Origin of the sequence: Parabacteroides timonensis, from assembly GCF_900128505.1 — a bacterium.
GTDB classification, from domain to species: Bacteria; Bacteroidota; Bacteroidia; order Bacteroidales; family Tannerellaceae; genus Parabacteroides; species Parabacteroides timonensis.
Window position 1 is genome coordinate 1671508 of sequence record NZ_LT669940.1, and the last position, 57671, is coordinate 1729178.

Below are 57671 nucleotides of genomic sequence, written 5' to 3' on the forward strand. Positions count from 1 at the left end.
AGAAACTGATTACCGCACCGCAGAAAACAATCGTGGTACTGGTTAGCGACCTGTACGACGGAGCGAATTACAGCTATATGTTCCGTTCCTGCCACGACATTATCGAAGCCGGAAGCAAGTTGTTTGTATTGCCTGCACTCGACTATTCCGGTACCCCTTGTTACGATGCCCGAGCCGCCCGTACCATTGCGGGTATGGGTGCCGATGTAGCTGCAATAACCCCTGAAGAGTTAGCCGAATGGATAGGAAAGATTATATCATAAAAGGAGACGGATGCCATTCATCCGCCGGACAGTTCGTCCCCTACGCCAACGAAGCCTTCCTGGTTACGCTGGCAAACAAAGGTTTGTATAAACGTGCTCTGAAAGACCTGGAAACAACAGGACAGGTCGAACTGGCCGTAGCAGGCGACCACCTGCAAGTTCAGCTAGACGAGATAACAGTCTCCCTGAATCCCAATATATCCCAAAGTTCCTGTAGCTGTCCCTCTAAAACAGTCTGCAAGCATATCCTGATGGGAATACTTGTTGCGGCTGATTATGCCGCGAAGGAAGTAGAAGAACAAACAGAAGAAGCCGCCACCGAAGAGAACAGGCAGGAAGCCGTTTCGGAAACTGTATCCCGACAGTCTTCTGCCAACGATTGGGAAGAATTGAAGAAGGTAGACCTGGCACAGCTCCGCAAGCAGGCAGGTAAAAAGCTATTTGAAGATACGCTCCGCCTTATCCAGGATGGTTGGACGGCAGACTTCATCGAAAGCGATATGCTCGAAGCGACCATCAACACAGAAAATATAACGGTCTATTTCCCCAAAGATGACAGCCTTAACCGTTCTGTATGCAAATGCGGAGAAAGCGGATTATGCAAACACAAACTGATTGCTATCCTGTCATACCTAAGTAGCCAGGGAATATTATCTTCCGAATCCGACGGCAACCAACCCGAACTGTCCCTACTCACGGAAGAGACAATAGACGTCTTACGGGGAGCTTCCCGCTTCATTACCGGCATATTCGAAAAAGGGTTGATCGGTTGCGGGGAAAATGAGGCGGAGACAGCCATACAATATTCCATCCGCCTGGAGACATGCGGGATAGGCAATCTGGCACGTTTGTTCCGTTCACTCTCTTCCGACATCGAAAATATGCTCGCCAAGCATGTCGGCTTCCAGCCTTTGACTACCTTTGCCACATTGTCGCGGTTGCATAACACACTTCGGCTGATCTTACGGAACACACAGAACAACGAAACGCTCAGTAAACTGATCGAAGGGACACGGTCGGATTATTATACAACCCCCATCGGACATTTTACAGGTCTGGGAGCTTATCCGTGGCAGACCCGCTCAGGATATTTCGGTATTACGGCCTATTTCTTCTACCATGAGAAACAGAGTATCTGCACCCTGACTTCGAGCATGGCTGATTATTATGAGCATACCCAAACACTTGTCACGCCGGAGAATATGCAACGCCAACTGGAGACCCAAAGTTTCTGGGGCAGCAACACCTCATTAGCCCGACTATCGACATCTACGCTGACTTTGCGCAATTTCAAAATGAACAGGCAAAACCGTCTCTCGTCCTCCTCGCAGACGCAATGTGAAATAGACGACAAGGTTACGATCAGCACTCTGGATACCTTACTTGCCATCCCTGAGTTATCCGACCTGACAATACGCCCCGAACAACGGTACGATTATTTCCGCAAGAAGCAGCCGGAGCAACTAGCCTTGGTCCCGTTCACACATCTTTCAGAAGTGAACTTCAATACTGCCGAGCAGAAACTGTACTTCACGATGGCAGATGAACAACACGAAACAGAAGGTTCATTGGCATACAGCGAGCTGAACCGGAATGCCATCCGCCGATTGGAACAGATGGGACAGCGGTACGCAGAAGCGAAGCAGCGGTATATGGTTTGCCTGAAACGTCCGGATACATTGATCCCGGTCAGTATCGTCACAGCTTCAGAGACCGACAATTTCTATTTCTAACTCTTAAACTCAAATGGAATGATACTTAAAAACCTCCTTGCCGAATTGGAACTCCTGCTTTCCGACATCGCCTTCTCCGGCTTACGCAACATACAGCCTGTCACCCTCCAAAAACTGGAGGATCTCAAACACTGGATGAATGAACTGAACATGACGGAAGCTATCCGTCTGACGGATAGCTTCATCGATTCTGTTTATGCCTGGCAAGGCGGACAGGTGGCAATAGAGGTCGTAGCGGATAATTTATGTGCATTGGAGTTTTATGAAAAGAATGTAATCAACAATTATACGGTTATCCCCTAAAAAAACAGTTCAGCGGGACAGTATCATTTGATAGAGTCCCGCTGATCTTTCCAATCAATATATCAAAGTTATATTGACTTATTTACCGATAATAAAGTTATTTGCTGACAGGTTTCTGATAGAGCATTGTTTTGCCGGGTAAGGACAAAGAAGCCGGACAGGCATCGGCTGAGACAGCACGTTTGTAATTCGGCTTGTCGCTCATGACGAAATGCAGGGTTATACCGGATTGCACATCGTCGTATGTCAGATACGATTTGTTGTATTTCTTTCCGTTCACATACAATTCCTTGACGTACACGTTGTCTTTCGACCAGTTTTCGGTCGTCATGCGGATCTCTTTACCGTTGCTCATGGCAATGGTCAGTGCCTCGACGCAAGGTGAACCTACATTATATATATTACTGGACGGGGCAACCGGGTAAAAGCCTGCACAGTTGAACATATACCAAGCCGACATCTGGCCACAGTCGTCATTACCGCTCAGAGAACCGGGTTCGTTGCCATAGAAACGGTCGACTATTTCGCGTACCCACTTCTGGCATTTCCACGGCTTACCCAGGTAATTATACAGATAAGCGACATGATGGCAAGGCTCGTTGCCGTGCCAGTAACCGCCGATGCGTCCCTGAATGTCGTGGGCTCCTGGGATATCGTCCGGCAGCTCGACAGTAAAGAGTTCATCCAGCCGTTTCTCGAACAGCTTCTTTCCCGCCAGGTTGATATATCCCTGTACGTCATGCGGAACGGTCCAGGTGTACTGCATCGTAAAGCCTTCGGTGATATCACCCCAGCCATTAACCGATCCCGGCCCCTGATAAGCAATCGGGGCAAACGGAGTACGCCAGTTTCCCTGACTGTCGCGGCCACGCATGTATTTGGTTTCCGGATCTATCAAGGTCTGATAAGAGAGGGAACGGTTCAGGAAATAGGTATAATCGTCCGTCTTTCCCAAAACCTGGGCAGCGCGGGCAATACAATAATCATCGTAGGCATACTCCAATGTTTTGGAAACCGACTCGGCTTCTTTATCGAAGGGGACATAACCGTTACGGTCGTAATCGGGCAGGCAATCGTAATGCTTATTCATTGCGGTTGTCTTCATAGCTTCGTATGCCCGTTCGTAATCAAATCCTTTGACACCTTTCACGATCATATCGGCCAGGACGGAAACAGCATGGTAACCGATCATACACCAGGTTTCATTGCCGTAGAAAGACCAGATCGGAAGCATGCGCTCCGTACTTTTATCGTAATGGGCGAGCATGGAGTTGGCTATATCGGCGTTCACATCCTGATGAACCAGGTTGAACCAGGGATGCAAGGCGCGATAAGTGTCCCACAAAGAGAAAGTCGTATAATTCGTAAAGCCTTTGGCTTGTTCGATATTCTTATCCAGGCCTCTGAAACTACCGTCGGCATCCTGGAAGATAAAAGGATGCAAAGCGGCATGATAAGCAGAAGTATAGAATGTCTCTTTTGTCTTCCGGTCGGCTGTCACGCGATACTTTTCCAGTTCCTGCTCCCATAAGTCGATACCTTTTTCTTTCAGGCCGTCGAAGGTCATCCCGTTCAGTTCCTGCATATTCAGTTTAGCACCGTCGGTGCTGACTGCGGAGACAGAAGTTTTTACAATGACTTCTTCACCGGCTTCCGTTTCAAAGGAAAGACAAGCCATCAGGTTCTTTCCCCAGGCTTCGTTCGTGCTTCTGAAACGGGAGGTATTGTAAATAACCGGCTTCTTGTCCTGCATGATACAGAAGTCTTTCAGCTTTTTGGAGAAGACGGCGGTGAAATAGACATGGCGCTCCGGTCCCCAACCTTTGACCAGTTTGTAGCCGGTCAGGGTCGAATCGTTCTCAACACGAAGGTTAGACCATTCGCAGGATTGCCACAACGTATGGTTCAGGTCGATCATGATGAAAGACTTGTCCGATTTGGGATAGGTGAAACGGAACATTCCGCTGCGCAGCCCGGCTGTCATTTCGGCTTTCACACCGTAATCCTGTAACAGGACGGCATAGTAATTGGGAGAAGTCCATTCCTGGTCATGGGTATAACGCGAGCGGTAACCTTCATCGGGGTTTTCGCGGGTTCCCGGGTCGAGTTTCATTTCGCCGGTGCCGGGTATAAACAGGAAGTCGCCCAGATCGGGGATACCCGTTCCGCTCAGGTGCGTCAGGCTGAAACCGAGGATGGAAGTATGATTGTATTTATAACCGGCTGCCGCATCGTAATATTTAGAGTCTGTATCCGGACTGATCTGGATACCGCCGAACGGAATCTGTGCACCGGGGTAGACATTCCCGTAACCGTCTGTTCCAACCAGAGGTCTGACGTAATCTGTCAGTTTCTCACTCTGGGCTGTGGCGGTCAGAACAAAACAGGAAATAGCGAGTAAGGTGTATATTCGTTGTTTCATATCTTTGCAGTTTTGAGCCTATTTGTCTCATTGTCTTTTATGGGGCAAAGCCCCATGCCGCAGGCTCTCTTTTGCCGTCTGCTTCAGCTGACGGATATAAAAGACAGGAGGCAAAGCCTCTTCCTTTGTGGGCTTAAGCCCCTTTAAAGCAGGGACTAGCATTATATATCAAAGGGGTTAAAACCCACAGAGGAATCCGGCAAAGCCAGAGCATTTAATCTATCCGTCGGTTAAAAACCGACGGCAAAAGAGAGCCTGCGGCATGAGGCAGAGCCTCATAAAAAAGATTCACCTTTTTCTAAATTGGCACATTGGCATATTGCCACATTAGCTTATCATTTTATATTTATTCCTTGATTTCTTTTGAGAATGAATAAGGTGCATCCTTTTCCTCCGTACCACGTGTTTTGTTCGGAGTACCGGACATGGTGCAATTGATCGTCATGCCACGCAACAGGTCTTCATGGGTCAGGTAATTACGGGTGTAATTCTTGCCGTTTACCTTCATGGAAGAGATGTAGCGGTTGGCTTCATTGTTATTGTTTGCATTGATAACGACCTTCTTACCGTTTTCCAGATTCAATGTTACACTCTTGAATAATGGAGAACCAAGGATATACTGGTCAGTTCCCGGACAAACCGGATAGAAACCGAGGGCAGAGAACACATACCAGGCAGAAGTCTGGCCGTTATCTTCATCACCGCAATAGCCGTCGGGAGTTGCGAAATAAAGTTTATCCATCACTTCACGTACCCAATACTGGGCTTTCCAAGGTTCACCGGAGTAGTTATACATATAGATCATGTGCTGGATCGGCTGGTTTCCATGTGCATAGTTACCCATATTCATGATCTGCATTTCACGGATCTCGTGGATAACACCACCGTAATAGCTATCGTCGAACAATGGCGGCACATTGAATACAGAATCCATCATTGCATTAAAGCCGGACTTTCCTCCCATCAGGTCGATCAATCCCTGAGGATCGTGGAAGACAGACCAGGTATAATGCCAGCTGTTTCCTTCGGTGAAAGCATCTCCCCACTTCAACGGGTTGAACGGAGACTGGAATGTACCATCCTCGTTACGTCCACGCATCAATTTGGTTTCGGGATCAAACAGGTTCTTATAGTTCATTGCATGTTTGGCAAAGATGGCTATTTCAGACTCCGGTTTACCGAGTGCTTTTCCTAATTTATAGATCGTCCAATCGTCGTATGCATATTCCAATGTACGGGCGGCACTTTCGTTGATCTTCACATTGTAAGGTACATAACCCAACTTGTTATAATAGTCGTAACCCAGACGACCGGTAGATGATACTTTCGGATGCACATTGTTCGCACCATGTACAACAGCTTCCCAAAGCGTTTCGATATCGTAACCGCGTAAGCCTTTCAGATAAGCGTCTGCAACAACAGAAGCCGAGTTGTTTCCTACCATACAGCCACGATGACCGGGGCTCGCCCACTCCGGAAGGAAACCACTTTCCTTATACGTATTCACCAACCCTTCCTGCATCTTCACATTCATCGACGGATAGACCAGGTTCAGGAACGGGAACAGACAACGGAAGGTATCCCAGAAACCGGTATCGGTAAACATATAGCCAGACAACACTTCACCGTTATACGGACTATAATGCATTACGTTTCCATTGGCATCCACTTCATAGAAGCTACGGGGGAAAAGAACCGAACGGTACAGGCAAGAGTAGAATGTACGCAGCTTGTCAATATTATCGTCATTCACCTGTATACGTCCTAATGTTTCGTTCCATGTCTTACGACCGGCATCAGCAATCTGATCGAAAGAACGGTCGCCCAACTCTTTCAGGTTTTGTTCAGCCTGTTCAGGACTGATGAAAGAAGATGCGACACGGGCATGAACGAGTTCGCCGCGACGGGTAGAGAAACCGATAATCGCTCCGGTATGATCTTCCTGAGCTTCGGTTTCACCTTTACGGATCTCGTTGTCACCAACCGTAGCCTTATAAGTAAAAGGTTTATCGAAGACAACAACAAAGTAATTCTTGAAATTATCAGGAACACCACCGCTGTTACGGGTCGTATAACCAATGATCTTATTCTCTTCCGGGATGATCTTGATATAAGAGCCGCGGTCGAATGCATCGACGATCACATACGATTTATCAGTTTCAGGGAAAGTGAAACGGAACATGGCGGCACGTTCTGTCGGTGCAATCTCTGTCACCACATCGTGATCTGCCAGATACACACGGTAATAGTTCGGCTTGGCAACTTCTGCCTTGTGGGAAAACCAGCTGGCACGTTTATCCTGGTCGAACACCACTTTGCCGGTTATCGGCATAATGGCAAACTGGCCGTAATCGTTGATCCACGGGCTGGGTTGGTGGGTTTGTTTGAAACCGCGTATCTTATCGGCATCATAGGTATATGCCCAGCCGTCTCCCATCTTTCCGGTTTGCGGCATCCAGAAATTCATACCCCACGGCATAGCAATAGCCGGATAGGTATTTCCTGTCGACAGAGAGTGCTTGGACTGAGAACCAACCAACGGATTTACGTAATCCACGAGGTCTGCCTTTGCAGCAGCTTTCATCGAAAACAAGCTGCCGCAAAGAGCAATAGCTAAAACAAATAGTCTCTTCATGGTCTAATATATATGTTATTTTAATTTGATGATAAAGAATAAGGTTTGTCAGCTTCAGCAAAGACACGCTTCTTGTTTGGAGCAGATGTCATTTCGAAGGTCAGCTCTCCCCCGTTCATTATATCTTGTTGAGTAATATACGCTTTGGTATATGGTTTCCCGTTCAGTTTTACGGATTTGACGTAACGGTTCTTGTCGCTTACCTTGTCGGCCCTGACTTCGAATGTCTTTCCGTTTTCAAGAGATACTTTCATATAAGGCAGATAAGGGGCACCCAATACATATTGGTCGGTTCCCGGGCAAACAGGATAGAAACCCATCGCCGACAGAATATACCAGGCAGACATCTGGCCGCAATCGTCGTTACCACACAGGCCGTCGATATTGTTGCGGTACATCTTGTTCATGATCTCACGTTGCCAGTACTGGGTTTTCCAGGGTTGTGTAGTCCACATATACAGGAATGGGATATGATGGCTCGGTTCGTTACCATGCACATAACCACCCAAAAGACCTTCTTTGGTAACATCTTCCGTTTCGGCGAAAAATTCGTCGGGCAGGTGCATAGTGAAGAGAGAGTCCAATTTAGTGATGAATGACTTGTCTCCACCCATCAATCGGATCATATTGTTTACATCCTGAGGAACATAGAACGAATAGTTCAGGCCATTGCCTTCGATAAAACCTTCGCCGTGTGTGCTCAGGAGGTTGAAGTTCTCTTTCCAGCGTCCGTCGGAATAACGGGGACGGGCATAACCGATACTGGTGTCGAATACATTGGTATAGTTCATAGCCCGCTTCTTATAACGGTCGGCCACTTCACGATTTCCTGCCAAAAGGGCTGTATTGTAAATCGTCCAGTCGTCGTAGGAATATTCCAGTGTCAACGAAGCGGCACTACCACTACGGTCGAGGGAGACATATCCTTTCTCCATCAATTCTTTCGTCCCGTCGTAATAAGGGATGGTAGAGCTGCTGACCATTGCTTTCAACACTTCCTCCTTATCCAGCGGCAAGCCTTTTGCCACGGCATCAGCCAATACGGATACAGAATGATAACCGATCATACACCAGTTCTCGTTTGCCATATGGCTCCATACAGGCAACGCCTTATGTACACTTTGTTCGCAATGTTTCAGCATGGAACGGGCGATATCGGTATTCACCTGGCGATTGATGATATTGAACAGCGGATGCAAAGCCCGGTAGGTATCCCAGACAGAGAAGACCGTGTAATTAGTGAAATCGTCTGCTTTATGAATATTACCATCCAGGCCACGATACTGACCATCTACATCGGTATAGACACAAGGGTTGATCATCGTATGGTACAAAGAGGTATAAAGCATTGCCATCTGATCGTCAGTACCTTTCGCATCGATAACAGAAAGCTCCTTATTCCAGTTATCCGCAGCACGTGAAGCCAGTTGGTCAAAACTATATCCGGTAGCCTCGGCATGCAGGTTTTTCAAAGCGCCATCGGTGCTTACACCGGAAAGGGCTACTTTTACTTCCAGTTCATTCGAAGAAGCAGGATCGAAATCGAAATAAGCAACGATCTTCCGTCCGCCTATATCCGGGAAGTTCTCTTTCATATTGAACTTGCCGTAACCGCCGCGGTAATCGACTTTTGCTTTTTCATCGCAGCCGTAATGGATAACCGGTTTGGAGAAAGACATGGCGAAATAGGTGTAATTGGCTCGTGCCCAGCCGTTGGTTATACGATATCCTGTCACTAACGTATCATTTTCCACACGGATACTTGTCCATAGAACCTTTCCGTCGTAGTTGTAAATACCATGTATCATATCCAGGATAATACGCTGATTCTCCGCTTCTTTCGGGAAAGTATATTTATGTATTCCTGCCCGTTTGGTTGTAGTCAGTTGTGCTTTCACACCGTAATCGGCCAGCATCACTTCATAATAACCGGGACGGGAGATCTCTGTGTCGTGTGAGAATCGGGAACGATAGCCGCCGTCGGGATCGGTTGCTGTTCCGGGATTCAGTTTCAGGCAACCGGTAGTCGGCATAATCAGGATATCACCCAGGTCGGAGTGTCCGGTTCCGCTGAAATGGGTATGGCTGAAACCGACGATGCTGCTGTCTTTATGCTGGTAACCGGCACAATATTCGTAAGCGCGGGGTTGATATTTGCCGTCCACATTATGCGGGATCGTATCGGTATCCGGACTCAACTGTACCAGTCCGAACGGTACGCATGCTCCCGGAAAAGTATGTCCCATCCCGTTCGTTCCGATGATCGGGTTCACAAATGAGACTTTATCCTGCTGAGCAAATAAATTTCCTCCTGCCAGTAAAGCAGACAGAATTAAGGCTAAACATGTTGAAGACTTCATAATATATAATGTATTTGTTATTTCGTCAGGAACGCCTGGTACTCATTCCACATCCCTTCGATGCTGCTATCTTCACCGAAGACACTTTTTATCGCTTTATCGAAACTCCAGACTTCCAGGTCGCGGACAGTCAGATGGAATTTACGTATAGCATCCGGATCTTTGGTTTTCAGCCATTGGATAAAGAAACCCGTTGTGCGGTAACCATCCATCCAGTTACCTCCGGGCTTGCGTGTATTCATATCAAAAAAACCGGCTTCTGCCCGCACAGCATCAGCCATTCCTTCGATACAGGCCCAAAATTCCTTATTGGTAGAATAACTCCCGATACCTCTCGGTTCGAACTGATAGGCATGAACCAACTCATGATATAAGACGCCACGTGTCTCAAAGTCGAGTTTATACAACGACTCGTTGGCTGACTTCTCTATGTGTTGTGTACTGTATTCGATAGAAATAACAGGAGGATTGCCGGATTTGGCAGATACACCGTCGTAGTCTTTCAGTGTATATTGAATGGTCTGCACGTCATTCATCGTATCCTGAGCGGTATAGAAAAGGATTTCCGCTACCTTTTCGGCATGGTATTTTATGTAAGCGTCCGGATCCTGCACCAGGTCGGCATAGATAGACGCCCCCTTTGTCTGAGGATCGAGCACCTCGAAGTCTACTTCGGGATATCTGAAATCTTTCCAGTCTGTCAGGAGGTTCTTTTCTGAGAAAGAGACATCGCCTATTATCAATATATCATTTCCCTCAGTGGATGCTTCCAGCATATACTGTTTATAATTTGAAGGATTAGCTATCGTGCAAAGTATCTCCTGATAGCGGGAGCAGAAACGCTGGTCTTTGCGTTCGTCAATCACCACCCATTTCGTTCCGTCGTACGAACCTTTTAATGTCCAGGTCGCCGGATCGTGTTCCGGCGTTTCTCCAGATGAGTAGAGTTTGTAACTTTGGATAGGAATGCTGCATTGAGTATCAAAAACAATTTTATTTAAGCCCTGCGCTCCCGTATAACAAGTGGTAGGATCTCCGTCCGATAATTCCGGGACATTTACAGAGATATTTTCCCTACATGCAGAGAATAAGAGTAAGCTAACTACTACAATTACATATTTATTCATAACAACACAACTTTACTGTTAACTCAATAATGCATTCACTATCCAAAGAAAACAACTCCCCAAAAATGCCTTTGTCTGAAAATGCCGATCAAACAAGGGCGGTGATAAATCACGAATGCAATATTAGTTAGTTTCCATCTCCCTAGGTTATTCCTCAAATACCAAAAGAGTGTCATAATCTGCCGGATGTAGATTATGACACTCTTTTGGTAATCCGGGACACTGATGGTTTCTTATAGGAAATGCCGATATTCCCGTATCGAAAGCATCGATAAGCACGTATCGAAGGTGCCAATAAGCACGTATCGACGACACCGATAAACACATATCGAAGGCAACGATGGAATAAGGAGTTAATTCTTCCGATATTCACCTGGTGTTTGGTTATACTTGGAGGCGAACTCGCGGTAGAAATAGGATTTATTTGAGATACCTACTTTATAGATGATCTCCTGTACATTCAGATTGGTCGTTACCAGCAATTGGGCAGCATACGTCAGCCGGTAATCCTTAATAAAGTCGGTCGGAGTAAGCGGAGATATTTTCTTGAACCGACGGTAAAGCGAACGGGTATTCATACCCATTTTCTCTGCAATCAGCTCGGGACGCAAAGTTTCCTTATCCAGATTCTCTGTGATGATAGCAATAACTTCATCCATAAATTCCTTATCTTCCTGATGGATCAACTGTCCCCCGGATTGCTCGTAAGCACTTTCCGGTGAATAGTAGTAATCTTTCAGATCCTTCTTACTTGTCATCAGACGATTCACCACCGAACGGAGCACAACCGACGAGAACGGTTTAGTCAGGTAAGCATCAGCCCCCAGGTCCAATCCTTCAGCCTGATCGCTTTCGGAGACACGGGCGGAAACGACGATCAACGGGATATGCCGGGTAAACTTATCCGACTTCACACGACTAATCAGCTCCAGACCGTCTATATCCGGCATCATTATATCTGTAATAATAAGAGCCGGTGTTTGTTTCTCCATCAAAGCGAGTGCCTCTTCCACACTAAACGCTTCTTCTATCGTATAAGCCGGGGATAAAGATTCTTTGATAAGCCAGACAATATCTTTATTGTCGTCTACCACAAGGATACAAGGTTTGTCATCCGCAGATACCGGTACCCCTATCTCACCCTGATCCGGAGAAGTCGCTAAAATACAGGTATCAGGTTCTTCGTTATCTTCCACCATATCGTCTTCATCTACTTCCAGATGTGGTAACCGTACGATAAATTCAGCAAATTTACCTTCTTCACTTTTCACTTCTATCGTACCACGCAAAGACTGCACCATACTATGACAGATAAACAATCCCAAACCGTTTCTGGAAGTCATTTGGGTATAATTGTTTCCATCCAGATCACCCAGTATACGATATCGGTCAAAGATTGTATTCAGGTCTGCTTCCGATATTCCTTTACCAGTATTATATACGCTGATGATTAACGAATCATCCTCTATCGTTGCCGAGATACGGATGTTGCCGGCCTCGTCCGTATATTTGAAAGCGTTGGATATCAGATTAACCAAAATCTTCTTCAGACCGGTAGGATCGGTATTCCAATTAAGAGAGTCCGGCAGAGATATCGTAAAGTTTATTCCATTCTGCTCGGCAATAGGGGTAAAGGAGTCGTATTGCCTGCGAATAATATCGGAAACGGATGTCTTTTTAATACTGAAATAGTTCATTCCCGCTTCCTCTATCTTGCGGAAGTCGAGGATTTCCTGGATCAGTTCGTTGAGGCTTATTACGTTATCCCGCAATATACGGATATATCTTATCAGTTTATTATCCGAAGTATTCTCTGCATAAGTATGGATATAATCCCCCACCCCGTTGATCAAAGTAAGCGGAGTGCAAAGTTCATGTGTGATATTGGCGAAGAAATTCAGCTTTGCCTCATATAGTTTTTCTTTTTGTTCTTCTCTGATCTTCCGTGCAACGAGTTGTTGCTTTTCTGCCATCCTCCGGTTGAAACGGTAGAGTAACCCCGTTAATAAAAGAAGAAATGCAAACACATATAATACGATTGCCCAGGTTGAACGATACCAGGGAGGAAGTACCTTCAATGGTAAAAGGTATTCGCGGGCATTCGAGTCATACACATCGTTTTTGTAGCGAACTTTCAACACATAGTTACCGTAAGGAAGTTTGGTGAACGATATTTCATTATTCTTCTGTAATTCCGTCCAGCCGGTATTATAATTCTGCAACAGGTAAGAGTATTCATAGTTTTCTCCATGAATATAATCTGTTGCAACAAACGAGATATTAAACGTCGAGATATCCGGAGGAATCACGAGCTGGGCTGATTCTGCATCCGTATAGTCGTAAAGACTTACCGTCTCCCCTCCCATCTTCAGTTCAAAGAAATGAAGGTCCGGCCGAAAGTTTTCCAACTGGTCATTTTGAGGTTCGATCCAGACGAGACCGTCAATACCACCGAAAAACAACCGTCCGGTATATTCGCATATCCAATAAGCGTCATCCGAAAATTCTGTAACTTTCAACTCCTGATGCCCATAGTTATGGAAGAAACTGTTACGGGGATTATATTTCGTCAATCCTTTATTGGTACTTAACCAGATACATTCATCCCGGTCTTCCAGTATACCGTGGATCATATCGTTGCTGATACCGTCACTCCTATCAAACTGTCTGACATCACAGGTGCCTGATGAATTACATTTCATACGGGTCATTCCGGAACTGGCACCCAGATAAAAAGTCGAGTCGCTACTATAATACAGGCTTAATACGTCACCAATCGCCTGGTTGGATGAATTATTCATCGACATAAAGTCATATTCCCGGGTAAGCAGGTCAAAACGTGCCATCCCGTATCCGCCGCGACTACCCAGATATATAGTCGATTTTCCGTCATAATACATCGAATAGAATTCGTTACAGACTTTTCCATCCTTCTCCAGTTGATAGGAATCAATGTATTTAACGATCAGACCCGATTTACTTTTCTCCAGAATAACCTCGATCAATCCATCCCCTGTCGTGGCTACCCACAAAGTAGAATCGTTTACCTCACAGATGGAATGCACATATCTTAATTTTGTATCGATCTTACTGGGAAGTGTATACACCTTCCCATCTTCATACGAATAATAGGAAAGCCCCGGACCATCCGTTCCGATCCATACCAAAGAATGATACCGGCTCTTATAAAAACAATATACACGGTTATTAGAAAGTCCGTTGGCTGTGGTATAACGGGTTATTTTATCGGAAGGTATCTGTTTTCCCTTATAAGAATCATACTCCTTTATACGAACAAAGCCATCGCCTTTTGTTCCGAACCATAACGTTTTATCTTCGTCGGTATAAACCGAACGTACAGGATTACGCATCACAAAAGGCAAATCTTCCAGCAACAACCCGTCAAAACGCTCAGACTTATCGTAAAACATCCTGACACCTTGTCCGTCCGTTCCGATCCAAAGAATATTCTGCTTATTGTCTTTAATCATACTAAAAATACCGATATTCAGATCGAAAGCTCCTTCCGGATCATCCAAATCCATCAATAAACCATCCCTGAACGCCAGGTATTGTTTCGACTGAAAAGAAACAATACGGGATATATCCCCATATTTCTTCATCCATACGGAAAGATCAGACAAATATTTTTCCTTTTTATCCTTCATTCCATATTGATACAATTTGTTCTCAGTATCCACATAATAGAGAACACCTTCTTCATAAAAAGCCTGTCTTATCTCTTTATCATGTATTTTGCTTTCTTTTATCTGTAATTTAAGAGGTAAAGTAGAATAATCCGGAATGATCTTTTTCAGAAAGCCGTCAGACGAAAGGATATAAAAATCCCCTTGCTCATCGGTAAACAAGGCTTTTACTGCATCCGGTGTTATCCCTTCTGTATAAATATCCTGAAAAGAACCAGCCCGGGCGGTATAACAAGAAATAAAATTCTTCCGGCTTACCAATAGCGTATTTTCCAGAGAGTCTGCAACAATCAGGCGGCATTCGGGATATTCCATATACGACTCCGTCACTTTGCGTTCTCTCAATGAAAACCGGTTCAGCCCCATCGAGGTCGAGATCCATAGATATTCTCCGCCACCTCCCGAAATCTTATGAATAATATTGCTGCAAAGTGTATTTTTATTATCAGGTTCAAAACGGTAAACATAGGTATTCTTCCCATTATACAAGTTCAATCCGTCATACGTTCCAAGCCATATATAACCATGGGCATCCTGATAAATATCTATTATCGCATTATTCGACAAATCAATATTATTCGCTTTATGGAACGCCATCGATGCCGCTCCTTTAAAAAAAGGACACAGCAGGAATAAGCCCAATAATAGAAATCGTATTGATAGGAATCGAGTCATTATTATGTTTATTATTGATCAGACGACAAATATAATCCATCTTTTCCGTAATATTAAAACTTTTTAAGCTTAAAGGAATAAAGGATTATTAATAAAGCGATAACTTCGCATATTCGAAGGTGATAATATCGTTTTAACACATATAATATATGAAAAAGTATCTACCTCTTGCTGCTTCCGCACTGCTTCTTGCTGCCTGCAGCGAAAAACCGGGTTACGAAATAACCGGTACAGTATCAAACGCCGATCTGAATGGAAAGTATGTATACCTCTATGAGTACGGAAATCCGGATGTCCCACCTCTGGACAGTGCATTAGTGGAAAACAACACTTTCAGATTCCAAGGGACACAAGAGGGTTCGCTGCTTGCTACTCTTCAGTTCTCGACGGATGTTGTTCCCGAAGAACGTGGCAAACCCAATTTGTTTAAAACAACCTTCACCCTTGAAAACGGAAAAATCATCGCCAACCTCGACACATTCTCTGTTGTGACCGGAACACCGGCCAATGATGCAGAAAAGGCATTGAAAGATGAGATCGCTCCGATTTATGATGAAATGGGTAAACTGGGGGATGCCATCCGTTCTGAAGATAAAGATATAGCCAAAGCCGCTGAAAAGAAGTATGACGAATTCAGTGAAAAGATCACACGGGCAATCTGTAACTATATCCTGGCCCACATGGATCAAAAAATGTCTGCTAAATATACGTTTGACAACCGCTACAATCTGAGTGAAGAACAACAGAGTGAAATCATCGCACAGGCTGACTCAACTTTCAAGGCATTCCCGGGTATCGACAAAATGATGAGCCGCCTCGAAATACTGAAAAATGTAGCTGTCGGCAAACAGTTCGTAGATTTCGAAATGGCTGATCCTAAAGGGGAAGTTCACAAACTGTCTGAATTTGTAGGTAATGGCAAAGTTGTCCTGATCGACTTCTGGGCATCCTGGTGTCCTCCTTGTCGTAAAGAAACACCGCATTTAGTCGAGCTATACAAACAATACAAGAATAAAGGTTTTGAAATCGTTGGTATTTCATTGGATAGTAAAGCCGATGCATGGGCAAAAGGTGTAAAAGACCTGAACATTACCTGGATACAACTATCTGACCTGAAAGGCTGGCAAAATGCAGGTGCCGCTCTATACGGAGTAAACAGCATTCCTCATACGGTTCTGGTCGACAAAGACGGTACAATCATCGCCAAGAATATTCATGGTGAAGAGATAGATGCCAAACTACAGGAGACTCTAAATAAATAAGGTATATGTCCGCTCAGATCACATTAAAGTGGAAAAAAGATTCTACTTTTGAAACCGAGTTGAACGGCCACCCGATCATCATCGATACCTCCGTAGAAAACGGGGGTAACGATGAAGGGCCGCGCCCCAAAGCTCTGATGTTGGTTGCCTTGGCCGGATGTACAGGCATGGATGTAGCCCCCCTTTTCCGGAAGATGCGGGTACATTTTGAAAGTCTCTCCATTGACGTCACCGCAGAAACATCCGACGGCATTCCGATGGTCTACACCGGCTTTCATGTGACTTACCATGTCGTTGCCAACCCAGCCGACAGCGCCAAAATAGTGAAAGCAGTCCGCTTATCACAAGAAAAGTATTGCGGAGTAACGCTTATGATGAAAAAGATAGCTCCTGTCACCTGGGATATCATCCTCAACGAAACACCTCTAAATGTTGATTCCACAGAGAAATAACAAACCTGGTCTGTTGCATGGAAAAATTAAAAACTCTATCTTTGTGCGGCTTTAACAAAGGCGATATTACATAGAAATTAGCAAAAAGTTTTATTATCACTTTAATATAATAAATTAGCGATTATGATTTATTCACATGAAGTTCAACACATGTGTGTTGTAAAGAAGGGAGCCAACCATCCTTGTGCTCCGATTCCTGAAGAAGGAAAATGGGTTAGATCTACTCAGATCACTGACATCTCAGGTTTGACTCATGGTGTGGGTTGGTGTGCTCCTCAGCAAGGTGCATGTAAACTGACACTGAACGTAAAGGAAGGAATCATTCAGGAAGCTCTGGTTGAAACAATCGGTTGCTCTGGTATGACTCACTCTGCTGCGATGGCATCAGAAATCCTTCCGGGCAAAACTCTTCTGGAAGCATTGAACACTGACCTTGTTTGCGACGCTATCAACACAGCTATGCGCGAATTATTCCTGCAGATCGTTTACGGACGTACACAGTCTGCTTTCTCTGAAGGTGGTCTGCCTATCGGAGCCGGTCTGGAAGACTTAGGTAAAGGTCTGCGTAGCCAGGTTGGTACCATGTTCGGTACTTTGGCTAAAGGTGTTCGTTACCTGGAAATGGCAGAAGGTTACTGTACTCGTATGGCATTGGATGCTGACGATCAGGTTATCGGATATGAATTCATCCACCTGGGTAAATTCATGGATATGGTAAAGAAAGGTATCGATGCTAACGAAGCACTGGAAAAAGCGAAGAGTTCTTACGGTCGTTTCAAAGAAGCTGTAAAATATATCGATCCTCGTAATGAATAAGAAAACACTGACACGCGTCCTGATCGGGCTAATTATTGTAACTGTTATCGCGACGGTAATCACCTACTTCGTTATGAAGCCGGACCGTCCTTGGATGGCATTTTATATGGCTTGTTGCGGCGGTGTGCTTGTTTTCAACTTTCTAATATCTTTATTCCTGGTAAATAAGAATTTAAAAAAGTAAAAATAATATGGCTTTATTTGAAAGTTACGACCGTCGTATTGAGCATATCAACGCGGTTTTAAAAGAATATGGTATCAACGGTATCGAAGATGCAAAAGCTATCTGCGACGCTAAAGGTATCGATCCTTATACAATGTGTAAGGAAACTCAACCTATCTGTTTCGAAAATGCTTGCTGGGCTTACGTTGTAGGTGCTGCTATCGCTATCAAGAAAGGTTGTACAAGCGCTGCTGACGCTGCTGAAGCTATCGGTATCGGTCTGCAGGCATTCTGTATCGCTGGTTCTGTTGCTGACGACCGTAAGGTAGGTATCGGCCACGGTAACCTGGGTGCACGTCTGCTTCGCGAAGAAACAAAATGTTTCGCATTCCTGGCAGGTCACGAATCTTTCGCTGCTGCTGAAGGTGCTATCAAGATCGCAGAAATGGCAAACAAAGTTCGTAAAGAACCGTTGCGCGTTATCCTGAACGGTCTGGGTAAAGATGCTGCTATGATTATTTCCCGTATCAATGGCTTTACTTATGTTCAAACTCAGTTTGACTATGCAACAGGTGCTTTGAACGTGATCAAAGAAACTCCGTATTCAGAAGGTCTTCGTGCAAAAGTAAAATGCTACGGTTGCGACGACGTTCGCGAAGGTGTTGCTGTAATGCGTGCTGAAGGTGTTGACGTATCTATCACAGGTAACTCAACTAACCCGACTCGTTTCCAGCACCCGGTAGCCGGTACATACAAGAAAGAATGTATGGAAAATGGCCACAACTACTTCTCTGTTGCTTCAGGTGGTGGTACAGGCCGTACTCTGCACCCGGATAACATGGCTGCAGGTCCTGCTTCTTACGGTATGACCGACACAATGGGCCGTATGCACGGTGACGCTCAGTTCGCTGGTTCTTCATCAGTTCCTGCTCACGTAGAAATGATGGGATTCCTGGGTATGGGTAACAACCCGATGGTAGGTGCTACTGTTGCAGTGGCTGTTGCTATCGAGGAAGCTATGAAGAAGTAATTAAAACTTCATATAAAGGAAAACTCCTGCAATCATCGACTGCAGGAGTTTTTTATTTTGTGTAAAGAATGTTTATTTCGACTATCTTCGTCCACCGTTTCTACCGGATGAATTAGAACGACCGTTCTTATTTGTCTGACTGTTTGTCGAATTATTGTAATGTTCCGTACGGTTACTTGTTCCCGAATTTGGACGAGTTACCTCAGGTTTCGTTTCGGGACGGGTAGGACGATTTGTCTCCGGACGGCTCGATTCGGGACGGTTTGTCTCAGGGCGCCCGGGTCTATTCGATTCAGGACGGTTCGATTCAGGACGGCTAGGCCTGTTCGGACGATTCGGATGGTTCGGACGATGGTCCGGGTGGATATAAATCGGACGGCCATAAGGGGGAAACACCATTGGAGGAGCTATCGGTGGCAAATAATTTACATCATCATATAAAAACTCATAGCCTGTCAGGTAATTATCCCAGAATTCCAGGGCATACACTTCATTCTTGCCCGTCCGGTATTCCAACACTTCCTGTACATAGCCATCTTTCTTATTGACAGCCAATACCCGTTCGGGAGGTCCCATTAGGTTCTCCACTTCGGCAATGGTCATCCCGGTCGTCAACATCCCCAAGTCGAGATATTTATAAGCACCACAGGCGACCAACAAGAAAGAGGTCAATATTACCAAACTTAATTTCTTCATGACTATTAAGATATTAAAGACTCCAGATACTCCACAAATTCGGAAGTCATCCAGTTGCCGTCATAGAGCTCTCCATTAACGAAAAATGTAGGTGTACCCTGAACATTATTCTCTATACCGGAGTCGTAATCGTCTTTCACCTTCTGATAGAAACGGTCTTTACCGAAATCCGCTTCAAACTCGGCTGCTTTTATACCCAGCTTTCTGGCATACTCCAATAAATAATAATCATCCAAAGCATTCTGATTCTCAAAAAGAAGATCATGCATTTCCCAGAACTTTCCGTAAGAACCGGCTATCTCCACAGCAATAGCGGCATGCAAAGCATGTGGGTGTAATTCAGTCAGTGGAAAATTCCGGAAAACAAACTTAATCTTGTTTCCGAGTTTCTTCTGTATCTCTTTTACTATATGGTAAGCTCTCCCACAGTAGGGACATTGAAAATCTGCATACTCAATTAATTCTATCGGTGCATTGACCGAACCTTGAACATGATCGTTCTTATTTACTTCCAAATACATATCTGTTACTATTTGATTTCTAAATAATAACACCATAGGTATTTCATTTGTTGTTCATATTAGCACTTCATTAACTGAATTGATTTTGTTTTTTATCTATCTTCGCATATATGAAACGAGGTACAGCTGATTTACCATTACATTACGGAACAGTCCCACCCTGGCTGGCTCAACGTATGAGTTTACTCGGAGGAGCCATTGCCGAAGCAATTATTATCGAATATGGTCGTCCGGCCTTATTACGACGGCTTAGTGATCCTTTCTGGTTTCAGTCGTTAGGATGTGTGTTGGGAATGGACTGGCATTCATCAGGTATTACGACATCTGTTATGAATGCCCTGAGAAAAGCGATCAATTACAGGTCGGAAGAACTGGGCGTTTATATTTGCGGAGGAAGGGGTAAGTTTTCAAGAGAAACACCTAATCAACTCCTGGAAGTAGCCGATAAAACCGGATTGAACGGAAATGAACTGGTAAGATGCAGCAAACTGGCGGCCAAAGTCGATAATACAGCCGTTCAGGATGGTTTTCAACTTTATCTACATACGTTTGTCGTCACCAAAGAGGGCGACTGGTCTGTCATACAACAAGGAATGAACCCGAATGAGCGTATGGCCCGGCGTTATCACTGGCTGTCGTCTTCGCTCCGTTCGTTTATGGAGGAGCCTCATACTTCCGTTTGTGGCAGAAACCAGGGATTGATACTTAACCTGACAGATAAGCTGGCTGCTCCAACCAAAGAGGGAATCGTCGAACTGACAAAAGAGACACCGGATAAGTTGATGCGTGAAGTTTCTATCATTCTTCCCAATCACCATGAAGTAAGGGCTGAAGATGTAAACCTTAAACGGCTGGGAGCAGCCTTACTCCTGGCCCATGAAACCAATATCTCCGATATGGAGTCGCTTCTCCTGTTGGAAGGAGTCGGCCCGAGAACCTTACAATCGCTAACACTGGTCAGCGAAGTGATACACGGCACCCCTTCCCGCTTCTCCGATCCTGCACGTTTCTCTTTTGCCCACGGAGGGAAAGACGGACATCCATTCCCTGTCCCAACAAGCGTCTATGATGAAACGATTGAAGTATTTAATAATGCGATCCATAAAGCGCACCTTGGGGAAAAAGACAAGTCCGACGCATTAAAAAACCTTTCCAAAATTTCGCAAGAGATGGAAAAAGGATATACCCCCAACAATTATTTCGACGACTGGGTACAATATGAGCGGGATACATCTTATAAATACAATGGAAAAACCGTCTTCGGAGATTCAAAAAAACCACAGAAAAAAGAAGATAAAAATACAGGTGGAATACAATTGAGTCTATGGGACTAAAATTCAGATTTTAAATATCTATCGCCTAAAGTACATAGTCTCAGCAGAACTCATGTACTTTTTGAAACAAATATAGTAATATTATTTAAATCAAAACAAAAATATGAGAATTTTATTCAAAAAGTACAGTATCCATTAATCTGTAAAAAACACTACCACTCCAAACAAATACTTAAACACCTGATTTACAACCCACATAGATATTATTAAACAAATCCACATCAAACAAAATATACTATTTCTCTCTTTTACAGACCTCCAGATAAAGAAAAAGTACATGAGTTCTGCTGAGACTGTGGTATTTTTTATGCACCAACAAAATGGGATAATTCATAAGCATTTAAATACAAACATAAGCACTTAGCGGCATAATTTAATTTACAAAGCCGGCAGCACATACGCCTCAACTCTTAACAAAACAAAAACAAACAGATTGTTAAACTTAAATATTATAATATGTTAACAAAATCTAAACTAACTACAGTATGTATTCTCCTGACCGCCTTAGGTATGGGAGAAATAATCAATGCAACTGCTATTCCGAGCTCGACAAGCTTTGAGATCACACAACAAAAAAGCAGAGTCACAGGTCTTGTCGAAGATGAACACGGACCTATAGCCGGAGCTTCTATCTTTGTGAAAGAAACTTCCAATGGAACGATCACCGATACGGATGGTAAGTTCTCGCTGGACGGAATGCAAAAAGGGGCTACACTTGTCATTTCATTCGTAGGACTAAAAACACAGGAAATTGTATGGAATGGACAAAAGGTATTAGAAATCAAGATGGTCGATGAAGCACTGGATTTGGATGAAGTAGTCGTTGTTGCATACGGCACCGCCAAAAAATCTGCTTTTACAGGTTCTGCAGCCGTCGTTAATTCGGAAAAGTTAACCCAACGATCCACAACCAATGTAGTGCAAGCGCTGTCTGGTCAAGTGGCAGGTTTACAAATGACCTCAGGCTCCGGGCAACCCGGGGGAGACGCTCCTACCCTGCTTATCCGTGGTATAGGCTCACTTAATGCCAAAAACGATCCTCTTATCATTGTAGACGGAATGCCTTATGAAGGAGGATGGAACAATATCAACCCGGCAGATGTCGAATCTGTTTCCGTACTTAAAGACGCTGCATCCAATGCACTTTACGGAGCACGCGGAGCCAACGGTGTCATCATCATTACAACAAAACAGGCAAAAGCGGGCGAAGCAAAAGTTACGGCTACCGCTAAATGGGGAGTCAATACCCGGGGTACAATAGATTATGATTATATCAAAGACCCGGGAGAATATTATGAAGCACATTACAAAGCTTTATACAATCAATTGAGATACGTCAAAGGATTGCCTGAAAACGAAGCTTATGTACAAGCTAATACCAACATGGTAGGCAACATCAAAGAAAATGGCGGATTAACCTACAATGTATTTAATTATCCGGAAAATGAATATCTGATCGGTCAAAACGGCAAACTAAACCCGAACGCCACAGTAGGCAGAGTCGTAAACGGACATATGCTTTATCCGGACAATTGGATAGATGAAGCTTACAGTTCGGCATTACGCCAGGAATACAATGTCAACATTGCCGGAGGTAGCAATAAAATGCAAATGTACGGTTCTTTCGGATATCTGAATGACGAAGGTGTTGTTCCGAACGCCGGATATGAACGTTACTCCACCCGCTTCAAAGGTTCTTATCAGGCAAAGAGTTGGCTGAAGTTCGGAGCAAACATAAGCTATACGCACAGCAAAACCTCCACTCTGTCAGAAAGCTATGACACAGACCTGTCCTCTTTTACAGAATCAATGGCTCCTATCTTCCCTGTATATATAAGGGATGAAAAAGGTAATATCATGACAGATGAAAATGGCAAAATGTATGATTACGGAACCAACAACACAGCACTGGGGCTCGCCCGTGCCAATCATCCGAATGCATCCATACAATCGTCCATGCTCAATTTCAGGGAAACAAATGCCAATACGCTGAATGGAAACGGTTTCATCGATATTACATTCCTGAAAGATTTCAAATTCACTTTCAATGCAGGTACTACGATTCGCGAACAAAGATATTTTACAACAGGTAACCCATTCTACGGCTTCGGAGCGGAACAGAACGGAACAATATCCGTTTACCACTACCGTACAACAACGCTCAACCTCCAACAGATATTAAATTACAACCGCAGTTTTGGCAAACACAATTTCTCAGCCATGTTGGGACATGAAAGCTATAAATACAACTATGTACAATTATCCGCAGGTAAAAAAAATATGTTTTCTTATTGGGGCAACCATGAGCTAAACGGCGCTGTAATAGACGGCGCCTCCGCAGAATCGTACGCCAATAATTATAATACCGAAGGCTATTTCCTCCGGGGATTATACGATTACGACAGTAAATACTTCTTTTCCGTATCTTATCGCCGGGACGCTTCGTCCCGTTTCCATCCAGATCACTGGTGGGGGAATTTCTATTCGTTCGGGGGAGCATATCTGATGTCAAAAGAAGATTGGTTCAAGGTTGACTGGCTTGATTTGTTTAAAGTAAAATTCTCTGTCGGACAGCAGGGCAATGACAACTTAGGTTCGGATTTCCGTTATGTCGATACATATACTATTAAAAATAACAATGGTGAACTATCACTTGCATTCAGCCAAAAAGGGAATAAGGATATCACCTGGGAAACTAACACCAATACGAATCTGGGAGTAGAATTTGAAATATTAAACAGAAAATTGACCGGTAGTATAGAATACTTCCATCGTAAAACTACGGATATGCTGAACTGGTTCAATGTTCCGCTGTCATTGGGATATGCCGGATATTATGCAAATGTCGGCAATATGATCAACCAGGGTATAGAGCTCGATTTTACTTATATACCCATCAATAAAAAGAATTTCACATGGAAAATCAATTTCAATCTGACACATTATAAGAACAAGATCAGTTATCTGCCGGAAGATAAGAAAACGGATGTAATGGACGGGCATGCCGGATATATGAACGGAAGCAGATATTACGGAGAAGGATTGCCAATCAACACCTGGTATATGAATCAATATGCCGGCGTTTCGGAAGAAGGACTTTCCATGTGGTACTACACAGACAAAGAAACGGGAGAGAAAAAGACCACCACAACTTATTCGAGCGCCGATAATTATTTATGTGGAGACCCCAATCCGGATCTGTACGGAGGATTCGGTACGTCACTCAATATCTACGGTTTCGATTTCTCGGCACAACTGGCTTATTCTATCGGAGGAAAAACCTATGATTACGGATATTCCGGTATCATGTCTAATCCGACAGCATCGACAGTTGGTTATCGCTGGCATAAGGATGTACTCGATGCCTGGTCACCCGATAATACAGGCTCACAGATTCCACGCTGGTATTTCAATGATTTGAACACTGCCTCTTTCTCAGACCGCTTCCTGATTGACGCCAGTTATCTGAGTTTACAGAATGTACAGGTAGGATACACTATTCCTAAAAGAATAACATCCCATCTGGGTGTCGATAACTTACGCCTGTACTTCGTTTGCGATAATGTATATTATTGGTCTAAAAGAAAAGGACTCGACCCACGACGCTCTTACAAAGGAGACGGGGCATCAGGAGTCATCTCTCCGCTACGCAGTTTTTCCGGAGGCCTAAGTCTGCAATTCTGATTATATCCAACTATTAAATTTAGAAACAATGAAAACGAAAAATATATTTAAAGTCACAACAGTTGCCGGCCTGTTATCTTTGGGCCTGGGAATGAATAGTTGCATTGAACAAACGTTTCCTGAAAGTTCCACCGTTACAGCCGACCAGATAGCCGATTCGCCGGCAGGTATGCAGGCCATGCTCAATGCCGTAGTCGGTTATATAAACACCTATAATTCGTATGGTAATGGTTATAATTTTGACTTCGGTTACAGTGCTTTCGGTATGACAAGGGAAACGATGGGCGAAGATTTTTTCGTATACAAATCCAATTACGATTATTTCAGTACCTTCGGAACCTGTAGGACATTGGCCGAATCATCGACAGTAAACAGCCTCTATTATTTCTACTACAAATTCCTGAACAATGCAAACAACCTGATACGACTGATCGATCCCGAAACAACGAATGAAACGAACAAGCAATATCTCGGTATAGCCAAGACGTTCCGTGCAATGATCTATATGGATATCAGCCGTTTCTTCGAATATAAGAAGACAGGAATCGCCAAACTGGACAATGAGGCAGAGGCTAACAAAGTATATGGACTAACAGTTCCCATCATTTATGAAGATATGCCCGAAACGGATGCACGTAATAATCCACGTGTTCCCTTTTATACAATGTACGAGTATATACTGAACGACCTGAATAAGGCGGAGGAATTATTGCAGGATTATGTACGACCGACCAAGAACATACCGGATCTTACTGTTATATACGGTTTGAAAGCACGCTTCTGGCTCGAATTAGGTTCCCGCTTTGAGAAATATCCGAACGACCTTTCAGCTCTTACCCAAAATGTTCAGATAGGAATCAATTCAACAAAAGATTGTTACGACAAAGCAATCGAATATGCAAAAAAAGCAAGATCGAACAGCAATGCAAGCCCGTTGACAGAAGAAGAATGGTTCGGCGGGAAAAATTATACCACTGCATTCAATAGCATACAGACCGGAGCATGGCTATGGGGGTCTATTATGAATCAGGAAAATATCCATAGCACGTGGTTAAATTACGCCGGAAATATTTGTTCGGAACAAACCTTCGGTGTTGGAAATACGGCCTATTGGGCCTGCCGTACGATCAGTAAAAACTTATTCGATCAGATACCGGATACCGACTGGCGTAAAACGACCTGGATAGCACCGGAAGATGCAGGTAAAGCACCCGGTAATAAATACCATACGATATTGTCGGAAAGCGGATTCAAGTTATTACCGCCTTATACGCATTTGAAGTTTAAGCCAAAAGAGGGAAATATGATTGATGCGAATGTCGGTGCTCCGATCGACTACCTTATGATGCGTGTTGAAGAAATGTACTTTATAGAAGCGGAAGCACTTGGAGCAAGCCAGGGTGTTGCAGCAGGCGTAAATGCATTACAGAATTTTATGACAACCTACCGTTATCCGGAATATACCTGCAATGCTACAACACTGGAGGAGTTCAGAAAAGAACTTATATTGCAAAAAAGGATAGAGTTTTGGGGAGAAGGGATTATTTTCTGGGACTACAAACGTCTGGAACTTCCGGTTAAAAGAGGATATCCGGGAACCAATGCACCAGTCGGATATCGTATGAACTCAATTGAAGGTTATTGCGCTCCCTGGTTCAATGTCTTTTTCAGCAAATACGAATCATTGCAAAACAAAGCAATTGTATTGAATCCGGATCCATCATCCGCCATAGAAGACTGGACAGAATAAAAAATGGTTATAAGGCGGTGTGTCAAAACTCCGTTTTGTCATGGCGGACTTGATCCGCCATCTCATATTAAGCACTGGTTATCAGTGTAGGATGCGATCCCGGGTAAAGCCCGGGATGACAGGACAGTGCATTATGACACACCTCCTATAATAAATAGATCTTTATTATCGTCTCACCAATGTATATTTATACGCCGTCTCCGTACAATCCTGAATGAATAACGTATCACCGCTTATTGCTAACGGATAGGAAGGATTGGTGGCATAAAAGACATCCATCAGGTAGCCGGCATCCGTATCGGCTTTCCGCCAGTTCAGGTCGCCGGGCTCATCCTTACCTTCTTCTGTCCAGATATATTTGTCGCCGTTGAAAGTGATAAAAGTATTTTCAAATTCGCAGGTCTCACGGGGATTCTCTCCGCTGACCAATTCCCATTTCCCATTTACCAGCTCTTTGACTTCGGTCAACTCCTTGTCGCAAAGAGATGTTCTGACGATAGCCTGAGACGTAGTTTTTATCTCTTTCCGATCAGATTTGCTCTTGCAACTGCTTGTCCCGATCAGGCATAGACCGGCTATGGCCAGGATGGCAATAAGACTCTTTTTCACGTTATTCATATCCGATATTTTATTTACAATGTTCTTTGATCAGTCTTTCAGCCAACGGATCACCCAACTCTTTTGCTTTGTTAAGGGCTTCGCAAGCCTCTGCTTTCTTCTCCATACGGACATAGCAGATACCTTTCAGACGGTAGCAAGCAGCAAAATCGGGAGCCACTTTCAAGGCATTCTCGATACTCGTCAATGCATCGTTATAGTTTTTCATGCGGACATAAACGGAAGCTTCTTCCGCACGGTAATCGGGAATATCCGGACTCAGTCGGATCGCTTCTTTAATATCGGCTAAAGCACCTTCCAGATCATCGGAGCGGAATTTAGCCTGTTCGCGATAATAATAGAAATTGCTGGTTACATCACCGTTCATGGCCTTATAATACAGGTCGTAGTCGGCAATAGCCTCTGCATACTGGGACAGGCGTAGCTTCCAGTCAATACGTTCAAGGATATATTGCCCGGCTTCCGGAGTCAATGGTAGACCGCTCTTCTCGATCGCACCATCCAACAGCGCAATGATATCACCGATATTGAAACCTGTTACATTCTCTTTTGCCTTTGCAGCCCAGTAGAAAGAGGTTGGCGATGCCAGGTCGCTGTTATTCACAACCATATACTCATTATAAGCCTGTTCGTATTCTTTCAGGAAGAAATGGATATCTCCCGCCAGTTGGTGATAAACAGGAAGATCTTCCTCCTGGATTGCCTTCTGAATAGTTTCCTGGGCAGCTTGTACGGACCATGCCGGATCGGTCAGGGTCGTATCGCCGGCGGCTACATTATAGATCAGTTTAGCCTGATTATAATAAACGTCCCCTTTTTTATCGCTAAACTTTGAAGCAGTCTTAATATCATCCAACGCCTTATTCAGATAGTCAGCCTGTTCAGCCGGAGTAGAAGCCAGTTCAATACGACGACCGGCATAGTGAGAGGCACGGTTCAGATAACCGTCTGCCGAGTTCGGGAAAGTAGCAATAAAATCATTCAATGTCTCCAGATAACTTTTTGCATCCTGTGTGCTACCTTTCAGGAATAAAGCGACCTGCGCTTGTTCTTCATCCGCCGGCCATGCCTTCTTTATACCTATATTATTATAGACTGTATTCAGGAAATCGGTTGCAGCCATAGACAGGCTATTGGTATAAGCAGCCGATACGGCATACGAAACATCTTTCTTACCGGAAGCATCCGCCTGTGCCAATCCGAATACCAGACCTTCAGCATTCAGAATCGGAGCATTTGTCTGTCCGTCTTCCAGGGGTATCGATAATTTATAATAACTGTAAGGATCTTTCAGTTTGCTGACTTCCGTGATCGTTCCCTGTCCGAAGTTGGGCGTTTTTGCCGTAGTATACGGTAACAGATAAGCTGCTGTTCCCACGGCTAACGGATCGGAAGCGATGGAAAGGAACTGCACTTTCTTCGGCGCTTCGCTCTTCACTTTTATGACATCATACAACTCGTCGGCTCCGACAACAGCCATCACGGGGTAGGTTTTCCCATCCACATCGGTGATCGTTGCCTTCTCAGCACCTTTAAACAGATCGTAACCAGCAAGGACATCGCCTGTTTCGGAAACATAAAAACCTGTTCCTGATGTAAGTTTAGCTCCGTCTTTCCCGTATGTAGTGATTAAAACAACGGCCTTTTTACTTTTGTCCATCCATTTAGGGGCGTTCTTCTGTGCTGTTGCCGGTAATAAATGGCAACAAATTAAAATAAGTAGTAATAGTGTTTGTTTCATTTCTTTTCTCATGTTATCAGATATGCCGACAAATGTAATACTTTATTGTCTTTGTACATATTGTCAGAGTATAAATTTATCCGCTAACGTACGCAGCAGGCAGATGCAGCAGGTTAGGCTTCACCTGTCACAACCGTCCCAACTCATTAGTAAATAACGACATATAGTAAAAGGTAACCCTTCACCATCCTTTCACAAATAGGACGACACCAAACAATAAATGGGTAACGACCCATTCCCGAATAGATAGTTAATATCTTGCCTGAAAAAAACAAGGGTGTTTTGAAATGTAAAGACAGGACTTTTAAAGATAAAAGAGAGGACTTTCGTTTTCAAAAGTCCTGACTTTTTTAGGAGGTTTCAGACCCTTCACTGTACTTCACTCAATACCAAAATATTACCGGCAATGTGAAAGGTGAAACGTCACCGATGTGACTTCCAGATATTATACCTGTATACCAAACATGCCAGTATAAAATATACCGCGCACTGAATCCACAGCGTCACATACTCCGTATGTATCCCAGCCATCGAGGCTCCCATCGAGTTTAATTTGACATAAGCCAAAGTGGCCGGTGCTGCCGGTATAAGGAAATGCGATAACTTCCAATACCAGGGCATCAATTCCAATGGATAAGATACGCCGGAAAGGAAAATCAGACCGACAGAGAAAAAGGCGATCATCAACAAAGGGGCATCGGAGTCGGTAAAGAACAAAGATGCCGTCAAGCCGAAAAAACTGGTCGCCATCAGGAACGGGATCAATAACATAATGATATTCCATACATTCCCGATATCCGGCAGGTCAAAGACAAAAGGAATCAATCCCAGCAGGAAGAGGGAGAAAATGGCATACAACATCATATAGACAAATGTTTTCCCTACGACCAGCCGCATGGCCTGTGCAAACGAAGAAGGATAGGACTGTAATAAATGAAACTGCCGTTCCTCCCCGCTGACCATACCGATCACCATCAACAAGGTCTGGAACATAATGACGATCAATACGGCCGGTATCAGGTAAGTACCGTAACCTTCCGTGTAGTTATACAAAGCCGTACCCGCCACATTGATCGGCTGCGCGGAAGCCAGTTGTTCCGCATCTCCGGCGGGAAGGAATACCAGCATCTCCGGGCGGTAGCGGTCGTTGAGTACCAGCATAGAGCCGGCCGATGCTTCCTGTATCGACAGATAATAAAGGAAAGCACTGGTCGTTTCATACATGATAAAGATAGACTCATCACCACGCGAAACCCGGTCGGTGAAATCGGACGGCAGGTATAAGATACCGGCAGCCTCGTCGAGTTTCATCAATTCCTTTGCCTGCGGAAAATCTTCGCCGGTAGCTATCACATCGACCTGTGGCATTGCATTCAACAGGCGGATATATTCGCGGCTAAGCTCCGTCTTCGAATTATCCACCACAACGACCGGCACATTACGTACCACGTCGGGGGCATACATATAATTATATAATAGACCGTACATAAAAATACCTCCCATCAATACCAGAACGATGGCGAAGCTGCCCGAAATGGTCTTGAACTCATTCAGGATGATAGAGGATATATTAGTCAGACCTGCCTTTATGTTATTTGATATTTTCATACTTATGACTTAAAATTGCTCTTTTTAAATGCGGCACTATCAGAAAAGCCACCAGGATGAAACAGAACAGCGCACCGAAATTCCACCAGGTATAGGCAAACCCATAATCGCCGTACAAAAGATTTTGATTGATCTCCACAAAATGGCGCACCGGAAACAGGAACGAAGTGTAATAAACCGGAGCATACATGGATGGAGCCGGAAAAGTGACACCCGACAAAGTTGCTCCCAACGATCCGACCATCGACACGATACTGATAATGATACTGATCGCCGGAAAGAGGGAGAACAGAAAGACGGCCAATGCCTGCGTTGCAATCACAAACAAGATCGAAGTCAGGTTCAATGGCCAGAACCCACAGGAGAACGGGATATTCATAGGACCGAACATCACATAATTTCCGAGGATACTCATCAGGGAAAAGATGATCGTGTAAGGCAACAGTTTCCCGAAAAGGGCGGTAACCATATTCATATCAGCCGTTGCCAGCCACTCGTCGCCGGTACGGAATTTCACTTCGCTACCGACGGCATACACCGTTGTTAACAGGATGATCACCTGGAAGAAGATAAAGAAAAACGGATTGCTCAGGTAAACGGAGTAATCGAGATCGGGATTATACAACGGATGGTTCTGTGCCTCGATCGGGAGCAGGAAGGTCGTTACCTGCTTCTGGTTGATCCCCATAGCAACGGCCTCGGAAACGATCGGCGACATGGATAGTGTACGGAGCACATTCTCGAATGCACCTCTGACCTCACCACCGACACTTAATAAGGCATAATGATAATAGTAGGATAAGGTAGCCTGTCGCCCACCCGTCACGTCTGCTTCAAATTGATTCGGGATCACCAGGTAACCATATATCTCTTTCGCCTGTATCGCTTTACGGGCCGTCTCGGCATCAACGTAATGCCGCGTCACCCGGAAAGTGGGAACGGCTTCGACCTGACGGATCACTTCACGCGACAAAGCGGTCTGATCCTGATCTACAATACCCACCGGAATATTTTCCATCTGCCCGTTACCGAAGATCGTAGACATGAAGAAGACACAAAACAGGGGTAACACGATGCAAACCCCGAAATAGAGCCTGCGTGAAACCATCCGATGCAATTCCCGATGAAATACATTGTAAAAAGGACTATGTTGTTTATTACTACTCATAGATGATACCGGTTATTGTTCTCCCAAATTAAGCAGGACAGACATGCCCGGACGTAATCCGTCGACCGGTTTTACAGGCAGGGCATGGATCTCGAAAGTTCTCAGATCGTAACTTCCGGTCTGTTTCGTCGATTTCCAGGTGGCGAAGCTGCCCAACGGACTGACGTAGTTAATCTTGAATTCAATATCTTTCGTTGCGATGGCGGGAACATCCGCTTTAAACGTTCCTCCCATTTTAAATAACGGCAGACGGTCTTCACGTACGTTCAGGACTACATGCACATCGTCGAGTACCACCAGGTTCATGATCGGCATACCGGCCCCTACCAATTCACCCCGCTTCGGGAAAATAGTCGAGATCTGACCAGATTCGGGAGCGACCAAGCGGGCATCCTGCAGGAGAGCTTCGACTTCGTTGACTGTCCCCTGTGCTGCCGTAACCAGTGAACGGGCACTTTCTTTATCCTGTATCCGGGCACCGTCGAGGGCCATCTGATATTCATTATAGCAGGCACGTTCGTTGGCAACGGCGGCGTTATAGAGTGCTTCCACTTCGTCTTTTCGCTGGGAGGTAACTACGCTGTCTTTATAAAGGGCCGTGATACGGTCGTAAGTTGTTTTAGCCAGCTGGAGGTCGGACTTTGATTTATTCCATAACTGTTCTACGGATGCAACAATCTGTTTCCGTGTTCCCTCATCAATCTTTTGATTCTGGAATTTGGCAATACTCTCGAAAGCATTTACTTGCTGGTACTTCGCCATTGCTTCGGGGCTGTTGATCACCACCAACGTATCGCCGGCTTTTACATTTTGTCCTTCTTTGACAAGGAAAGTATCTATTCTACCGGGTAACTTTCCGGATATGCGTATTTCGGTAGCTTCAATTTGTCCCTGCAGGATAACCGGCTTTTTCTTCAGCAACAGCATGCCGACAACAGATATAATTATTACAGCGATCAGTACCACAATAAAGGAGATCGTCAGGTATTTCTTTGTATTGTCCATAATTATTTTCGTTTATTGTTGATTCAATATTTGTCAAATTTGAGCCTATTCGTGTCATTGTCTTCAACAAGGCTTTGCCTTGTACTGTAGGCTCTCTTTTTCTATATAATCTCCGTCGTTCCCTCTAACCGGTATTGATGGAATGATTCCGGAATACCGCAGATAGACAGGAGGTTAATTAATGCTACATCATATTGGTAATAGGCCAGCAGAAAGGCAGTCTTCACTTTTGAAAGCATAACTTCCGCATCTACAACTTCGGTGGATGTTGCCATTCCTTCCTGGAAGGATTTTTGCCGGATACGCACCAGCTCGTTACTCATTTCGAGCGTTGTATTCAGGGCTTTTACATTATCGAGTGCGTTTTGTAATTGGGTGTAATACTTATCGACTCCTACCTTCAGGTCCGTCACCGCTTTATCTTTTCCGATAGCCAGCGTTTGACTGGTGAGGCGAGCCTGCCGTATCTTCTTTTCCCGGTTCAGTCCGTCGAAAATATTCCAGGTAAAGCCGATACCCACCATCGTACGGGGCATCAGATATTTATCCACACCATGCGAATAAAGAATCTGTTTACCGAACAAAGCGATTGTAGGCACATAACCGGAGCGTCCGATCTTCAATTCATTCCCGGCAATATTCTCTTGCAGCTTTAATTGGTTAACCAGATAGTTATTGGCAGGAACCATTTCTTTAAAATAATCGGCAGAAGGAATATTCGTATTAATAAAGAGGGAAGTCGTTGTACTGATATCTTTTTCTTCTTCCATATTCAGCAGACTTTTCAATGCCTGCTGGGCTACTTCCAAATCTTTGCGGGACGATTCCAATTCCCGTTTTGCCTCATCCATGCTAACCTGGGCGAAAAGGCGTTCGGCACGGTTTATCATACCGTTCTGTTCCAGTTTAAGAGCTTGGTCATAATGCGTTTTCAGTGAGTTGTAAGTTTCTTCCTTTACGGCGACCACCCGCTGCCCGAGACGTAACCCGAAATAACTTTCAATCAATAACGATTGTTGGTTGGCATTTACCTGTTCCCGGTTGACTTCGGCGATATTGACCATCGTCTTCCCGATCTTATTCGCGAAAATACGTTTTCCCCCTGTAAAAAGAGGCCAGGTGACATTTGCATCGATGGAAGTGATATTCTGTGAAATAAGCGGAAGGGTCAATGTGTTCTGTCCGATCTTGTCCAGAATAGAAGAGATAAACTGATCGTCGGGGATGATGGAATGAACAAAATCTTTTGCCGGCTCAGTGAACTGGTCTAATGGTTGCTTTACTTCGACCGGATTCGACATATGTACAAAGGCGCCGGCTGCACTGACCGAAGGATACCAGAAAGAGTTCAATTTCTGATGTTCGTTTTTTGCCAGCTCCACCTCTTTTCCTGCGATCCGGATGCTCCAGTTCTCCTTCTGAAGCAGCTCCATCGACTGCTCCAAGGTCAGATCGACCGTCTCCGTCTGGGCAGAAGTCAGGACAGGAAAAAGAAACAGCAAGCCAATACTGAAATGCGTTAAGTTATTAATCATAAATGCGTTTAAATTTAGTTCGAGCGAATTTTTGATTAATAACAAAGCCCTCTCCGGGATTGTTCAGCAGGCTAACTTCCTTTTTTAGAGGCTTTCTTCAAGTCCGGTAAAAACCAAGTGACCAGCCCAATCAGCGGCATATAAGCACAAACATTGTAAACGGTCTCGATGCCATAGTGGTCGGCCAGATTACCCAACACTGCCGATGCAATCCCTGCTACACCAAAAGCAAAACCAAAGAATAAACCGGAAATAAGCCCCAGTTTATAAGGTAACAACTCCTGAGCATATACTAGAATAGCCGGAAATGCAGAAGATAACGTCAAGCCGACACAAAAACTCAGGACGGCCGTCAGATATAAACTATGTACATGCGGCATTACCAACGAAAAAGGAGCCGCACCGAGAATAGATGCCCAAATAACATATTTGCGTCCTACCTTATCCCCTATCGGACCGCCCATCAGTGTTCCCAGGGCAGTAGCTATCAGAAAGACAAACAGGAACAACTGCGAAGATTGCACGCTCACCCCGAACTTCTCTATCAAATAAAAGGTATAATAACTGTTCAGGCTCGCCATATAAATATATTTGGAAAAGATAAGAACCAGCAGGATGGAAATAGAGAAAATTGTTTTACCCAATGGCAAAGGCATCTCGATACGGCGTTTCGAAGAACCTGTGTCCTCACGTTTAAACCTCTGAAGCAATCCTTTATACCATCGTCCCACATAAGTCATGATCAGGATAGCAATAAAAGCCAGAATTGAAAATAAAGCAATATGACTGCGTCCGTAAGGAGCTACCAGGATAGCGACCAATAACGGTCCCAACGATCCTCCCAGGTTTCCGCCCACCTGGAATAATGATTGTGCCAATCCCCTCTTTCCTCCTGAAGCCAACGAAGTTAACCGTGAAGCTTCCGGATGGAATATCGACGAACCGACTCCTATCAAAGCGACAGAACACAAGACCCAGGGTAAAGAATTTGCAAAGGCGAGGCTAAGCAAACCGATCAATGTAAAACTCATACCGATAGGCAAAGACCACGGAGAAGGATTTTTATCGAAATATAATCCGGTAAGCGGCTGAAATACGGATGCTGCTGATTGATAAACCAGCGTAATCAAACCGATCTGAGCAAAATTCAGTGCCAGATCATCTTTAAATAACGGATAAACAGCTGTAATGACAGATTGTAATGAATCATTTATACAATGCGATATACTTAACGCCACTAAAATCCGGAAGGTAATCCCACTTGCCGACTCTACCTTATTTTGTCCCATTTGTAACCTATTTGCCTATTGAGCCGCAAAAATACATAATAAAAACGAAGGCTCGCTAACAACCGGATATTTATTTACTGAACGGATTTATTGGGAAAATTGAAAAGACAGTGTTTTTTCAAGATGTAAAATTCTATCAATTAACATTTAGATTTGTTTCCATAAACACCTCTCAAGCCCTTATTCTTTAATGTCAGTACCGCAATAACGCATCATTTTAACAAAACTTTTCTTTCAGATCTTTTTGATTCTTTACGTAAACTGCCGTGAGCCAAACGGCCTTATAGTTGTTTTATCGTTGAACAACTAAACAAAGAGCATGAATAATGAGAATTAAACTTTAGAACTGTGCCGGAGATGAAAGGAAATCTTGTATCCATCTCTCCCGAAACCTACGCCAATTCCCCCTATCTCCCTTATCGCCCTGATGTAAGAGACTATTTTCACTCCGGTACAGCGTCTAAAGTTTACTTAAAAATCTTCTTCCTCCTCCTCGTTAGCCGTATGAAGTATAAATGTAGTGGCCCCCATGGTTACAATCGCACCTTCACCAATCCGTACCTGTTCCTTCTTTCCTAAGATAACGCTACGAAGGAACGTGCCGGTCATACTCTGGTTATCACGCAGGGTATAGATAAACTTACCTTCCTTGTCCTGTTTTACATTGATTATACAGTGTTTGCGTCCCACACTCGGATCGCTGGTAATAATAGAGACATCCACACCTTCCGTGTCTTTATTTCTACGCCCAATCATATTATCTCCCAAAACCAACGGCAGATCTTGCTTAAAACCAAACGTATTTTCAATTACAGTGATATAACCGCAAGAGAAATCCGGTTCCTTCACCTCTTTCTCCTGGCCGGACTCCGTACGGATTGTCTTTCTTCCCAGCTTTATCTTAAATTGCGATCCGCATTGAGGACACACAAAAGCCAGTACTTGTCCATCCGGATACTTGGTTTCATCAAACGATAACTGATTATCACATTTGGGGCAGAATATTCTTTTCATATTATTTATCGGAGCATTTACATTTACGAAGTACAAAGATAAGCCTTTTTCCACGGATACAAAGATTGAAACCTTTATAAAACAAAAAAGGCTATCCATCACGGACAGCCAATCTTCATTGTTAACCTTAAATCTAATACCATGAAAAACACAGTGCAAATATAGAGGTTTTATGTTATGCAGCATAATGTTTTGCTTGCAAATCTCATTCTTTTAATAGAGTTTAACAAACACATGCTGCATAACATGTTTTTAGAGCATCAAATGCCTGTGTTAATTCAGTGGCATATCGATTCCGGTCGGGTTGAGACCAGGACCACCACCACCTGTATAACCCCTGCTTTCACCTGTTTTCCAAGGAGAAATCCAAAAAGCATACAGATCTCCGTCCGTTACATAAAATTTTATTTTGACAATCTGCCCCATCAGAGAAGACAGATCTTTACCTGATTTCCATGTAACCATCTGTCCGGTTGAATTCAGATCTTTCATCGCTTCACAGTCATTTTTAGAAAACCCGGGTATTACCTTTCCATTTTCATCCAATATTTCTACCAGCAGATCTTTTACCTGCGCATTGACAAAGAAGTATTTGCCATCGAACTTAATCTTCTCGGTCGTCAGGAAGCCTTGTCCCGGAGTTTGCATAGAAACAAACCCATCACGGCGCAGTGTTGCCATACCCGTAGAAGTAAATCCATCCCACATAACATCATTCTTCATTCTTCCGCTGGAATATAAATATAAAGAGTCGCCAACAATCAGAGGAACACCGATAATCGACTGCATATTTCCCCAATTCCATGCCCCTTCGGTTTCATTTACTCCCATAACAGGTTCGTAAGTAGGACGATAGAAATGGAAACCGTCACGACTGTACCCCATCCCTATTTCATTCCTTTTTTGGATACCCAATTTATCACAAACATCATTTTCCGGACCTTTCCACATAGCATAAAATCCTAACATGATACTTTCATAAGGCATTGCATCAAAATTGTAAATGGCAGGCCGTACATCAGGGAACTCCGGGTGTACCAACTCCTTATCCGAAGGAGTAAACCATAAGACTATATTTTTATCTTTGATTCCCTTTGCCAACGAATGTGCTACACTGACAGCCATTTCCGGATCTTCATTCTCCAGATAGCCTCTCGAACGTCCGTCTGCTTTAGAGCCCTGACGAAGACTGATCGCCCACTTCTTCGTAAAAGGATTATAAAAAGCAGTAGTACGATCACCAACCGGACCGGATTGAGCTACTCCCTCCGACCAATGAATACCATCTTTCGAGTATTTCAAAATGACTTTCCATCCTCCCCGGTGCTTTTCCACATTAAATAGTTTGAAACGCTTTTCCGGGTCCGGGCAGGTTTTATCCAACCACACGGTGGCCGCATCCCTATCACAGGTATCCACAATATTGGTACCCGGTTCTATGTCCATATTAACCTTCTCCCAATGTTTACCATCAAGAGATTCCGCATAACAGGTGTAGAAACTCTGACGATGTTTATGCATAGAACCAGCCCCGGCCAGATACCACATTTTAAATTTTCGGTCGGTTTCATCATACCATATACCATCACTGAAAGGTGCAGCATAAGGAGCACGTTCAAAAGTATACTCCCATTCTTTATCAGGTGCTAATACAGGATTCCCCTCATAAAATTTGGCTTTATGAGAGACACGCTGCAGATCGGTTTCTGCAATAAGAAAATCATCCACAAACAGCTGACGCCCCAGATTGACCGGTATTACTGTCGGTTTATTTTCAATGTATGGCAAAGGCATTTCCCTGCATATACCATCGTCTGCCATACCTGGCGGCCAATGTTCCGGAAGGACTATACCATTATGCAATGTTTTATTATCTTCTTTTACCTGATTATTGCTTTGCGAGGAGATGCAGCCTGTTAAAAAGGCTGCACATACCCAATAATAAACTATTTTCATGATCATTCTGATTTTTAATTACCAACCCGGGTTGTTTTTAATTATATACGGATTTCCTTCCACCTCGTCTATCGGCAACGGGATCCATTCATTCTTATTTTCCTGGAACCCCATATACTGAGCTCTACTAAACTTTTTAAACAAAGGATCGGAAGCTTCCAACTCACGAAAGCGCTCCGTCACTTTGCCCCAACGAAGCAAATCAAAGAAACGAAAACCTTCATAAGTTAGTTCCAGAATACGCTCATTCTCTATTGTTTCCATATTCGCTTCGGTAATATGGGAAACTCCAGCCCTATCGCGAACCTGATTAATGGCTTCCAGCGGAGTTATATTTGCCACAGCTTTACCTCCCATCACAACAGCCTCGGCATACATCAACAATACATCCGAATAACGGATCATACGCCAATTAACACCTTGTGCACGGCCATTGAAGAAATGGGCACCGGCATCATCTGTTGGAGGAAGTGTCCAATCCAGCCATTTTTTACTACACATCTTATATCCGGCAGCCAGTTCATACTGGTCACCGAACGTTCCATCCGGGGAACCCATTTCAGTTGCCCAATCTTTATTTTCAAGGAAAGTGACTTTCAATCCGTCTGGTTTGATTATTTCCGGAGCATTGTCATTGAAAACGAACGAGCCGAACATACGCGGGTCTGTTTTTCCGTCCACTGTTTTGGATGCAACAAATGTATCGTATAACCAATTATGCATGACTTGTGCGGAACCATTCGAATTCCTATTTTTGTTCATGATACACATCTTACAACGAATATCATTAAACAGGCCGCTATCGACAAAGCCAGGGTTAAATCCGGTATTCAAGACACCGACAAACTGTATTTCGAAAATTGATTCATCATTGTTTTCATGAGCCACATCAAAATTCCATGAATAGTCATCCACCAATCTATAATTACCACAATTGCCATTGATTATTTCCGCAAAAGCAGCAGCAGCCTCATCATAATAGGTCGTTTGAGAAGTACCGTATTTAGGTTCTATACCGGAACGATAAAGATATGCTTTCCCTAAAAGAGCACATGCAGAAGCCCTGGTTACACGTCCTTTATTCTTTGCGTCCCAATAATCTTTACCGGGAAGTAAATCTTTGGCCTTAATCAAATCACCAATAATGAAATCCCAGGCTTCTTCGGGAGTTGCCTGCGGCTTATATTCATTGGGGGCTTTAGGTAATTCCTTTATTAAAGGAATATTCCTGTAATTGATAAATAAGAAATAGTGCGTGAATGCACGAAGGAAATAAGCCTCACCTAGATAGGCATCATGCTGCTCTTTATTACTAAATTCAAGATCAGTAAGACTTTCAATCATTTGATTAGCCTGCGACGCGGCCGTATACATCAACTGAAACGGCTGTACCAAAGAATAATACGAAGGTGTGAATTCTTCATTGTAGGCACCGGGTACACCGTAGTCTGCCACAGAACAACCTTCATCACTACGGGTTAACATCAAACCAAAACCACAGGCTCCCAGATTACGGGGAGTAGAGATATATCCATAAATACCCAGAACTCCCTTATTACAATTTTCCGGTGTTGTATAAAATGAATTTACATCCATTTGATTCGGATTGACAGATAATTCGTCAAAAATATCTTCACAAGATGTCATCAAACCGGTAATTATAAAGCCGGTGACTAATAGTACTATTTTATGCAAACTTGTTTTCATATTCATTCAAGTATTAGAAAGTTAAATTAAAACCGATATTATATACCCTGGAGTTCATCGTCGCTTCATGAGGACTCTCCTGAGCCTGCCAGAAACCATCCACTCCCCTATCGAATAAAGCGTTAGAACTTACTTCCGGATCATACAGCGGGTATTTTGTGATAGTGAATAGATTTTGTACTCCTGCATATATCCTGAGAACATCGATATGACATTTCTGTAATAATTTCTTGTCGAAAGAGTACCCTATCTGTAGATTCTTACACCTGAAATATGAACCGTCTTCCACATAAAATGTACTTGGCAACGAATTGATTCCCGAACTATTCTTACTATTCAGCTTAGGTGCTTCCGCATTAATATTCTGAGGAGTCCATGAGTTATAAAAGGCATCTTTCAGAATAGCACTATTGGCACCACCAAAATACCAGTCATACTTCATCAAAGCAAAAACATCATTTCCCTGCGTGCCTTGGAAGAAAGCAGTTAAATCCCAATTCTTATAGCCGACATTGATATTCAAACCATAAGTAAAGTCCGGATGAGGATTACCAATAGCCATTTTATCATTTTCATCGATTTTCCCGTCGGGCTTTCCTGTAAGTACCCCGTCCACGCTACCATTATTATCCTGGAAAATAAAGTTTCCGTCATTATCGAATCCTTCGATTACATATCCCCAGAATGTACCGATAGGAAGTCCCGGCTTTGTAATCGTCGGGCGATCGTTGAATGAACCGCTCATCATTACCTCTGCCTTAATAGGTTGTACACCTTCTCCCAAACTTTTTACGTTATTCTTAAGTGCTGAAATATTGGCCGTTACTCCCAAGCTCCAATCTTTCCAGTCGTTACGGTAACCCATAGTAAATTCAAACCCCTTATTTTCTACAGAAGCCGAGTTAAATACGGGTAAATCACCACCATTAGTCATAATGGTCTGTCCGGATGATGCCAACGGAAGTAGCGGAGCAAGCAGGTCATTGTTATCTTTCCAGAAATATTCGGCTGTAAATGAGACTTTATTGTTCAGGAAAGCCATCTCCAGTGCGATATTTTTCGATATAGACTTCTCCCATGTTAAATTCTCCTGAGCGAATTTAGTAACATAACCATTCATCACACTCTCCTGACCAGTCTGGCTTTCACCAAACACAGAGGGGATAGGACCATAAGCCGTAGAAAGAAACGAATAAGGATCGATAAAGTTAGCTCCCAATTCTCCGTAACTAGCTCTTATCTTCATTCTACTGATCCAACCGACAGTAAAGAAATCTTCTTCATGAATATTCCAACCGATTGATACTGACGGAAAATATCCGACCCTGTTTCCTTTGGCAAATTTTGAAGATTTATCGCTACGGATACTAGCAGAAATAAGATACCGATCTTTGTAATCATAATTCAACCGGGCAAAGAAAGAGAGAAGAGCCGAGTTGTATTCTTCACTCGTAATATCCCCTTTCCCGTTGTAAATGGTAATACTGGGACCACCCAGATCCGTAGACCCCGAACCGATTCCCATCATTCTATAATATTCCCTCATCCAGCTGGTTCCGACCATAGCATCGATTGTATGTCCTGCAAATGTATTTTTGTAGGTCAATATATTATCGATAGTATAGTTAAAACGCTGTCCCCGATTTTCCGAGAGGGAGTTGAGAGTTCTGCTGTAATCAGGATCGGCATCGCCATTTGCATCCCAATTAGAATCGAATGCGATGGAGCGTGAATTATTATTTGTAGAGATATAATCGCCACCCAGTACTAATTTATAATCCAAGCCTTTAAAGAGGTTCAATCCGATATTCAAGCTACCTGTCACATTGACCGTCTTATTTCTCCTGACCATGTTGGAATAGGATGCAAAAGGATTAGTCACTTTGCTTTCGTTCACATAAAACTCTCTGCCTGCCGATACATATCTTCCTTCCGCATCTGTCATAGGTACGGTCGGAATACCCATAACCATTCTGACCTGTGGTTCTTTATTGGTGAAAGCGGTTGAAAGTGTTTCACTGACAGTCAGGCGCCCTTTCTTAAAAGTTCCATTTACCCGCGCATTATACTTCTTAAAACCGGAGAACTCCATAATACCTTGCTGGTCAAAATAACCAATACTGGTATTGAATGTAGAATACTCGCCACCTCCGGAGATAGAGGCATTCAGATTATACATAGGCGCATTCCTCAAATAAGCATCCTGCCAGTCCGTATTGATACCCGGATTGGTCGGATTTATATTTTCCGGAGCCTGCGTCTGGTTGCTGGAGTTAGCCACCAACTGCTTGGTATATTCTCGGTGTTCATTTGCATCCAGGAAATCAAGATACTTGGAGGGTGTCTGCAAAGAATAATTTGCCGAAATCTCCACTTTTGCTTTGCCTTTCTGACCATGTTTGGTAGTAATCAGGACCACTCCATTCGCCGCACGCGAACCATAAATAGCAGCAGCAGAACCATCCTTCAATATCTCCATCGACTCGATATCCGAGGGGTTCAATGAGTTCAGCCCATTGTTGGAGAATGCGCCGTCGATTACATACAGAGGCTCTGTTGCACCGAATGTACCGGCTCCGCGCACAATTATTTTAATATCCGCACCAGCTTCTCCTCCTTTTTGCAATACTTCGACACCAGGGGTACGTCCCTGTAATGCGGATGCGACAGAATGCCCGACCTGCTTATTCAATTCCTGAGCAGGCACAGTAGCAACGGAAGCCGTTAAGCTGGATTTCTTTTGTGTACCATAACCTACAACCACGACTTCATCCAGCTGTTCCATATCCTCTTTAAGGGTTATATTGATCTCTTTTCTTCCCTCTACGTTTACGGTCAGAGATTTATAGCCAATAAAACTGACCGACAGGGATGAACCGGAAGACACTTCCAGCATAAATTTACCGTTCAGGTCCGTTATTGTTCCATTAGTGGTTCCTTTTTCCAGGACAGAAGCCCCAATCACAGGATCTCCCCTTTCATCGGTTATCAATCCGGTTATTTTGTATTTACTTCCGGTAGCCGACTGTCTGGAAATAAGGATATGTGATCCTTGTATAGTAAAAGAACAGCCGGAATTTGCCAACAGTGTCTTCATCAAATCATTGACTGTCGTTTCCTCCGAAACCTGAGGAGCCGGACGCGAAGTATCGAGTATTTTCGCATCATAGTCGACAGACATCTTTGTTTGCTTCTCTATCTGTTCAAACGCAGAACGAAGTGAAAGACCGGTTCCGGTAATATGAACCTTTTGATTCTGTGCTTTTGTCAACGGAGCAAAAGCCAGGAACAGGAATGTAATTAATATACATGAAAAGAATTTTGTCTTTTCCGATTGTATTAGAAAGGTAATTCTCATATCTTTGTATGTTATTATTAATATGAATACTATTTGAATATTTATTGAAATGTTTCTGATGGTATTCTATGATTTCAAAATACGGGGAGGAGATTTTGCAGGTCGCTCTCCCCGTTTTTCTTTTGTATATGCTGTGGTCCTCCTCTCTTTTAATTTATACTGATTGTTTTTCCTGTTATCCGGTATCTGAAATCTTCTATCAGATGTTTTAGGATAAGAAGTGCATCTTCTATACTTTCATCCGGATTGAACTTTACATAATAGGTGCGCCCTTTATATTTTTCTGCATTATAATTAATAGTCACATTATATTTACGTTCCAAAGCGGTAGTCAACTCTTCAAAACTTGCATTTTTGAATATCAAGTAACCATCTTTCCAGGCAGATATCTGCTCAGCGTCCACTACGTTGATCGCCACCCGGTGCGTAAGATGGGAATACACTAATTGTTCATTTGGTTTTAATACAGAAGCCGGATTCTTAACCGATTTCGTATCGACCTGTATACTACCCTCTTCCAATGTCGCAATAGTCTCTGCCGCACTTGGATAAGCATTTACACTAAAGATAGTACCCAAAGCCTGAACATCCAGATGTTGTGTACTTACGATAAATGGCTGGTCCGGATTTTTTGCCACATTAAAACAGGCCTCTCCACTCAGGAAAACCGTACGTGTAGCAGCGGTAAATTCGGAAGGATAAATAAGAACAGACCCTGCGTTTACCCAAACGGTAGAGCCATCAGACAATTTAATTTCTTGTTGATCACCATAGGGTACATAAAATTCCGTCAATTTAGGAGATACAATCTTCACCTCTTGCTCTGAGAAATGTTGAGTTACGAGTACTGTCAATAACCAGACAGCAGCTACTGCGGCATATTTCGTCCAGCGTCCTATCCATGTTCTCCGCGATGTTATTTTACGTGTTTCAGTAATCTGATCCTGTATTTCCGACAGTTTATTCCATGTCTGTTCTGATATTTCAGACGGGCTCTCCTCCCATATTTCCCGCAGAGCATCTTCCTTTTCTTCACGATCCTCCTCCAGACGAAACCAGTAACGGAAACGTAACTGGGTATCCTTGGAAAACCGTTTTCCTACAAATAGCCTGATTATATCCTGTATTTCTTTTTTGTGCATGATTATCGCTTTTTATAAAGAAGAAAGCGAACGCAGGTTTTACACACAGTCTAAATTGATCTTTTTTGAAAAAAACAGAATTAATGAAAAAAGAGTAACAGGGCCACCTTCAACATTTTCCTCAAATCTGCCAGGGCTGTAGTCAAATGGTTCTCCACAGTCCGCTTATTTATATTGAGCCGGCTTGCTATTTCTTCATTGCTTAGACCTTCAATCCGGCTCATACGAAAAATCAACTTCCGTTGAGGTGGCATTTGTTCCACCTTAATATTGACCAATGCCTGCAATTCACTCGCGAATAACTGTTCTTCCAGGTCATCGGACACCGAAGGTGACAGAAATTGCGTTGTCCCATACTTCTTTTGCACCAATGAATGGTCATAATAATTATACAATATATTACGCGCCATCTGATAAAGATAAGACTGGAACGACCGTATACCAGAAAGTTTACTTCTGTTATTCCAAAGATTGAAAAAAAGATCCTGTGCCAGGTCTTGCGCGATCTCATCATCGTGTACAAAACCGGCAAAAAAATAAACAAGTTTAGGCTGATATCGCAAAAACAATAACTCAAAAGCTTTTGAGTCACCGTTACTTAACGCCTTTACATACTCATCTTCCTTAGATGTATTAATCATAACAGGTAACTTCTCATCTATCGATAAAACTGTTCATTAATCGTACTAAAACTACTTATGTGGTATTTTATTAGAGGCAAATATAAAAAATAATTGTATCTGGAGGGTCGAACGGCATAAAATAAAAAAGGCTATCCATCACGGACAGCCAATCTTCATTGTTAACCTTAAATCTAATACCATGAAAAACACGATGCAAATATAGAAGTTTTATGTTATGCAGCATAATATTTCACTTGGAAATCTCATTTATTTAACCAGGTTTAACAAATACATGCTATAAAACATCTTTCTAGAACAGTTTTACCTCTTCTAACGCTACTTCATTCTTGCATCGGCTCCCCACATCAGCTTCTCACGAAGTGTCTGATAGAAGGTATGATTATATCTTTTTATCACTTTCGTGGTATAATCGGCTTTCGTTATCGTCAACTGGATACCTGCCGGAAAGACTTCCGAACGACCATCCAAAGAAACCAGAAAGGATTTGTTACGACTTTCAACCCCTAATGTGATCGTATAGTTATCCGGTATGATCAGCGGACGCACATTCAGGGAGTGGGGCGCAACAGGACTCAGTACCAGATTTTTGCTTTGAGGAATGATGATCGGACCGTTCACACTCATAGAGTAAGCAGTCGAACCTGTCGGCGTTGCGATCAACAGACCGTCAGCCTGATAAGATGCCAGGTATTCATCATTCAGGGAAGTATGGATCGTGATCATCGAAGAGGTATCGCGCTTTAGGATCGCAATCTCATTCAAGGCATAATTGTAACCGCGAAATACCCGCCCTTCCGTATAAAGCCGCAACAGCGTGCGTTCTTCTATCTTATAATAGTTCTTGAACAATTCGTCCAGCGTATCCTCTATATCATTACCTCCCACATCGGCAAGAAATCCCAGCCGTCCGGTATTAATACCCAGTATAGGGATATCCTGACGGTTCACACGTGCCGCCGTCCGCAGAAACGTACCGTCGCCACCGACGCTCAGAGCTACATCGAGATCAAAATGATCGTCCGTCAGCAATCCTGCAATGGGAGGTTCATAATTCAAGCCATCAGCTAGAAAATTATAAAAACGGACATCCACATAGATCTCCGCCTCCTGCGATATCAGCTTTTCAAACAGCCGTTTTATCTGACTTTGTTTCTCGACCTGATACTCGCTGCCAAATATGCCTACTTTCATACTTAAATCCGATTAAATATTCATATAATGCAACAACTCGTTCATCCGCTGCTGCAACAGATCATCCACCATCCCTTTTTCCATGAAATAATAGAGGACGGTATAATTGAAACGCTCGAAACTACGGATCACCGGCGAAGCATCCTCCAGGTCGATCTTAATAATAAGATGTAACCTTCCGGTATCTTTATCCGTGTACGAAAGCAGATTCAATACATGCGCATTATTCGATTCGATCAAACGGGCAATATCCGTCAGTGAATAATCCTGCGGCATCACCTCCAGAACAAACACACTGCCCGAAGTTTCGGCATTACATAATTCCGAAAGAATATCGATCAGTTTCTCTCTTGTAATCGCCCCCTGATACTCCCCTTCCGGACTGACCACCGGTAACAGGCTCAACTGGTAGCGAGCGATCAGCGCAAGCGCCTCATGGATATGCGTATTCTCCGTCACACTGGGAGCAAACAGAACCGGCTCGCCAATCGTTGCCGCAGGATCAGGCATAGCCATCAGATCCTTTTCCGAGATCAGGCAACGGTATATCCCCTCGCTCAACAAAGGCAGATGTTTTAACTTAAAATCATCCATCAATGCCAACGCGTATTCCCCTGTGTCAAAACTTTTTAACACGGGAAGTTCCTTCGTTATGAAATCTTTCACCAACATTATTCTGTTAATTCCCTTAATTCTGCTAAATTTGCCGATACTTTTGTGCAAATGTAATGAAAGAAAAAAGATATAACGATATACGATGACAAATTTAAGTGTAAACATTAACAAGGTTGCAACCATCCGTAACGCACGCGGAGGTAACATGCCTGACATTTTAAAAGTAGCTCAAGATTGCGAAAATTTCGGTGCACAAGGAATTACAGTCCATCCACGTCCGGACGAACGACATATCAAATACAGTGACGTGTACGCGTTGAAACCTCTTATCAGGACAGAATTTAACATTGAGGGCTATCCCTGTAACAATTTTATAGACCTGGTATTAAAAGTAAAACCGACACAAGTGACACTGGTTCCGGATGCACCCGATGCCGTCACCTCCAATGCCGGTTGGGATGTAAAGGCTAACTTCGACCTGTTGAGTGAGCTGGTCGATACGTTCACTGCACAGGGAATCCGCACCTCTATCTTCGTTGGAACCGACCTGGCCAACATCGAACTGGCGGCAAAAACAGGTACCGACCGCATCGAACTGTACACAGAGCCTTATGCGACCAATTACCCGGTAAACAAGGAAGAAGCCATCGCTCCTTTCGTTGCTGCCGCACAACTGGCAAAGAATCTGGGAATGGGAGTCAATGCAGGCCACGACCTGAGCCTGGAAAACCTGGCGTGGTTCAGTCAGAACATACCCTGGCTGGAAGAGGTTTCCATCGGTCATGCCCTGATCTGCGACGCGTTGTATCACGGATTGCAGGAGACCATTTCATTATATAAAGCATGCTTGCAACAATAAGAACGAACTAATATTAACGAATAAGTATACAAATCTATGAGTATTTTACTTTCCCTACAGGCAGTAGGGGCACAGACAGCAGAGCAGATGCCGGATCTGACGGCAGTAACAGTCCCCACTGAAGCAGAGATCAATGTAATAGACCTTGCATTCAAAGGAGGGTGGATCATGGTTGTACTATTGCTGTTATCACTAATGGCAGGCTACATCTTCATCCAGCGTTTATTAGTTATCCGCCGTGCGGGTAAAGAAGATCAGAATTTCATGAACCGTATCAAAGACTATATCCACGAAGGGAAAGTGGACTCGGCACTGAACCTGTGCCGTAGCACCAACACCCCTTCCGCCCGTATGATCGAAAAGGGTATCACCCGTCTGGGACGCCCGATGAACGATGTACTCGTTGCCATCGAAAACGTGGGTAACCTGGAAATTGCGAAACTCGAAAAAGGCTTCCCGCTGATCGCTACAACAGCAGCCGGAGCTCCTATGTTGGGTTTCCTCGGAACGGTAACCGGTATGGTACGCGCCTTCTTCGATATGGCGAATGCCGGAACGAACGTTGACGTATCCTTATTGTCCGGAGGTATTTACGAAGCACTTGTAACCACCGTCGGCGGTCTGGTAGTCGGTATCATCACCCTGTTTGCTTACAACTACCTGGTTTCACAGGTCGACAACGTGGTGAACAAGATGGAAGCCCGCACCATGGAATTTATGGATTTATTGAACGAACCGGCTAATTAACAAAACGAATGGCACTAAAACGAAGAACAAAAGTAAACGAAGCCTTCAGCATGGCCTCCATGACCGACGTCATATTCCTGCTGTTGATCTTCTTTATGGTCACCTCTACGGTAGTCATTCCGAATGCCATCAAGGTAACATTGCCGCAGGCGAAGAAGCAGACGGCAGCCAAACCGCTCACGCGGGTTACCATCGATGCCAACCTGAATTACTACGTAGCATTCGGTAACCAGCGGGAAACGCAGGTCACGTTCGACGAGATCACCCCGTTCCTGCAAGACAGTTACGCAAAAGAGCCCGAAATGTTCGTCGCCCTTTATGCAGACGAGACAGTTCCTTATAAAGAAATCGTAAAGATCCTGAACATAGCGAACGAAAACAAATTCAAGATGGTGCTTGCCACCCGTGCGCAGAAATAACAGATATGAAATTCAACAAAGATGACATATACAGTATAACCGGTTCGGTCGCATTTCACCTGGCGATCTTCCTGATCCTGTTGTTCACGGTACTACGTACGGAAATTCCGGAAGAAGACGGGGGTGTCCTTGTCAACTTCGGGAATGTAAACTCCGCCGCCGGTACCTTCGAACCTAAATACACCGGACAGGAACTGCCCCAGGAGACGACCACTCCTCCACCGCCACCCACTCCGCCGGTAGAAACACCGAAAGAGGAAGTGATCACGCAGGACATCGAAGAGAGTGTTGCCATAGCAGATGCTAAAAAGAAAGAAGAGCAACGCAAGAAGGAAGAAGAGCGTAAACGGAAAGAGGAAGAGGATCGTCGCAAACGGGAAGAGGCCGAAAAGAAACGCCTGGAAGAAGAACGTCGCAAGAAAGAACAGGCCATCAGCAACCGTGTTGCCGGAGCATTTGGTATCGGCGGAGCTGAAGGAAACAGCCAGGGCGATGCAGAAAGCGGTACAGGTAACCAGGGAAGTCCGTTCGGTAACTCCGACCACGGAGCCAACGAAGGCGTAGGCGGATACGGTTCATTCAACCTGAACGGTCGTTCTATCGGAGCCGGAGGCTTGCCCCGCCCCGCTTACACGATCCAGGAAGAAGGAAAGATCGTGATCAACATTACAGTAGACCCGAAAGGGAATGTAATATTTACAGAAATAGGTAGAGGTACCAACATCGACAACGCTTCCATGCGTAAAAGTGCGTTGGATGCCGCCAAACGTGCTAAGTTCAATAGCATCAACGGGGCAAACAACCAGAGCGGTACGATAACCTACGTATATAAACTTAAATAAGTGGACAGATGACAGTGGACAGTTGACAGTTTTTGTCGCTAAATTAACTGTCAACTGTCATCTCTCAACTGTCAACTAAAAAAGGAGGTAATATGAAGAAAGCAATTGTATTTTTAGCCAACGGCTTCGAAGAAATGGAAGCCCTGGGCACAGTCGATATCCTGCGCCGCGGAGGTATCGAAGTGACAACTGTTTCCATCACAGACAATCCTGTTGTAACAGGAGCACATAATGTTCCGGTTACCGCTGATACAACGCTGGGAAAAGCAGACCTGGCCGGAGCCGATGCACTTGTACTGCCCGGCGGTATGCCCGGAGCAGCCAACCTGAATGATTCGGAGCCGGTAAAAGAAGTCCTGTTGCAGCAATACCGTGAAGGAAAGATCGTTGCCGCCATCTGTGCAGCTCCGATGGTACTGGGCGGATTGGGATTGCTGAAAGGCCGTAACGCTACCTGCTATCCGGGTTTCGAACCGAAGCTGATCGGAGCTAATACAACCGGTGAAGCTGTTGAAGTTTCCGACAATGTGATTACCGGCAAAGGTCCTGGACTGGTCATTAACTTCGGTCTTGCCCTGGTAGCTGCTATCAAAAGCCAGGCTGTAGCCGAAGAAGTTGCCGCCGGATTGTTGGTTTAATCATCTGAAATAATATTTAAGAGCCGTGATATTACCTGATAATATCGCGGCTTTTTTGTATGTTTGCAGCCGTTTTAGCAAAAGGTAAAAAGGAAAAAGATGAACAACAATTTGAAAGGATTCGTATACGGCATTGCCACTTCGGCTACATTCGGTTTGATACCATTATTTACTTTGCCGCTGATGGCAAAGGGGATGCAGTTCGATTCGATCCTGTTCTACCGTTTCCTTTTTGCATCGATAGCCCTTGTCGGTATCATGGCGGTGAAAAAGGAATCCATGCGTATCGACAAAAAAGATATTCCCGTACTGATATTGCTCGGCTTCTTTTACACGGCATCCGCCATGTTCCTTTTCTGGGGATATAATTTCATGTCGGCAGGGATAGCCACGACATTGCATTTCACCTATCCTATATTCGTCACCCTCCTTATGCTTGTGTTTTTCCGCGAAAAGACATCGTGGGTCACGTTGCTGGCTATCTGCCTGGCTATCTGCGGAGTTGCCCGCCTGTCTATCAACGAGGGAGAAATGAAACTGAGTGCATTGGGTATCTTTATCGTACTGCTTTCGGCTGTCGGGTATGCTCTTTATATCACGACCGTCAATAAATCGAGAGTGCACAATATGACGGGTAGGAAACTGACGTTCTACGTATTCATTGTTAGCACCTTCCTGTTTGCCATCAAAGCAAGTACGAATGAGGGTATACACCCCATTCCCGATGCTATGTCGGTTGTCAACCTGATCCTGCTGGCTATCGTACCAACAGTGATATCCAACATTACGCTCGTACTGGCTGTGCACAATATCGGTGGCACACTCACTGCCGTATTGGGAGCCATGGAACCGGTCACAGCTGTGTTCGTCGGTGTATTGGTATTCGGCGAACTGTTCACATTCAATCTGGCTATCGGTATCCTGCTTATCATCATAGCAGTGACAATGATTATCCTATCCAAAACAATACAAAAAAACCTACGCAATTTACGCAGGGTTCTTTTGCATTATCCCAAACACTGATTATTATTTTTGCTTGTTCATGGCTTTCAATGAATCTTTACCGGCTCTGAACTTAACACTCGTTCAGGAAGTTATCTGGCAGCTTTCTCCCGTGCGGGGATTTCGTCCCAGCCGCTGACTTTGCGCCCACGGACGAAAAGAATCAAAGCCCTGCAGGGTTATCCCTTCCCCGTCGCTTAACCCTTCCGCCATAGCATCCAATACAACATCCACCATCCAACAACAACACTCCGTACATCAGGTATGGGCAGCTACATGTTTTATTAGATCTGTTTTGTTCATTATTTTCTAAAGTTTAAGATGCTACCGCCCCCTTTGTCTGACTAATATGCAATGTATCGCGAGCTGTCACATCGGCGAAGTTACGAATCAGGAGAGATCGGCTGTACTTTCCCTGCCGGCCTTTCGTTTACGAACGACCAACGTTGTCATGTTATCGAAAACATTCTGAGTCATACTTATTCATTTAATGATTCAAATGAACAAATATACGACACAGGAAGTTGCAGCTATAATCCTGTCGTTAAGGCGATTAGTAGTACAGACAATAAGAGGGTGAAGAAAAAGACATTGCGGGCGGTATGGGCTAGGGTCCGGTTGAGTTTGCGGCCTTCAAAGCGGTAAAGTTCGCGCCAGGTGGTATAAAAGAGGGTGAAAAAGGCTCCGAAAAGAAACAGTATCCACCAGGGGGCATCGAATATCAGGGGCATGGCAAGCAAAAGCGCAACGACACCGTTCAACAGGTAGAAGATACGACCGAAGCTACGACCGAAAAGCACGATCGTAGTCCGTTTATGTGCGGCTTTATCCTGTACATAGTCGCGGTAATTATTCACGACCAGGATATTCGTAGAAAGCAATCCGACCGATAAAGACAATAAAAAGGACAAGGGCGAGAATGAGAGCGCCTGCACATAATAGGTGAAGCATACCGGGATAATGCCGTAGAACAACACCACGCAGACATCCCCCAGCCCATTATAAGCCAGTGGAAAAGGTCCGGCAGAATAAGCCAATACGCAAAGGGCGATAGCGATCCCAACGGGTATCAGTTCCCAGCCGGCATAGAACAGAAGCATGCAGCCGCATAGGCACGACAAGGCCAATGTGAGGAAGGTGGCCTGCAACATGGCTTTGGGGGTGATCCATCCCTGGGCTACTGCCCGCTCCGGCCCCAGACGGTCTTCCTTGTCGGCCCCTTTCTTAAAATCAAAGTAATCATTGGCAAAATTACTGGCTATCTGTGCCAGCAAAGCGACTCCAAAACACAAAATAGCGGGTATCAACCGGAATACACCTTCACACCAGGCTAAAACACAAGCTAATAACACCGGACTCAATGATGCCGGCAACGTCTTGGGGCGGGCGGCTTCCAACCATGATTTCAAAAGGATCTTCTCTTCTTTCATTTTTTCGCGTTCACAATTAACGGACAAAAGTATAAACAAAAAGCACAATCATTTGTTTTTTTAATAAGAATTCGTATATCTTTGCGGCATGAAAAATATTCTATTCATACTGACTCTGCTTTTCGGCATTTTGCTTTTTTCTCCACAAGAGGAGATAGAGAGCAACGATATCGTCATGTCGAATAAAGAGGCTGTTATGAAGGAAAAAAGTTCTGCGGATATGCAATACTTCCTGACCGTGTTGAGTACGGATCTGAAAGGAAGCAACGGACTCACTGCACGCAGAACGGTTCAATCGACTAATAATACATTCAATTTGCGTATTCAGAAAATGGCAGAAAGAGTACTTCAGGATATGCGCCTGAAGGAAATAAATGCGTTACGCAAAGTTTCACAAAATGTATCAGAATGTCAAACCATAAATCTTTCCACTCTTCTTTGCCGCATGGCACAGCACGTGTTTGTCCTGCGGAAGCTTATTATTTGATTTTTAAGGGATAACTATGTCTTTTTCACTTTTCTCTTGATAGAAAAGTAATCAAAAGATCAAGGCTACACCTGGCTTGCTACTCCGCATCCTTCATTCGCTGTCACCTGCGAACCCGCTTCGCTCAGACAGCGCATATTCCGGACGCTTGCTATGGCAGCTTCGCTTAACGCGCACCAGCTAAGGCCTTTTTCTACTATTTACACATTTTGTTTATTCACATTAAAAATCAAAGTATTATGTCTACTAAAAAATCAAATAAAACTCGTATTTATCTTTCTATTATTATAACTATTGTTGGTTGTGTATTGGCTTGTAGCTCTATTATACCTAACGATTATCTGAAATTGCTCGTTGTAATGGGTGCTCTGGGTTATGGATTATATGGTATAATGAAAGGTCTGAGCGGCTCGGGTTCTACGGAAGAAGCTGCTATTGACGAAAAAGAATAATACCGAATTTGAACAAAAGTCATAACTAAAAAGTTTATAAAATGAAGATAAATAAAGACTTGGTAGATGCAGTCATGATGTTGTCATTTATCATTTTAGTACTGATCGGTACTACAGATTTTGAGAATATGATTGTTAAAGAAGTAACAATGGGAGTTCTCGGACTGATTACAGTTATTATGGTTGTGCTTCGCGCAATACAAATGCGCCAGGCAGCTAAAGAACCAAAAGAAGAATACGAATATTAAATCACTAATACGAATATTCCTAACAACCCTAACTGAAATGTCTGATACGCTTCCTGCTGTTACTCTGGAGTGATTCCTGGGGTTATCCGAGGTACGTTTTTCTGCCTAAAAAAATAACTTGCTGTTTACTTGGTTACGACAATTTTCAGATTGTCGGGCAACAGGAAGCCAGACATTGTAATAAAAAGATTAGTAAATTTGCAGCCATGATAACAAGTGTAACATTATTAGTTCTTTCACTGTTCGCCCTTTATATCGGGGCCGGTTGGTTAGTAAAGGGTAGCGCGGAGATCGCCCTGAAAGCTAATGTGTCAAACCTGGTGATAGGACTTACTATCGTAGCATTCGGGACCAGCGCTCCGGAACTGGTTGTCAGTATTAATGCATCTTTAACCGGACAGGGTGATATTGCCATCGGTAATATCGTGGGTTCCAACATTTTCAATATCGCCGTCATTCTCGGTATCTCTGCCATTATCCATCCTCTGCAAGCCAAGCGCCAACTGACCAGGATAGACATTCCTCTTTTAGTCCTGTCGACTGTTTTACTTACCGTCCTTTTCTGGAACGGTACTCTAAACCGCCTGGAAGGATGTCTGTTCCTTGCCGGTATCATTGCTTATACGACTTTCAGCCTCTATTACTCGCGCAAGCATGAGAAAAAGGTGGAGGAAAACAAGGGGGAACTGGAAAAACAGCCCGAGCCGTGGTATAAGGATGTTTTATATATCGCCGGCGGATTGGCCATACTGGTATTTGCATCCCATTTATTGGTCGACAATGCCGTATCGATAGCACAGGAACTGGGGGTAAGCGAGGCTGTGATCGGCCTTACACTGGTTGCCGCAGGGACAAGCCTGCCGGAACTGGCTACCTCTGTCGTTGCTGCCCTAAAGAAAAACCAGGATATTGCGATCGGTAATATCGTGGGGTCGAATTTGTTCAATATCCTGGCAATAGCGGGAACAAGTTCTCTAATCAATCCGATTGTAGCCAAAAACGTAAACTATATCGACCTATTGGTCATGCTGGGATTAACCTTGCTCCTATTGCCGATAGTAAAAACCGGACAAAAGATATCGCGGGCCGAAGGATGGGTCTTACTTGTTATCTACCTGTGTTACCTGGCATGGTTACTACGCGATTTGATATAAGATAATACAAGGCAGGACTTTCCGGGAAGTCCTGCTTTTTTTATATCTTTGCGGCTTTCCAAACAATAAACCATATTAAACGATCGGAATGAAAAAGTTCTTTACTCTGGCCATTATCCTACTGGCCACTACTCTATGCGGAAAAGCGCAAAATATCCAGTTACATTATGATTTTGGCGGAACTCTTTATGACAAAGACCTCGACGGCCGACCGGCTCTGACTTCTACCGTCGAAATGTTCAGGGCCGATAAGTGGGGAAGCACTTATTTCTTTATCGATATGGATTACAAAAAAGAGGGGGTCGCTTCGGCCTATTGGGAGATTGCCCGCGAACTGAAGTTCTGGCAACCACCCTTCTCCGTACATATAGAATATAACGGGGGACTGATGAAGGGGGCTTCTTATAACAACGCTTATCTTGGAGGCTTCACCTATACATATAATAATAAGGACTTCTCCAAAGGGTTTACTTTTACTCCTATGTACAAATATATCCAGAAACATCGTAGCCCGAACAATTTCCAATTGACGGGTACCTGGTATATCCATTTTGCTAAAAACGGGTTGTGCACATTCAGCGGGTTTGCCGACTGGTGGCGGGAGAAAAACGACCACGGGAACTTTATTTTCCTTTCCGAACCGCAGATATGGGTGAACTTAAACAAGCTGAAAGGTGTTGATGATAAGTTCAAGCTGAGTGTTGGAAGTGAAGTGGAACTGAGTCATAACTTCGGCGGTCGCAACGGTTTTTATACCATTCCGACATTGGCGATAAAGTGGACATTCGATTAATCCAAAATATATGATACAAAAACTATTGGGGTTTGACAAACAGACCATGACAATCCGAACGGAAGTGATCGCTGGAATAACGACTTTCCTGACAATGAGTTATATCCTGGCCGTCAACCCTTCTATCCTGGGCACTACCGGAATGGACAAAGGGGCTGTCTTCACAGCAACGGCACTGGCTTCCGCTATTGCGACTTTCCTATTGGCTTTTATGGCCAAACTTCCGTTTGCACAGGCGCCGAGTATGGCGTTAAACGCTTTTTTCGCTTTTACCCTGGTGCAAGGAATGGGGTATTCCTGGCAAACAGCAATGACGGCGATGTTTGTCGAAGGGGTGATATTTATCCTGATCACTTTCCTAAACATCCGGGAGATTATTCTCAACAGCATCCCGATGAACCTGCGATATGCCATCTCTGCCGGGATCGGAATGTTTATCGCTTTTATAGGGTTGAAAAATGCAGGGATCATAGCCTCAAATCCGGCAACATTCGTTATGTTCGGGGAGTTCACGCCATCTTCCGTCCTCGCAATGGCAGGGATCCTGCTGAGCGGGATCCTGGTTGTAAAGAAGGTGAAGGGTGCTTTATTTTACAGTATCCTGATTTGTACGTTGGCCGGGATACCGCTGGGAGTGACGGAAATACCGGAAGGTTTTCTTCCAGTCTCCATACCTCATTCGATAGAGCCGACTTTCTGCAAATTTGATTTCACCGAGTTTTTTACTTTGGATATGGCGATCGTTATTTTCACCTTATTGTTTATGAATATATTCGATACGGTAGGGACACTGGTCGGCCTGGCTTCCAAAACCGGGATCATGGGGAAAGACGGACATATTCCACATGTGAAAGAGGCGATGATGTCTGACGCAATAGGTACAACGATCGGGGCGATGATGGGTAGTTCGACCATTACCACTTATGTGGAAAGTGCTTCGGGTATTGCTGAAGGAGGGCGTTCCGGCTTTACCTCCCTGATAACAGGATTGCTGTTTATCCTGGCTTTGTTCTTTGCTCCGTTGTTCCTGCTTATTCCCAGTGCGGCAACAAGCGGGGCGTTAGTGCTTGTCGGGG

General features: G+C 44.1%; 47 protein-coding genes (2 of these 47 only partly in view). 23 read left to right on the forward strand and 24 right to left on the reverse strand.

The genetic code is table 11. From position 1 onward, the window contains the following. The 3 genes in view from BQ7394_RS07205 to BQ7394_RS07215 are tightly spaced (at most 18 nt apart) and all read left to right on the forward strand, a layout consistent with a single transcriptional unit that may run on beyond the window. Window positions 1-263 carry the final stretch of a VWA domain-containing protein gene (locus BQ7394_RS07205; protein WP_075556737.1) on the forward strand. The gene continues 886 nt to the left of window position 1, outside the view, so only the last 263 of its 1149 coding nucleotides appear in the window; the start codon falls outside the window, past its left edge; it ends in the stop codon at window positions 261-263. Continuing rightward, window positions 239-1996: an SWIM zinc finger family protein gene (locus BQ7394_RS07210; RefSeq protein WP_075556738.1), complete on the forward strand. Its 1758-nt coding sequence runs from the start codon at window positions 239-241 to the stop codon at window positions 1994-1996. Before BQ7394_RS07205 ends, BQ7394_RS07210 begins: the two co-directional genes overlap by 25 nt. Window positions 1997-2014: 18 nt before the next feature. Then, window positions 2015-2299 carry a hypothetical protein gene (locus BQ7394_RS07215; RefSeq protein WP_075556739.1) on the forward strand — a complete coding sequence of 95 codons (285 nt, stop codon included), beginning with the start codon at window positions 2015-2017 and terminating at the stop codon, window positions 2297-2299. 97 nt (window positions 2300-2396) lie between these two features. Here BQ7394_RS07215 and BQ7394_RS07220 read toward each other — a convergent pair whose 3' ends face one another. The 5 genes from BQ7394_RS07220 to BQ7394_RS07240 all read right to left on the reverse strand — a co-directional run bounded on the left by BQ7394_RS07220 (window position 2397) and on the right by BQ7394_RS07240 (window position 15225). Then, window positions 2397-4721: a GH92 family glycosyl hydrolase gene (locus BQ7394_RS07220; protein WP_075556740.1), complete on the reverse strand. Its 2325-nt coding sequence runs from the start codon at window positions 4719-4721 to the stop codon at window positions 2397-2399. Between the two features lie 346 nt (window positions 4722-5067). After that, entirely contained in the window at window positions 5068-7356 is a 2289-nt protein-coding gene (locus BQ7394_RS07225) for a GH92 family glycosyl hydrolase (protein ID WP_075556741.1), read from the reverse strand. Window positions 7357-7376: 20 nt separating this feature from the next. Beyond that, window positions 7377-9716: a GH92 family glycosyl hydrolase gene (locus BQ7394_RS07230; RefSeq protein ID WP_075556742.1), complete on the reverse strand. Its 2340-nt coding sequence runs from the start codon at window positions 9714-9716 to the stop codon at window positions 7377-7379. A 17-nt stretch (window positions 9717-9733) separates the two neighbouring features. Next, the gene (locus BQ7394_RS07235) at window positions 9734-10843 is read right to left on the reverse strand and encodes a basic secretory protein-like protein (protein ID WP_075556743.1); all 1110 of its coding nucleotides are present in this window, start codon (window positions 10841-10843) and stop codon (window positions 9734-9736) included. 353 nt (window positions 10844-11196) lie between these two features. Then, window positions 11197-15225, reverse strand: a complete 4029-nt coding sequence (locus tag BQ7394_RS07240; RefSeq protein WP_075556744.1) for a hybrid sensor histidine kinase/response regulator transcription factor — start codon at window positions 15223-15225, stop codon at window positions 11197-11199. Window positions 15226-15374: 149 nt separating this feature from the next. Here BQ7394_RS07240 and BQ7394_RS07245 point away from each other — a divergent pair, with 149 nt between their 5' ends. The 5 genes from BQ7394_RS07245 to BQ7394_RS07265 all read left to right on the forward strand — a co-directional run bounded on the left by BQ7394_RS07245 (window position 15375) and on the right by BQ7394_RS07265 (window position 18948). Then, window positions 15375-16487, forward strand: a complete 1113-nt coding sequence (locus tag BQ7394_RS07245) for a TlpA disulfide reductase family protein (RefSeq protein ID WP_075556745.1) — start codon at window positions 15375-15377, stop codon at window positions 16485-16487. Between the two features lie 5 nt (window positions 16488-16492). Continuing rightward, entirely contained in the window at window positions 16493-16939 is a 447-nt protein-coding gene (locus BQ7394_RS07250) for an OsmC family protein (protein WP_075556746.1), read from the forward strand. Window positions 16940-17062: 123 nt separating this feature from the next. After that, window positions 17063-17755, forward strand: a complete 693-nt coding sequence (locus BQ7394_RS07255; protein ID WP_075556747.1) for an iron-sulfur cluster assembly scaffold protein — start codon at window positions 17063-17065, stop codon at window positions 17753-17755. After that, window positions 17748-17939 (forward strand): hypothetical protein, encoded by a 192-nt coding sequence (locus BQ7394_RS07260; RefSeq protein ID WP_075556748.1) that lies wholly within the window; start codon window positions 17748-17750, stop codon window positions 17937-17939. The genes BQ7394_RS07255 and BQ7394_RS07260 overlap by 8 nt, the downstream gene beginning before the upstream one ends. 7 nt (window positions 17940-17946) lie before the next feature. Then, window positions 17947-18948 (forward strand): GGGtGRT protein, encoded by a 1002-nt coding sequence (locus BQ7394_RS07265; protein ID WP_075556749.1) that lies wholly within the window; start codon window positions 17947-17949, stop codon window positions 18946-18948. An 81-nt stretch (window positions 18949-19029) separates the two neighbouring features. Here the strand turns inward: BQ7394_RS07265 and BQ7394_RS07270 are convergent, their stop codons facing one another. Together BQ7394_RS07270 and BQ7394_RS07275 are read right to left on the reverse strand one after the other, a co-directional pair. Beyond that, window positions 19030-19644: a hypothetical protein gene (locus BQ7394_RS07270; protein WP_075556750.1), complete on the reverse strand. Its 615-nt coding sequence runs from the start codon at window positions 19642-19644 to the stop codon at window positions 19030-19032. 5 nt (window positions 19645-19649) lie between these two features. Next, window positions 19650-20165: a DsbA family protein gene (locus BQ7394_RS07275; RefSeq protein WP_235848685.1), complete on the reverse strand. Its 516-nt coding sequence runs from the start codon at window positions 20163-20165 to the stop codon at window positions 19650-19652. Between the two features lie 110 nt (window positions 20166-20275). Between BQ7394_RS07275 and BQ7394_RS07280 the strand changes: the two genes are divergently transcribed. The 3 genes from BQ7394_RS07280 (at window position 20276) to BQ7394_RS07290 (ending at window position 26933) form a co-directional block, all read left to right on the forward strand. Next, window positions 20276-21499, forward strand: a complete 1224-nt coding sequence (locus BQ7394_RS07280; RefSeq protein ID WP_075556752.1) for a DUF763 domain-containing protein — start codon at window positions 20276-20278, stop codon at window positions 21497-21499. Between the two features lie 510 nt (window positions 21500-22009). Then, the gene (locus BQ7394_RS07285; protein ID WP_075556905.1) at window positions 22010-25183 is read left to right on the forward strand and encodes a SusC/RagA family TonB-linked outer membrane protein; all 3174 of its coding nucleotides are present in this window, start codon (window positions 22010-22012) and stop codon (window positions 25181-25183) included. Window positions 25184-25211: 28 nt separating this feature from the next. Then, complete coding sequence (locus BQ7394_RS07290; RefSeq protein WP_075556753.1) at window positions 25212-26933, forward strand: RagB/SusD family nutrient uptake outer membrane protein; 1722 nt, start codon at window positions 25212-25214, stop codon at window positions 26931-26933. Window positions 26934-27098: 165 nt separating this feature from the next. Here the strand turns inward: BQ7394_RS07290 and BQ7394_RS07295 are convergent, their stop codons facing one another. From BQ7394_RS07295 to BQ7394_RS07365, 15 genes are all read right to left on the reverse strand, one after another. Further along, a complete protein-coding gene (locus BQ7394_RS07295) occupies window positions 27099-27551 on the reverse strand; it encodes a lipocalin/fatty acid-binding family protein (protein ID WP_075556754.1) in 453 nt (150 codons plus the stop codon). Window positions 27552-27561: 10 nt separating this feature from the next. After that, on the reverse strand, window positions 27562-29292 hold the full coding sequence (locus BQ7394_RS07300; RefSeq protein ID WP_075556755.1) for a serine protease: 1731 nt from the start codon (window positions 29290-29292) through the stop codon (window positions 27562-27564). Window positions 29293-29715: 423 nt separating this feature from the next. Further along, a complete protein-coding gene (locus BQ7394_RS07305; protein WP_075556756.1) occupies window positions 29716-30900 on the reverse strand; it encodes an ABC transporter permease in 1185 nt (394 codons plus the stop codon). Beyond that, on the reverse strand, window positions 30884-32068 hold the full coding sequence (locus BQ7394_RS07310) for an ABC transporter permease (protein WP_075556757.1): 1185 nt from the start codon (window positions 32066-32068) through the stop codon (window positions 30884-30886). Before BQ7394_RS07310 ends, BQ7394_RS07305 begins: the two co-directional genes overlap by 17 nt. Window positions 32069-32080: 12 nt before the next feature. Further along, the gene (locus tag BQ7394_RS07315) at window positions 32081-33073 is read right to left on the reverse strand and encodes an HlyD family secretion protein (protein WP_075556758.1); all 993 of its coding nucleotides are present in this window, start codon (window positions 33071-33073) and stop codon (window positions 32081-32083) included. Window positions 33074-33174: 101 nt separating this feature from the next. Next, window positions 33175-34608, reverse strand: a complete 1434-nt coding sequence (locus BQ7394_RS07320; protein ID WP_075556759.1) for a TolC family protein — start codon at window positions 34606-34608, stop codon at window positions 33175-33177. A 71-nt stretch (window positions 34609-34679) separates the two neighbouring features. After that, window positions 34680-35897, reverse strand: coding sequence for an MFS transporter (locus BQ7394_RS07325; protein ID WP_075556760.1), 1218 nt, complete (start codon window positions 35895-35897; stop codon window positions 34680-34682). A gap of 471 nt (window positions 35898-36368) precedes the next feature. Further along, entirely contained in the window at window positions 36369-36911 is a 543-nt protein-coding gene (locus tag BQ7394_RS07330) for an FHA domain-containing protein (protein WP_075556906.1), read from the reverse strand. Between the two features lie 273 nt (window positions 36912-37184). Continuing rightward, complete coding sequence (locus BQ7394_RS07335) at window positions 37185-38867, reverse strand: hypothetical protein (protein ID WP_075556907.1); 1683 nt, start codon at window positions 38865-38867, stop codon at window positions 37185-37187. Window positions 38868-38885: 18 nt separating this feature from the next. Continuing rightward, window positions 38886-40574 carry a RagB/SusD family nutrient uptake outer membrane protein gene (locus BQ7394_RS07340; protein ID WP_075556908.1) on the reverse strand — a complete coding sequence of 563 codons (1689 nt, stop codon included), beginning with the start codon at window positions 40572-40574 and terminating at the stop codon, window positions 38886-38888. Between the two features lie 13 nt (window positions 40575-40587). After that, window positions 40588-43932: a SusC/RagA family TonB-linked outer membrane protein gene (locus BQ7394_RS07345; RefSeq protein WP_087880580.1), complete on the reverse strand. Its 3345-nt coding sequence runs from the start codon at window positions 43930-43932 to the stop codon at window positions 40588-40590. 149 nt (window positions 43933-44081) lie between these two features. Next, on the reverse strand, window positions 44082-45074 hold the full coding sequence (locus BQ7394_RS07350) for a FecR family protein (RefSeq protein ID WP_075556761.1): 993 nt from the start codon (window positions 45072-45074) through the stop codon (window positions 44082-44084). 80 nt (window positions 45075-45154) lie between these two features. Further along, window positions 45155-45715: an RNA polymerase sigma-70 factor gene (locus BQ7394_RS07355; protein WP_075556762.1), complete on the reverse strand. Its 561-nt coding sequence runs from the start codon at window positions 45713-45715 to the stop codon at window positions 45155-45157. 318 nt (window positions 45716-46033) lie between these two features. Beyond that, window positions 46034-46909 (reverse strand): NAD kinase, encoded by an 876-nt coding sequence (locus BQ7394_RS07360; protein ID WP_075556763.1) that lies wholly within the window; start codon window positions 46907-46909, stop codon window positions 46034-46036. A 12-nt stretch (window positions 46910-46921) separates the two neighbouring features. Further along, on the reverse strand, window positions 46922-47581 hold the full coding sequence (locus BQ7394_RS07365; protein WP_075556764.1) for a CBS domain-containing protein: 660 nt from the start codon (window positions 47579-47581) through the stop codon (window positions 46922-46924). 85 nt (window positions 47582-47666) lie between these two features. Between BQ7394_RS07365 and BQ7394_RS07370 the strand changes: the two genes are divergently transcribed. From BQ7394_RS07370 to BQ7394_RS07395, 6 genes are all read left to right on the forward strand, one after another. Then, on the forward strand, window positions 47667-48383 hold the full coding sequence (locus BQ7394_RS07370) for a pyridoxine 5'-phosphate synthase (protein ID WP_075556765.1): 717 nt from the start codon (window positions 47667-47669) through the stop codon (window positions 48381-48383). Between the two features lie 36 nt (window positions 48384-48419). Then, complete coding sequence (locus tag BQ7394_RS07375) at window positions 48420-49130, forward strand: MotA/TolQ/ExbB proton channel family protein (protein ID WP_007658773.1); 711 nt, start codon at window positions 48420-48422, stop codon at window positions 49128-49130. A gap of 8 nt (window positions 49131-49138) precedes the next feature. Further along, a complete protein-coding gene (locus BQ7394_RS07380) occupies window positions 49139-49549 on the forward strand; it encodes an ExbD/TolR family protein (RefSeq protein WP_007658774.1) in 411 nt (136 codons plus the stop codon). 5 nt (window positions 49550-49554) lie between these two features. Continuing rightward, complete coding sequence (locus BQ7394_RS07385) at window positions 49555-50391, forward strand: energy transducer TonB family protein (protein WP_075556766.1); 837 nt, start codon at window positions 49555-49557, stop codon at window positions 50389-50391. Between the two features lie 92 nt (window positions 50392-50483). Further along, window positions 50484-51029, forward strand: a complete 546-nt coding sequence (locus BQ7394_RS07390; RefSeq protein ID WP_075556767.1) for a DJ-1 family glyoxalase III — start codon at window positions 50484-50486, stop codon at window positions 51027-51029. Window positions 51030-51128: 99 nt separating this feature from the next. Further along, on the forward strand, window positions 51129-52052 hold the full coding sequence (locus BQ7394_RS07395) for a DMT family transporter (RefSeq protein WP_075556768.1): 924 nt from the start codon (window positions 51129-51131) through the stop codon (window positions 52050-52052). A 63-nt stretch (window positions 52053-52115) separates the two neighbouring features. On the opposite strand, the gene BQ7394_RS07400 is transcribed toward BQ7394_RS07395, so the two are convergent. Next, a complete protein-coding gene (locus tag BQ7394_RS07400; protein WP_235848686.1) occupies window positions 52116-52268 on the reverse strand; it encodes an HU family DNA-binding protein in 153 nt (50 codons plus the stop codon). A 293-nt stretch (window positions 52269-52561) separates the two neighbouring features. Then, complete coding sequence (gene menA, locus BQ7394_RS07405) at window positions 52562-53461, reverse strand: 1,4-dihydroxy-2-naphthoate octaprenyltransferase (RefSeq protein WP_075556769.1); 900 nt, start codon at window positions 53459-53461, stop codon at window positions 52562-52564. A gap of 88 nt (window positions 53462-53549) precedes the next feature. Between menA and BQ7394_RS07410 the strand changes: the two genes are divergently transcribed. The 6 genes from BQ7394_RS07410 to BQ7394_RS07435 all read left to right on the forward strand — a co-directional run. After that, entirely contained in the window at window positions 53550-53948 is a 399-nt protein-coding gene (locus BQ7394_RS07410; protein ID WP_075556770.1) for a hypothetical protein, read from the forward strand. A 239-nt stretch (window positions 53949-54187) separates the two neighbouring features. Continuing rightward, the gene (locus BQ7394_RS07415; RefSeq protein ID WP_075556771.1) at window positions 54188-54400 is read left to right on the forward strand and encodes a hypothetical protein; all 213 of its coding nucleotides are present in this window, start codon (window positions 54188-54190) and stop codon (window positions 54398-54400) included. Between the two features lie 41 nt (window positions 54401-54441). After that, complete coding sequence (locus BQ7394_RS07420) at window positions 54442-54648, forward strand: hypothetical protein (protein WP_075556772.1); 207 nt, start codon at window positions 54442-54444, stop codon at window positions 54646-54648. A 206-nt stretch (window positions 54649-54854) separates the two neighbouring features. Further along, the gene (locus tag BQ7394_RS07425; protein ID WP_075556773.1) at window positions 54855-55802 is read left to right on the forward strand and encodes a calcium/sodium antiporter; all 948 of its coding nucleotides are present in this window, start codon (window positions 54855-54857) and stop codon (window positions 55800-55802) included. 88 nt (window positions 55803-55890) lie between these two features. Further along, entirely contained in the window at window positions 55891-56595 is a 705-nt protein-coding gene (locus BQ7394_RS07430) for a nucleoside-specific channel-forming Tsx family protein (protein WP_075556774.1), read from the forward strand. Window positions 56596-56605: 10 nt separating this feature from the next. Further along, on the forward strand, window positions 56606-57671 hold the 5' portion of the coding sequence (locus tag BQ7394_RS07435; protein WP_075556775.1) for an NCS2 family permease. 230 nt of this gene lie beyond the right edge of the window; 1066 of the gene's 1296 nt are visible here — the first part of the coding sequence; the start codon lies at window positions 56606-56608; its stop codon lies beyond the right edge, outside the window.

Excerpts from the sequence above, each read along its gene's own strand:
- BQ7394_RS07210 (WP_075556738.1), top strand. The coding sequence starts at position 239 with ATGGATAGGAAAGATTATATCATAAAAGGAGACGGATGCCATTCATCC.
- BQ7394_RS07215 (WP_075556739.1), top strand. The coding sequence starts at position 2,015 with ATGATACTTAAAAACCTCCTTGCCGAATTGGAACTCCTGCTTTCCGAC.
- BQ7394_RS07220 (WP_075556740.1), bottom strand. The coding sequence starts at position 4,721 with ATGAAACAACGAATATACACCTTACTCGCTATTTCCTGTTTTGTTCTG.
- BQ7394_RS07225 (WP_075556741.1), bottom strand. The coding sequence starts at position 7,356 with ATGAAGAGACTATTTGTTTTAGCTATTGCTCTTTGCGGCAGCTTGTTT.
- BQ7394_RS07230 (WP_075556742.1), bottom strand. The coding sequence starts at position 9,716 with ATGAAGTCTTCAACATGTTTAGCCTTAATTCTGTCTGCTTTACTGGCA.
- BQ7394_RS07235 (WP_075556743.1), bottom strand. The coding sequence starts at position 10,843 with ATGAATAAATATGTAATTGTAGTAGTTAGCTTACTCTTATTCTCTGCA.
- BQ7394_RS07240 (WP_075556744.1), bottom strand. The coding sequence starts at position 15,225 with ATGACTCGATTCCTATCAATACGATTTCTATTATTGGGCTTATTCCTG.
- BQ7394_RS07245 (WP_075556745.1), top strand. The coding sequence starts at position 15,375 with ATGAAAAAGTATCTACCTCTTGCTGCTTCCGCACTGCTTCTTGCTGCC.
- BQ7394_RS07250 (WP_075556746.1), top strand. The coding sequence starts at position 16,493 with ATGTCCGCTCAGATCACATTAAAGTGGAAAAAAGATTCTACTTTTGAA.
- BQ7394_RS07255 (WP_075556747.1), top strand. The coding sequence starts at position 17,063 with ATGATTTATTCACATGAAGTTCAACACATGTGTGTTGTAAAGAAGGGA.
- BQ7394_RS07260 (WP_075556748.1), top strand. The coding sequence starts at position 17,748 with ATGAATAAGAAAACACTGACACGCGTCCTGATCGGGCTAATTATTGTA.
- BQ7394_RS07265 (WP_075556749.1), top strand. The coding sequence starts at position 17,947 with ATGGCTTTATTTGAAAGTTACGACCGTCGTATTGAGCATATCAACGCG.
- BQ7394_RS07270 (WP_075556750.1), bottom strand. The coding sequence starts at position 19,644 with ATGAAGAAATTAAGTTTGGTAATATTGACCTCTTTCTTGTTGGTCGCC.
- BQ7394_RS07275 (WP_235848685.1), bottom strand. The coding sequence starts at position 20,165 with ATGTATTTGGAAGTAAATAAGAACGATCATGTTCAAGGTTCGGTCAAT.
- BQ7394_RS07280 (WP_075556752.1), top strand. The coding sequence starts at position 20,276 with ATGAAACGAGGTACAGCTGATTTACCATTACATTACGGAACAGTCCCA.
- BQ7394_RS07285 (WP_075556905.1), top strand. The coding sequence starts at position 22,010 with ATGGGAGAAATAATCAATGCAACTGCTATTCCGAGCTCGACAAGCTTT.
- BQ7394_RS07290 (WP_075556753.1), top strand. The coding sequence starts at position 25,212 with ATGAAAACGAAAAATATATTTAAAGTCACAACAGTTGCCGGCCTGTTA.
- BQ7394_RS07295 (WP_075556754.1), bottom strand. The coding sequence starts at position 27,551 with ATGAATAACGTGAAAAAGAGTCTTATTGCCATCCTGGCCATAGCCGGT.
- BQ7394_RS07300 (WP_075556755.1), bottom strand. The coding sequence starts at position 29,292 with ATGAAACAAACACTATTACTACTTATTTTAATTTGTTGCCATTTATTA.
- BQ7394_RS07305 (WP_075556756.1), bottom strand. The coding sequence starts at position 30,900 with ATGAAAATATCAAATAACATAAAGGCAGGTCTGACTAATATATCCTCT.
- BQ7394_RS07310 (WP_075556757.1), bottom strand. The coding sequence starts at position 32,068 with ATGAGTAGTAATAAACAACATAGTCCTTTTTACAATGTATTTCATCGG.
- BQ7394_RS07315 (WP_075556758.1), bottom strand. The coding sequence starts at position 33,073 with ATGGACAATACAAAGAAATACCTGACGATCTCCTTTATTGTGGTACTG.
- BQ7394_RS07320 (WP_075556759.1), bottom strand. The coding sequence starts at position 34,608 with ATGATTAATAACTTAACGCATTTCAGTATTGGCTTGCTGTTTCTTTTT.
- BQ7394_RS07325 (WP_075556760.1), bottom strand. The coding sequence starts at position 35,897 with ATGGGACAAAATAAGGTAGAGTCGGCAAGTGGGATTACCTTCCGGATT.
- BQ7394_RS07330 (WP_075556906.1), bottom strand. The coding sequence starts at position 36,911 with ATGAAAAGAATATTCTGCCCCAAATGTGATAATCAGTTATCGTTTGAT.
- BQ7394_RS07335 (WP_075556907.1), bottom strand. The coding sequence starts at position 38,867 with ATGAAAATAGTTTATTATTGGGTATGTGCAGCCTTTTTAACAGGCTGC.
- BQ7394_RS07340 (WP_075556908.1), bottom strand. The coding sequence starts at position 40,574 with ATGAAAACAAGTTTGCATAAAATAGTACTATTAGTCACCGGCTTTATA.
- BQ7394_RS07345 (WP_087880580.1), bottom strand. The coding sequence starts at position 43,932 with ATGAGAATTACCTTTCTAATACAATCGGAAAAGACAAAATTCTTTTCA.
- BQ7394_RS07350 (WP_075556761.1), bottom strand. The coding sequence starts at position 45,074 with ATGCACAAAAAAGAAATACAGGATATAATCAGGCTATTTGTAGGAAAA.
- BQ7394_RS07355 (WP_075556762.1), bottom strand. The coding sequence starts at position 45,715 with ATGATTAATACATCTAAGGAAGATGAGTATGTAAAGGCGTTAAGTAAC.
- BQ7394_RS07360 (WP_075556763.1), bottom strand. The coding sequence starts at position 46,909 with ATGAAAGTAGGCATATTTGGCAGCGAGTATCAGGTCGAGAAACAAAGT.
- BQ7394_RS07365 (WP_075556764.1), bottom strand. The coding sequence starts at position 47,581 with ATGTTGGTGAAAGATTTCATAACGAAGGAACTTCCCGTGTTAAAAAGT.
- BQ7394_RS07370 (WP_075556765.1), top strand. The coding sequence starts at position 47,667 with ATGACAAATTTAAGTGTAAACATTAACAAGGTTGCAACCATCCGTAAC.
- BQ7394_RS07375 (WP_007658773.1), top strand. The coding sequence starts at position 48,420 with ATGAGTATTTTACTTTCCCTACAGGCAGTAGGGGCACAGACAGCAGAG.
- BQ7394_RS07380 (WP_007658774.1), top strand. The coding sequence starts at position 49,139 with ATGGCACTAAAACGAAGAACAAAAGTAAACGAAGCCTTCAGCATGGCC.
- BQ7394_RS07385 (WP_075556766.1), top strand. The coding sequence starts at position 49,555 with ATGAAATTCAACAAAGATGACATATACAGTATAACCGGTTCGGTCGCA.
- BQ7394_RS07390 (WP_075556767.1), top strand. The coding sequence starts at position 50,484 with ATGAAGAAAGCAATTGTATTTTTAGCCAACGGCTTCGAAGAAATGGAA.
- BQ7394_RS07395 (WP_075556768.1), top strand. The coding sequence starts at position 51,129 with ATGAACAACAATTTGAAAGGATTCGTATACGGCATTGCCACTTCGGCT.
- BQ7394_RS07400 (WP_235848686.1), bottom strand. The coding sequence starts at position 52,268 with ATGGTGGATGTTGTATTGGATGCTATGGCGGAAGGGTTAAGCGACGGG.
- menA (WP_075556769.1), bottom strand. The coding sequence starts at position 53,461 with ATGAAAGAAGAGAAGATCCTTTTGAAATCATGGTTGGAAGCCGCCCGC.
- BQ7394_RS07410 (WP_075556770.1), top strand. The coding sequence starts at position 53,550 with ATGAAAAATATTCTATTCATACTGACTCTGCTTTTCGGCATTTTGCTT.
- BQ7394_RS07415 (WP_075556771.1), top strand. The coding sequence starts at position 54,188 with ATGTCTACTAAAAAATCAAATAAAACTCGTATTTATCTTTCTATTATT.
- BQ7394_RS07420 (WP_075556772.1), top strand. The coding sequence starts at position 54,442 with ATGAAGATAAATAAAGACTTGGTAGATGCAGTCATGATGTTGTCATTT.
- BQ7394_RS07425 (WP_075556773.1), top strand. The coding sequence starts at position 54,855 with ATGATAACAAGTGTAACATTATTAGTTCTTTCACTGTTCGCCCTTTAT.
- BQ7394_RS07430 (WP_075556774.1), top strand. The coding sequence starts at position 55,891 with ATGAAAAAGTTCTTTACTCTGGCCATTATCCTACTGGCCACTACTCTA.